This is a genomic window from Cryocola sp. 340MFSha3.1, from assembly GCF_000383315.1.
Classification (GTDB): domain Bacteria; phylum Actinomycetota; class Actinomycetes; order Actinomycetales; family Microbacteriaceae; genus Leifsonia.
In genome coordinates this window covers 1,358,432-1,416,102 of sequence record NZ_KB911088.1, presented here as the reverse complement: position 1 = coordinate 1,416,102, position 57,671 = coordinate 1,358,432, and the positions used below count along the sequence as shown (strand labels likewise).

At 70.2% G+C, this 57,671-nt stretch carries 47 protein-coding genes and 2 riboswitches (1 of these 49 cut by a window edge); of the genes, 18 read left to right on the top strand and 29 right to left on the bottom strand.

Annotated features, from left to right (window positions below):
• Nucleotides 1–92 precede the first annotated feature (92 nt).
• From H284_RS0117850 to H284_RS0117820, 7 genes are all read right to left on the bottom strand, one after another.
• On the bottom strand, nt 93–905 hold the full coding sequence (locus H284_RS0117850) for an HpcH/HpaI aldolase/citrate lyase family protein (RefSeq protein WP_020077304.1): 813 nt from the start codon (nt 903–905) through the stop codon (nt 93–95).
• Nucleotides 902–1,426 (bottom strand): MaoC family dehydratase, encoded by a 525-nt coding sequence (locus H284_RS0117845; protein ID WP_020077303.1) that lies wholly within the window; start codon nt 1,424–1,426, stop codon nt 902–904. The genes H284_RS0117850 and H284_RS0117845 overlap by 4 nt, the downstream gene beginning before the upstream one ends.
• Nucleotides 1,423–2,070, bottom strand: coding sequence for a CoA transferase subunit B (locus H284_RS0117840; protein WP_020077302.1), 648 nt, complete (start codon nt 2,068–2,070; stop codon nt 1,423–1,425). Before H284_RS0117840 ends, H284_RS0117845 begins: the two co-directional genes overlap by 4 nt.
• Entirely contained in the window at nt 2,067–2,828 is a 762-nt protein-coding gene (locus tag H284_RS0117835) for a CoA transferase subunit A (protein WP_020077301.1), read from the bottom strand. Before H284_RS0117835 ends, H284_RS0117840 begins: the two co-directional genes overlap by 4 nt.
• Nucleotides 2,829–2,933: 105 nt before the next feature.
• The gene (locus tag H284_RS0117830) at nt 2,934–4,169 is read right to left on the bottom strand and encodes an acyl-CoA dehydrogenase family protein (RefSeq protein WP_020077300.1); all 1,236 of its coding nucleotides are present in this window, start codon (nt 4,167–4,169) and stop codon (nt 2,934–2,936) included.
• Nucleotides 4,170–4,192: 23 nt separating this feature from the next.
• Nucleotides 4,193–6,358, bottom strand: a complete 2,166-nt coding sequence (locus tag H284_RS0117825; protein ID WP_020077299.1) for an acetyl/propionyl/methylcrotonyl-CoA carboxylase subunit alpha — start codon at nt 6,356–6,358, stop codon at nt 4,193–4,195.
• A 4-nt stretch (nt 6,359–6,362) separates the two neighbouring features.
• Nucleotides 6,363–7,970 carry a carboxyl transferase domain-containing protein gene (locus tag H284_RS0117820; RefSeq protein ID WP_018191479.1) on the bottom strand — a complete coding sequence of 536 codons (1,608 nt, stop codon included), beginning with the start codon at nt 7,968–7,970 and terminating at the stop codon, nt 6,363–6,365.
• 120 nt (nt 7,971–8,090) lie between these two features.
• Between H284_RS0117820 and H284_RS0117815 the strand changes: the two genes are divergently transcribed.
• Complete coding sequence (locus H284_RS0117815; protein WP_020077298.1) at nt 8,091–8,714, top strand: SACE_7040 family transcriptional regulator; 624 nt, start codon at nt 8,091–8,093, stop codon at nt 8,712–8,714.
• Nucleotides 8,715–8,792: 78 nt separating this feature from the next.
• Here H284_RS0117815 and H284_RS0117810 read toward each other — a convergent pair whose 3' ends face one another.
• The 5 genes from H284_RS0117810 to H284_RS0117790 all read right to left on the bottom strand — a co-directional run bounded on the left by H284_RS0117810 (nt 8,793) and on the right by H284_RS0117790 (nt 14,869).
• Nucleotides 8,793–11,396, bottom strand: coding sequence for a penicillin acylase family protein (locus tag H284_RS0117810; RefSeq protein ID WP_020077297.1), 2,604 nt, complete (start codon nt 11,394–11,396; stop codon nt 8,793–8,795).
• A gap of 78 nt (nt 11,397–11,474) precedes the next feature.
• Nucleotides 11,475–12,803, bottom strand: coding sequence for a citrate synthase (locus H284_RS0117805; protein ID WP_020077296.1), 1,329 nt, complete (start codon nt 12,801–12,803; stop codon nt 11,475–11,477).
• Between the two features lie 157 nt (nt 12,804–12,960).
• Nucleotides 12,961–14,079, bottom strand: a complete 1,119-nt coding sequence (gene dapC, locus H284_RS0117800) for a succinyldiaminopimelate transaminase (protein ID WP_020077295.1) — start codon at nt 14,077–14,079, stop codon at nt 12,961–12,963.
• Nucleotides 14,080–14,133: 54 nt separating this feature from the next.
• Nucleotides 14,134–14,454 (bottom strand): ferredoxin, encoded by a 321-nt coding sequence (gene fdxA, locus H284_RS0117795; protein WP_018191484.1) that lies wholly within the window; start codon nt 14,452–14,454, stop codon nt 14,134–14,136.
• A 34-nt stretch (nt 14,455–14,488) separates the two neighbouring features.
• Entirely contained in the window at nt 14,489–14,869 is a 381-nt protein-coding gene (locus H284_RS0117790; RefSeq protein ID WP_018191485.1) for a hypothetical protein, read from the bottom strand.
• Nucleotides 14,870–14,969: 100 nt separating this feature from the next.
• On the opposite strand from H284_RS0117790, the gene efeU reads away from it, so the two are divergent.
• From efeU to efeB, 3 genes are read left to right on the top strand one after another with little or no spacing between them, the layout of a single operon-like run.
• Entirely contained in the window at nt 14,970–15,833 is an 864-nt protein-coding gene (gene efeU, locus H284_RS0117785; RefSeq protein ID WP_020077294.1) for an iron uptake transporter permease EfeU, read from the top strand.
• 51 nt (nt 15,834–15,884) lie between these two features.
• Nucleotides 15,885–17,108 (top strand): iron uptake system protein EfeO, encoded by a 1,224-nt coding sequence (gene efeO, locus H284_RS0117780; RefSeq protein WP_502685491.1) that lies wholly within the window; start codon nt 15,885–15,887, stop codon nt 17,106–17,108.
• 5 nt (nt 17,109–17,113) lie between these two features.
• Nucleotides 17,114–18,430, top strand: coding sequence for an iron uptake transporter deferrochelatase/peroxidase subunit (gene efeB, locus H284_RS0117775; protein WP_020077293.1), 1,317 nt, complete (start codon nt 17,114–17,116; stop codon nt 18,428–18,430).
• Between the two features lie 22 nt (nt 18,431–18,452).
• On the opposite strand, the gene H284_RS0117770 is transcribed toward efeB, so the two are convergent.
• The 3 genes from H284_RS0117770 to H284_RS0117760 all read right to left on the bottom strand — a co-directional run bounded on the left by H284_RS0117770 (nt 18,453) and on the right by H284_RS0117760 (nt 23,204).
• Nucleotides 18,453–18,917: a hypothetical protein gene (locus H284_RS0117770; RefSeq protein ID WP_020077292.1), complete on the bottom strand. Its 465-nt coding sequence runs from the start codon at nt 18,915–18,917 to the stop codon at nt 18,453–18,455.
• A 129-nt stretch (nt 18,918–19,046) separates the two neighbouring features.
• Complete coding sequence (typA, locus tag H284_RS0117765; protein ID WP_018191490.1) at nt 19,047–20,972, bottom strand: translational GTPase TypA; 1,926 nt, start codon at nt 20,970–20,972, stop codon at nt 19,047–19,049.
• A 369-nt stretch (nt 20,973–21,341) separates the two neighbouring features.
• Nucleotides 21,342–23,204 carry an ABC transporter ATP-binding protein gene (locus H284_RS0117760; RefSeq protein WP_020077291.1) on the bottom strand — a complete coding sequence of 621 codons (1,863 nt, stop codon included), beginning with the start codon at nt 23,202–23,204 and terminating at the stop codon, nt 21,342–21,344.
• Nucleotides 23,205–23,254: 50 nt separating this feature from the next.
• Between H284_RS0117760 and H284_RS0117755 the strand changes: the two genes are divergently transcribed.
• Nucleotides 23,255–23,881: a PH domain-containing protein gene (locus tag H284_RS0117755; protein WP_020077290.1), complete on the top strand. Its 627-nt coding sequence runs from the start codon at nt 23,255–23,257 to the stop codon at nt 23,879–23,881.
• A 32-nt stretch (nt 23,882–23,913) separates the two neighbouring features.
• Here H284_RS0117755 and H284_RS0117750 read toward each other — a convergent pair whose 3' ends face one another.
• From H284_RS0117750 to H284_RS0117740, 3 genes are all read right to left on the bottom strand, one after another.
• The gene (locus tag H284_RS0117750; protein ID WP_018191493.1) at nt 23,914–24,927 is read right to left on the bottom strand and encodes an ABC transporter permease; all 1,014 of its coding nucleotides are present in this window, start codon (nt 24,925–24,927) and stop codon (nt 23,914–23,916) included.
• A complete protein-coding gene (locus H284_RS0117745) occupies nt 24,928–26,460 on the bottom strand; it encodes an ABC transporter permease (RefSeq protein ID WP_018191494.1) in 1,533 nt (510 codons plus the stop codon).
• 193 nt (nt 26,461–26,653) lie between these two features.
• Nucleotides 26,654–28,441, bottom strand: a complete 1,788-nt coding sequence (locus H284_RS0117740; RefSeq protein WP_020077289.1) for an ABC transporter family substrate-binding protein — start codon at nt 28,439–28,441, stop codon at nt 26,654–26,656.
• Between the two features lie 229 nt (nt 28,442–28,670).
• Here H284_RS0117740 and H284_RS0117735 point away from each other — a divergent pair, with 229 nt between their 5' ends.
• A complete protein-coding gene (locus H284_RS0117735) occupies nt 28,671–29,465 on the top strand; it encodes a CPBP family intramembrane glutamic endopeptidase (protein ID WP_018191496.1) in 795 nt (264 codons plus the stop codon).
• A 106-nt stretch (nt 29,466–29,571) separates the two neighbouring features.
• Here the strand turns inward: H284_RS0117735 and gcvP are convergent, their stop codons facing one another.
• The 3 genes from gcvP to gcvT are packed head-to-tail and all read right to left on the bottom strand — an operon-like array spanning nt 29,572 to nt 34,068.
• Nucleotides 29,572–32,487: an aminomethyl-transferring glycine dehydrogenase gene (gene gcvP, locus H284_RS0117730; protein ID WP_020077288.1), complete on the bottom strand. Its 2,916-nt coding sequence runs from the start codon at nt 32,485–32,487 to the stop codon at nt 29,572–29,574.
• Between the two features lie 16 nt (nt 32,488–32,503).
• Nucleotides 32,504–32,878: a glycine cleavage system protein GcvH gene (gene gcvH, locus H284_RS0117725; protein ID WP_018191498.1), complete on the bottom strand. Its 375-nt coding sequence runs from the start codon at nt 32,876–32,878 to the stop codon at nt 32,504–32,506.
• 2 nt (nt 32,879–32,880) lie between these two features.
• On the bottom strand, nt 32,881–34,068 hold the full coding sequence (gene gcvT / locus H284_RS0117720) for a glycine cleavage system aminomethyltransferase GcvT (RefSeq protein WP_020077287.1): 1,188 nt from the start codon (nt 34,066–34,068) through the stop codon (nt 32,881–32,883).
• 63 nt (nt 34,069–34,131) lie between these two features.
• A riboswitch (glycine riboswitch) is annotated at nt 34,132–34,237 on the bottom strand.
• A gap of 1 nt (nt 34,238) precedes the next feature.
• Nucleotides 34,239–34,329: riboswitch (glycine riboswitch) on the bottom strand.
• 214 nt (nt 34,330–34,543) lie between these two features.
• Here gcvT and H284_RS0117715 point away from each other — a divergent pair.
• From H284_RS0117715 to H284_RS0117665, 11 genes are all read left to right on the top strand, one after another.
• Nucleotides 34,544–35,272, top strand: a complete 729-nt coding sequence (locus H284_RS0117715) for an NUDIX hydrolase (protein WP_020077286.1) — start codon at nt 34,544–34,546, stop codon at nt 35,270–35,272.
• Nucleotides 35,269–36,564: a quinolinate synthase NadA gene (gene nadA / locus H284_RS0117710; RefSeq protein WP_020077285.1), complete on the top strand. Its 1,296-nt coding sequence runs from the start codon at nt 35,269–35,271 to the stop codon at nt 36,562–36,564. Before H284_RS0117715 ends, nadA begins: the two co-directional genes overlap by 4 nt.
• 1 nt (nt 36,565) lies before the next feature.
• Nucleotides 36,566–38,176 carry an L-aspartate oxidase gene (gene nadB / locus H284_RS0117705; protein WP_020077284.1) on the top strand — a complete coding sequence of 537 codons (1,611 nt, stop codon included), beginning with the start codon at nt 36,566–36,568 and terminating at the stop codon, nt 38,174–38,176.
• Entirely contained in the window at nt 38,170–39,024 is an 855-nt protein-coding gene (gene nadC, locus H284_RS0117700) for a carboxylating nicotinate-nucleotide diphosphorylase (protein WP_020077283.1), read from the top strand. Before nadB ends, nadC begins: the two co-directional genes overlap by 7 nt.
• Nucleotides 39,021–40,163: a cysteine desulfurase family protein gene (locus tag H284_RS0117695; RefSeq protein WP_020077282.1), complete on the top strand. Its 1,143-nt coding sequence runs from the start codon at nt 39,021–39,023 to the stop codon at nt 40,161–40,163. The genes nadC and H284_RS0117695 overlap by 4 nt, the downstream gene beginning before the upstream one ends.
• A gap of 139 nt (nt 40,164–40,302) precedes the next feature.
• On the top strand, nt 40,303–41,073 hold the full coding sequence (locus H284_RS0117690) for a hypothetical protein (RefSeq protein ID WP_231371272.1): 771 nt from the start codon (nt 40,303–40,305) through the stop codon (nt 41,071–41,073).
• 118 nt (nt 41,074–41,191) lie between these two features.
• Nucleotides 41,192–42,679 (top strand): MDR family MFS transporter, encoded by a 1,488-nt coding sequence (locus H284_RS0117685; protein WP_020077280.1) that lies wholly within the window; start codon nt 41,192–41,194, stop codon nt 42,677–42,679.
• A 153-nt stretch (nt 42,680–42,832) separates the two neighbouring features.
• The gene (locus H284_RS0117680) at nt 42,833–43,402 is read left to right on the top strand and encodes a carboxymuconolactone decarboxylase family protein (RefSeq protein ID WP_020077279.1); all 570 of its coding nucleotides are present in this window, start codon (nt 42,833–42,835) and stop codon (nt 43,400–43,402) included.
• On the top strand, nt 43,399–44,433 hold the full coding sequence (locus H284_RS0117675) for an ADP-ribosylglycohydrolase family protein (RefSeq protein ID WP_020077278.1): 1,035 nt from the start codon (nt 43,399–43,401) through the stop codon (nt 44,431–44,433). Before H284_RS0117680 ends, H284_RS0117675 begins: the two co-directional genes overlap by 4 nt.
• The gene (locus H284_RS0117670) at nt 44,426–45,355 is read left to right on the top strand and encodes a PfkB family carbohydrate kinase (protein ID WP_020077277.1); all 930 of its coding nucleotides are present in this window, start codon (nt 44,426–44,428) and stop codon (nt 45,353–45,355) included. The genes H284_RS0117675 and H284_RS0117670 overlap by 8 nt, the downstream gene beginning before the upstream one ends.
• A 60-nt stretch (nt 45,356–45,415) precedes the next feature.
• Nucleotides 45,416–45,775, top strand: coding sequence for a DUF488 domain-containing protein (locus H284_RS0117665; protein ID WP_020077276.1), 360 nt, complete (start codon nt 45,416–45,418; stop codon nt 45,773–45,775).
• 83 nt (nt 45,776–45,858) lie between these two features.
• On the opposite strand, the gene H284_RS0117660 is transcribed toward H284_RS0117665, so the two are convergent.
• The 3 genes from H284_RS0117660 to aceA form a co-directional block, all read right to left on the bottom strand.
• Complete coding sequence (locus H284_RS0117660) at nt 45,859–46,686, bottom strand: LysM peptidoglycan-binding domain-containing protein (protein ID WP_231371271.1); 828 nt, start codon at nt 46,684–46,686, stop codon at nt 45,859–45,861.
• Nucleotides 46,687–46,745: 59 nt separating this feature from the next.
• Nucleotides 46,746–48,389 (bottom strand): malate synthase A, encoded by a 1,644-nt coding sequence (gene aceB / locus H284_RS0117655; protein ID WP_020077274.1) that lies wholly within the window; start codon nt 48,387–48,389, stop codon nt 46,746–46,748.
• A gap of 115 nt (nt 48,390–48,504) precedes the next feature.
• On the bottom strand, nt 48,505–49,821 hold the full coding sequence (gene aceA / locus H284_RS0117650; protein WP_020077273.1) for an isocitrate lyase: 1,317 nt from the start codon (nt 49,819–49,821) through the stop codon (nt 48,505–48,507).
• 125 nt (nt 49,822–49,946) lie between these two features.
• Here aceA and H284_RS0117645 point away from each other — a divergent pair, with 125 nt between their 5' ends.
• Nucleotides 49,947–51,434: a helix-turn-helix transcriptional regulator gene (locus H284_RS0117645; protein WP_020077272.1), complete on the top strand. Its 1,488-nt coding sequence runs from the start codon at nt 49,947–49,949 to the stop codon at nt 51,432–51,434.
• A gap of 125 nt (nt 51,435–51,559) precedes the next feature.
• Here H284_RS0117645 and H284_RS0117640 read toward each other — a convergent pair whose 3' ends face one another.
• The 5 genes from H284_RS0117640 to H284_RS0117620 all read right to left on the bottom strand — a co-directional run.
• Entirely contained in the window at nt 51,560–53,491 is a 1,932-nt protein-coding gene (locus tag H284_RS0117640; RefSeq protein ID WP_029043003.1) for a cellulase family glycosylhydrolase, read from the bottom strand.
• Nucleotides 53,492–53,528: 37 nt separating this feature from the next.
• The gene (locus H284_RS0117635) at nt 53,529–54,368 is read right to left on the bottom strand and encodes a carbohydrate ABC transporter permease (RefSeq protein ID WP_020077270.1); all 840 of its coding nucleotides are present in this window, start codon (nt 54,366–54,368) and stop codon (nt 53,529–53,531) included.
• On the bottom strand, nt 54,361–55,347 hold the full coding sequence (locus H284_RS0117630; RefSeq protein ID WP_020077269.1) for a carbohydrate ABC transporter permease: 987 nt from the start codon (nt 55,345–55,347) through the stop codon (nt 54,361–54,363). Before H284_RS0117630 ends, H284_RS0117635 begins: the two co-directional genes overlap by 8 nt.
• Nucleotides 55,348–55,425: 78 nt before the next feature.
• A complete protein-coding gene (locus H284_RS0117625; protein ID WP_020077268.1) occupies nt 55,426–56,730 on the bottom strand; it encodes an ABC transporter substrate-binding protein in 1,305 nt (434 codons plus the stop codon).
• A 278-nt stretch (nt 56,731–57,008) separates the two neighbouring features.
• Nucleotides 57,009–57,671: the 3' portion of a LacI family DNA-binding transcriptional regulator gene (locus tag H284_RS0117620; RefSeq protein ID WP_020077267.1), read on the bottom strand. It continues 369 nt past the right edge of the window; 663 of the gene's 1,032 nt are visible here — the last part of the coding sequence; the start codon falls outside the window, past its right edge; its stop codon occupies nt 57,009–57,011.

The following is a 57,671-nucleotide window of genomic DNA, read 5'->3' as shown; positions in this document are numbered from 1 at the left end:
TTCCCGATTGAACACTTGCAGCGTACGACATGCCTCCGACGTGCGAAGGACGAAACGGGTGAACCGTGGAGGAAAGCTAGGTCACAGTTTCATCACGAACGCCGGAGCACCGCCCGGGCGTGCGCGAGCACCGGTCCGTCGACCATCCGGCCCTCGTGCCGGAACACTCCCCCGCCCGCGATCTCGGCCGCCGCGAGCAGCCTGCGAGCAGCCTGCACCTCGGCCGGATCGGACCGATAAGCGGCCCGGATCGTCTCCACCTGACCGGGATGGATGCACGCCGTCGCCGCGAACCCGACGGCCACGGCGTCTTCCGCCTCGGCCGCGAGCCCCTCGAGGTCGGCGATGTCGAGGTGCACCGTGTCGACGGCGTGGATGGATGCGGCGCCCGCCGCCAGCAGCACCGCCGACCGCGCATGGCGCGCGACGTCGCGGTACCGTCCGTCGGGGTGCCTGCTCGACGTGCCGCCGAGCGAGGCGACGAGGTCTTCTGCGCCCCACATCAGCGCGATCACGCCGGGCGCGGCGGCCAGCGACGGCGCCGCGAGCACGCCGGCGGCCGTCTCGCAGAGGGCGATGACGGCGTAGTCGCGCAGCCCGTCGAGGTCGGCCGGCCGCTCGGCCTTGGGCAGCATCACCGCGCGGTACGGCGTCGCGGCGAGCGCCGACAGGTCGGCGTCGTGGTCGTCGGTCCCGGCCGGGTTGACCCGGACAATGACGCGCTCCGGATCCAACTCCGACGCGACGAGCGCCTCCCGGGCCGCGGGCCGCGTTGCCGGGTCGACCGCATCCTCCAGGTCGAGGATCACCGCATCCGCGCGCTCGAGCGCTTTGGCGTAGCGCTCCGGGCGGTCGGCGGGGCAGAACAACAGCGCCGGCCCCCAGGGGAATGGGGCGTCGCTCACAGGATCTCGTCCGACCCGTCGCCTCCCGCTGCGCCCGGATCGGACGCGACCGGAGAGACATCCCGGCACCACACCATCACCTGACGCGTCGCCGTGGCGACGACGACCCCGTCCTGGTTGCGTCCGGTGTGCTCGAGCGTGACGATGCCCTGCCCGGGCCGGGAGGCGGAGAGCCGCTTCGCGAGCACGACGGTCTCCGAGTAGAGCGTGTCGCCGTGGTGCAGCGGATGCGGGAAGGCGACCTCGCTGAACCCCAGGTTCGCGACGATCGTGCCCTGCGTCAGCTGGGTGACCGAGGCTCCGACGATCGTCGCCAGCGTGAACATGGAGTTCACCAGCCGCTCCCCGAACGGCTGCCGGGCGGACCACGCGGCGTCCAGGTGCAGCGCCTGCGTGTTCATGGTCAGGGTCGTGAAGAGGACGTTGTCGGCCTCCGTCACCGTGCGCCCGGGCCGGTGCAGGTACCGCGTCTCCGGCTCGAACTCCTCGTAGTACAGCCCGCGCTGCTCGATCTCCTTCATGCCGCCTCCTCCAGCTCAACGCGCAGCGGTGCGCCGGTCGCGGCGACCACGTCGTCCACGGCGACGCCCGGGGCGACTTCGCGGAGCACCAGCCCGTCGTCCGTGACGTCGATGACGGCCAGGTCGGTGATGATCCGGTCGACGCATCCCGTGCCGGTCAGCGGGAGGCTGCACTCGGTCACGATCTTGGGCCGGCCTTCGCGGTCGACGTGCTCCATCATCACGATGAGCCGCTTGGCGCCGAAGACGAGGTCCATCGCGCCGCCCATCCCCTTCACCATCTTGCCGGGGATCATCCAGTTGGCGAGATCGCCCCGCTCCGAGACCTCCATCGCGCCGAGGACGGCCAGGTCGACGTGTCCGCCGCGCACCATCCCGAACGACAGCGACGAGTCGAAGAAGGCGGCGCCGCGGTTCACGGTGACCGTCTCCTTCCCCGCGTTGATGAGGTCGGGGTCGACCGCGTCGTCGGCGGGATACGGGCCGACGCCGAGCACGCCGTTCTCGGAGTGCAGGATGACCTCGACGCCCTCCGGGATGTAGTTCGGGATGAGCGTGGGCATGCCGATCCCGAGGTTGACGTACTGCCCGTTCTCCAGCTCGCGCGCCACCCGAGCGGCGAGTTCGGTGCGGCTGAGGCTCATCGTGCGCTCCCTTCGGCGACTGTGCGCCGTTCGATCCGCTTCTCCACGCCGGGCGCGTGCACGACCCGCTGGACGAAGATGCCGGGGCAGTGCACGGCGCCGGGATCGAGCTCGCCCGGCTCGACCAGCTCCTCCACCTCGGCGATGGTGACGCGGCCGGCCATCGCGGCGAGCGGGTTGAAGTTCATCGCGGCGGCATGGAAGACGAGGTTGCCGTGCCGGTCGCCCTTCGCGGCGTGGACGAGGGCGAAGTCGGGGCGGAGGGACCGCTCCAGCACGTACTCGGCGTCGTCGAACGTCCGCACCTCCTTCGGCTCGCTCGCGACCTCGACGGAGCCGTCGGCGGCGTAGCGGCGCGGAAGGCCACCCGTCGCGATCTGGGTGCCGACGCCGGCGGGCGTGAAGAACGCGGGGATGCCCGCGCCGCCCGCCCGCAGCTTCTCGGCGAGCGTTCCCTGCGGGGTGAGCTCGACCTCCAGCTCGCCGGAGAGGAACTGGCGCGCGAACTCCTTGTTCTCGCCGACGTACGAGCTGATCATCTTGCGGATGCGGTGCTCGGCGAGCAGCAGCCCGAGGCCCCAGTCGTCGACGCCGCAGTTGTTGCTGACCACCTCGAGGTCGGTGGTCCCCGCATCCAGCATCGCCTGGATCAACGCGCTCGGGATGCCGCACAGGCCGAACCCGCCGACGGCGAGCGTGCTGCCGTCCGGGATGTCGGCGACGGCCTCCGCGGCGCTTCCGACGGTCTTGTCGATCATGCGTCCTCCCCTTCGAGGGTCTCTCGCCATCAACTCCTGAGTTTTTCCGGCGACACGCCGGGTGCTGCGCGGAAAAACTCAGGAGCTGTCTGCTGCGGATTCAGGTTAGGCGGAGAAGCCCAGCGCGCGCGAGATCACCATCAGCTGGACCTCGCTCGTGCCCTCGCCGATCTCCAGGATCTTCGAGTCGCGGTAGTGCCGCGCGACCGGGTTCTCGTTGAGGAAGCCGTAGCCGCCGAAGATCTGCGTGGCGTCGCGGGCGTTGTCCATCGCGGCTTCGCTGGAGACCAGCTTGGCGACGGAGGCCTCCATCTTGAACGGCTTGCCGGCCATCAGCTTGAAGCAGGCGTCGTAGTAGGCGAGCCGGGCGGTGTGGACCCGGGCTTGCATCCGCGCGATCTTGAAGGCGATGTACTGGTTGGATCCGATCGGCCGGCCGAACACGTTCCGGCTCTTGGCGTAGCGGATGGCCTCCTCCAGGCAGCCCTGCGCGGCGCCCGTGCAGAGCGCGGCGAACGCCACACGGCCCTCGTCGAGGGTCGCCACGAAGTTCGCGTAGCCGCGGCCGCGCTCCCCCAGCAGGTTCGCCTCCGGGACGCGCACGTCGGTGAGGGTCAACGGATGCGTGTCCGAGGTGTGCCAGCCGACCTTGTCGTACACGGGCTCTGCGACGAAGCCGGGGGTGCCGCTCGGGACGATGATCGCCGACAGCTCCTTCTTCATCGATCCGTCCGCGCGCCGCTCCTCGCCGGTGACCGCCGTGATGGTGACCAGCCGCGTGATGTCCGATCCGGAGTTGGTGATGAACTGCTTGGTTCCGTTGATCACCCACTCGCCGTCGTGCAGCTCGGCCGTGGTCTTCGTGCCGGACGCGTCGGAGCCCGCCTCGGCCTCGGTGAGCCCGAAACCGGCGAGCGCCTCGCCGCGGGCGAGCATCGGCAGCCACTGCTGCTTCTGCTCCTCGGTGCCGCTGCGGAAGATCGGCATGGCGCCCAGCCCGACGCCGGCCTCCAGGGTGACGCCGATCGACTGGTCGACGCGTCCCAGCTGCTCCACGGCGAGGCAGAGGGAGAGGTAGTCCTTGCCCTGGCCGCCGTATTCGACCGGGAAGGGGAGCCCGAACAGGCCCATCCGGCCCATCTCGGCGATGATGTCGTACGGGAGGCTGCGCTTGGTGTCGTACTCGTAGGCGGCGGGCGCGACGACCGTGTCGGCGAAGTCGCGGACCTCTTCGCGGAGGCGGCGCTGCTCGTCGGTGAGCTGGAAGCCGGCGACGTCGGTGTCGTCTGCTCCGGCGGCTCCGGCCGCGGGGCCGGTGGGGCGGGTCATCTGCATGGTCATGCGGGTCCTGTCTCTTGTGGTGACTATCGCTGTGCGGCGGCCGGTCGTGTCGGCGCCGCGTCCGCCGGCTGGGGCGGAACGTCGGAGGTGCTCGGGATGGGCGGGGTCGGGTCGGCAGCGTCGGCAGCGTCCGCCTCGTCGGCGTCGACGCGGGCGACGAGCTGGTCGAGCCGCACCAGGTCGCCGGGGCCGACGTGCACCGCGACGACGCCATCGACGGGCGCGACCAGGCGGTGCTCCATCTTCATCGCCTCGACCACGACGACCGTGTCGCCCGCGGCGACGCGCGCGCCGGTCTCGACCGGGACGGCGACGACGGTGCCGGGCATGGGCGAGCGGAGCTCGGGATGCGCCGCGAGCGTCCCACGGTCGACCGCGGCCAGCCGCTCGGCGAGGCGTGTCGCGCGGTCGCGCAGCCGCAGCGGCCGGGAGCGGCCCTCACGCGCCAGCCACACGGTGTCGCCGTCGCGTGCGATGTCGAAGCGGATGGTCTCTCCGTCGAGGTCGAGTAGGGCGACCGCGGGGCGGCCCGCGGCATCCGGTTCGCGCAGGCGGAGGGAGGCGCGGCGGGCGTCGGGCGCCGACGTATCGGCTGCCGACGCCTGCACTGCATCCCGAACCACGGTGATCGTCGCATCCTCGACCGGTCCGCTGACGGACACCGCCACCCCGTCGACGTCGTACCGCACCGGTCGCGCCCGGCCGGGACGCCATCCCGTCGGCGCACCCCACACCGCGCCGACTCCCGTCGGCGGTTGCTGCCAGCGGTGACGGTGCGCGAGCAGCGCCGCCGCGATCAGCTCCGGCTCGGTCACCGGCGCGGGCGTCTGCTCGGCGAAGCGGCGGTCGATCAGGGTGGTGTCCATCCGTCCGGCCAGGACGTCGTCGTCGGAGACGAGCCCGACGAGCCACGCCAGGTTGGAGACCGCGCCGAGGATGCTCGTGCCGGCGAGCGCGCCGCGCAGTCGGGCGAAGGCCTGGTCGCGGTCCTCGCCCCAGGCGACGATCTTGGCGAGCATGGGGTCGTAGTCGGTGACGATCGGGATGCCCGCGACGATGCCGCTGTCGACCCGCACGCCGTCGCCCGCCGGCTCGCGCAGCGCCAGCACGTGGCCGGCCGCGGGCAGGAAGCCGCGCTCCGGGTCCTCCGCGTAGACGCGCGCCTCGACGGCGTGGCCGTTCAGGCGCACGTCCTCCTGCGCGAACGACAGCGGCTCGCCCGCGGCGATCCGCAGCTGCTGCTCGACGAGATCCAGACCCGTCACCAGCTCGGTCACGGGATGCTCGACCTGCAGCCGGGTGTTCATCTCCATGAAGAAGAACTCGTCCGGCGCCTCGGCCGACACCAGGAACTCCACCGTCCCTGCGCCCACATAGCCGACGCTCTCGGCGACACGGCAGGCGGCCTCGCCGATGCGCGCTCTGGTCGCCTCGTCCAGCAGCGGTGACGGCGCCTCCTCCACCACCTTCTGGTGGCGGCGCTGCAGCGAGCACTCGCGCTCGCCCAAGTGGACGATCCCGCCGTGGCGGTCCGCGAGCACCTGCACCTCGATGTGGCGAGGGGAGGCGACCAGCCGCTCCAAGAACAGGGTGTCGTCGCCGAATGCGGCCGCGGCGACGCGTCGGGCCGCCCGCAGCGCCTCCGGGAGCTCGCCCGCAGAGCGCACGGCCTGCATCCCCTTGCCCCCGCCGCCCGCCGACGGCTTGACCAGCACGGGGAACCCGATGCGCTCGGCGGCGGCGATCAGGTCGTCGTCGCCGAGGCCCGGCTCGGCGATCCCGGGGATCGTCGGCACGCCGTGCTCGGCGACCGCGTGCTTCGCCGTGATCTTGTCGCCCATGACCTCCAGCGCGTGGACGCCCGGGCCCACGAACACGATGCCCGCCGCCTCGCACGCCTCAGCGAGCGCCGGGTTCTCGGAGAGGAAGCCGTAGCCGGGGTGGACGGCCTCGGCGCCGGTGCGGCGGGCCGCATCCACGATCCGGTCGACATCCAGGTAGCTCTCGCGCGCGGCGGGCGGTCCGAGGCGCACGGCGACGTCGGCGAGCGCGACGTGCGGCGCATCGCGGTCGGCGTCGCTGTAGACCGCGACCGAGCGGATGCCCAGGCGCTGCAGGGTGCGGATGACGCGGCAGGCGATCTCGCCGCGATTGGCGACGAGGACGGTGCGGAAGGGGGTGGAGGTCACGCGATCACATCCGGAAGAGCCCGAAGGCGGTGTCGGGCAGCGGCGAGCGGGAGACGACGTCGAGCGCCAGGCCCAGCACGGTGCGGGTCTCGGCGGGGTCGATCACCCCGTCGTCCCAGAGTCGGGCAGTCGAGTAGTACGGGTTGCCCTGCTCCTCGTACTGGGCGGCGATCGGGGCGCGGAACGCGGCCTCGTCGTCGGAGGACCACTCTTCGCCGCGTGCGTCCAGCTGGTCGCGCTTGACGGTGGCCAGCACGCTGGCCGCCTGCTGGCCGCCCATCACCGAGATGCGGGCGGCGGGCCACATCCACAGGAAGCGGGGCGAGTAGGCCCGGCCGCACATGGAGTAGTTGCCGGCGCCGAAAGACCCGCCGATCACCACGGTGAGCTTCGGCACGCGGGCCGTCGCGACGGCCGTTACCATCTTGGCGCCGTTCTTGGCGATCCCGCCCGCCTCGTAGTCGCGGCCGACCATGAAGCCGGAGATGTTCTGCAGGAAGAGCAGCGGGATGCCGCGCTGGTCGCACAGCTCGATGAAGTGTGCGCCCTTGAGGGCCGACTCGCTGAACAGTACGCCGTTGTTCGCGACGATACCGACGGGATGCCCGTGGATGTGCGCGAAGCCGGTCACGAGTGTGGTGCCGTACTCCGGCTTGAACTCGTGGAAGCCGCTGCCGTCCACGATGCGCGCGATCACCTCGTGGACGTCGTAGGGCGCCTGCACGTCGACCGGGACGACCCCGTACAGCTCGGCCGGATCGGCCGCGGGCTCGACCGGCGCTTCGACCGCCCAGGCCGGCGCCGCGGGTGGCGGGAGCGTCCCGACGATGTCGCGCACGATGGCGAGCGCGTGCTCGTCGTCCTCCGCCAGGTGGTCGACCACGCCGGACGTGCGGGCGTGCAGGTCGCCGCCGCCGAGCTCCTCCGCGCTGACGATCTCGCCGATGGCCGCCTTCACGAGCGGAGGACCGCCCAGGAAGATGGTGCCCTGGTTGCGGACGATCACCGTCTCGTCGCTCATCGCGGGCACGTAGGCGCCGCCGGCGGTGCACGAGCCGAGCACGGCGGCGATCTGCGGGATCTTCGCCGCGGAGAGCCGCGCCTGGTTGTAGAAGATGCGGCCGAAGTGGTCGCGGTCCGGGAAGACCTCGTCCTGCATCGGCAGGAACGCGCCTCCTGAGTCGACCAGGTAGATGCAGGGCAGCCGGTTCTCCAGTGCCACCTCCTGCGCCCGCAGATGCTTCTTGACGGTCATCGGGTAATACGTCCCGCCCTTGACCGTGGCGTCGTTGCACACGACCATGACGTGGCGGCCCGCGACCAGGCCGATCCCGGCGATCACGCCGGCCGCGGGGCTCTCGTCGTCGTACATCCCGGTGGCGGCGAGCGGCGCCAGCTCGAGGAACGGGCTGCCCTCGTCGAGCAGGGCGTCGATGCGGTCGCGCGGCAGCAGCTTGCCGCGGGCGACGTGACGCTCGCGGGCGCGCTCGGGGCCGCCGGCCGCCGCGACGGCCAGTCGCCGCCGCAGATCGGCGACGAGCTCGCGCTGGGCGGCGTCGTTCTGCTCGAACCGGGCGTCCGTCGCGGACGCCTCACTGGTCAGGGTCGGCATGCTGCTCCATATGTCGTCGTCGACATCCGGTTAGTGGTCACTAACTCGGTTTTTAGGTTAGTGTTCATTAACCGAAAAGTCCAGCGTCGCCGACCGGGCGGCCCGACCCCATCGAGGACGATGACCCAGCCGAGTCCCGCCGCTCCCCTCGAGCGGCCGACGCAGCGCAGCCAGGCCAAGGCCGACCGGCGTGCCGCGCTGCTCGAGTCCGCTGCGACGCTCTTCGCCGAGCGGGGCTTCAACGGCGTCTCGATCGAAGACCTCGGGGCAGCCGTCGGCGTGAGCGGGCCGGCGGTGTACCGTCACTTCTCCTCCAAGCAGGCCGTGCTCTCCGCGCTGCTGATCGGGGTGAGCGAGCGCCTGCTCGCGGGCGGTCAGGCGGTCGAGCAGGCTGCGGCGGATGCGGCGACGGCCCTGCGGTCGCTGATCGGCTTCCACATCGACTTCGCCCTCGGCGAGCCCGACACCATCCGCGTGCAGGACCGCGACCTCGACTCGCTCGACGACGCCGCCCGCCGCCAGGTCCGCCGGCTCCAGCGCCGCTACGTCGAGGTATGGATGGGCGTGCTCGGCACCCTGCACCCCGCCCTCGCCGACGACGAGCTGCGCGTGCGTGTGCAGGCCACGTTCGGCCTCCTGAACTCGACCCCGCACACCGCGCGCGTCGGGACGCTGCAGGTCGCGCCCGGGGTCGTGCGCCCCGTCCTGGAGCGCATGGCGTGGGCGGCCCTCACCTCCCCCTGACCGACATTCGTGCCGAATGTGCGCTCAGCGGCGCGCTTTCCGCACATTCGGCACGAATCCTCGGAGGAGGAGCTGGAGTCAGCGCGCGGGACGCAACGTCAGGGTCTGGTCCGCCGCCTTCTTCACGGCCGCCGGGGTGAACGGCCACGGTCGCGTCTTGCCGACGGCCCACAGGTCGGTCTGATCGGTGTAGTGCGCGTCGAACGCGTGACCGGATGCTCCCGTGAGGTTGATCCACGTGCTCTTGTCGAAGTCGGAGAGGTCCACCACCATCCGCATCGACGGCACGCGCTGCACCGCGAACCCGACGGTCGCATCCCAGCCCGCCGCATCCACGACGCTGCTGCCGCCGCCCACGTGCCAGGGCCCGCGGTTCAGCAGCGCCTCGATGGGGGCGATGCCCGACTCCCCCAGGCTCGCGTTCTTCAGCGTGAGCGTGTGGAGGCGGTCCCAGCGCCACGACGACACGTCGCCGCCCAGCTGGTGGGCGGTCTCCTTCCACGCCTGACCGGCGGCGTAGGCGATCATCGAGTCGCGGTCGGACGTGCCGAGGTCCGAGTCTGCCCACCACGACGACTCCGGCTGCCCGAGCAGGGAGGCGACGACGGTGAACCAGCGGTCGCCGCCGGTCGGCGCGGTGGCCGCCGGGATCTTGCGGGCGAACATGTCGTGGAGCAGCTCCCGCCAGAACACCGCGAAGTAGGCGGCGGCCGCGCTGTCCGCGTCGTCTCGGTAGTCCCAGTCGGCGAGCAGCCGGGCGGCCTGCTGCACGTCGGCGGACGCATCCGGCTTCTCGGCCACCGCGCGGATCACCGGGACGAGGTTCGCCGCGTTCGCGTCGTAGGTGTCCGCCTGGATGTCCGACATGTCTTTCGACGTCAGCTTCTTCCCCTGCGCCATCAGGGCGCTCAGCCGCACCTCGATCTGGTTGGCGCGGTACCCCTGGTCCCAGTCCGCCGTGATCAGCCGCGGGAAACCCGGCCCGACGGCGGCGTTGTTCGCCGTGACGATGTATCCGGCCGGCGGGTCGAACACCGACGGCAGCTCTTCGAACGGGATGGTGCCCGTCCAGCCGTACCCGCTGCTCCAGCCGGGCATCGGCATCGTCCCGTCGCCACCCGAGCGGACCGGGATGAGGCCGGGCGCCTGGTAGCCGATGTTGCCGTCCACGTCGGCGTAGACCAGGTTCTGCGACGGAACCTGGAACTGCTGGGCCGCCGCCCGGAAGCTCGGCCAGTCGCGGGCGGTGTCGAAGGCGAAGATCGCGTTCGCGGTCGTGCCGGGGGTCAGCGCCGTCCACGCCAGCGACAGCTGGAACTGTTGCGCGGGCACACCGAGCTTGCCCGCCTGGTCCTTCGCGATCACGGCGTACGCATCGCCGATGTCCGTCACGATCGGCCCGTGCCGGGTCGACCGGACGGTGATCGTCACGTCCTTACCGCCGGCGACGCGGATGCGCTCCGTGCGCTTCTCGAGCGGCACCTGCTGGCCGTCGTACTCGTACGTGTCGCCGGTGACCTTCTCGACGAACAGGTCGGCGACGTCCGGACCCAGGTTGGTGAAGCCCCAGGAGATGCGGTCGTTGTGGCCGATGATGATGCCCGGGAAGCCGGAGAAGCTGAAGCCGGACACGTCGAACGGACACTCCGGCCCCACCGTCGTGCAGTGCAAGCCCATCTGGTACCAGACCGACGGCAGGGCGGCGCCGAGGTGCGGGTCGTTGGCGAGGAGCGGCTTGCCGCTGGCGGTGTGCGCCCCGCCGATCACCCACGAGTTGGATCCGATGCCGTCGCCGGCCGGACCCATCAGCTGCGGCAGGGAGTCGACACTCGCGGCCACCTGCTCCAGCTGCGACGCGTATGCGGTCGGCGCCGGGGCGGAGGCGCCCGCGGAGGACTGGTCCGCGGCTCCCGCGGCACCCGCTTCGGCATCCGGCGTGACGGTCCGCGGGTTCCCGCCGCCGAGGTCGGTGATCGTCGGGTGGCCCGTGTACGGGTAGCCGGGATGGAGTTCCGCGACCTGCTCCGGCTTCAGCTTGGTCGCCAGCAGCGCGCGGTCGATCTCGTCCTCGAGGTTCGACCGGAGGTCCCATGCCATCGCCTTCAGCCACGCGATCGAGTCCGCTGGCGTCCAGGGCTCCGGCTCATACGACGGATTCTGAAGGCCGAGGATGGCGTACTCCAGCGACAGCCCCGCGCCCGACCGCTGCTTGAGGTAGGCGTTCACGCCATCCGCATAGTCCTGGTAGTACCGCAGCGAGGTCGGATCGAGCAGCTTCACCTCCTGCTCGGCGACGCGACGCCAGCCGAGCGTGCGGATGAAGGTGTCGGTCGGCACCTGGCTCGCGCCGAACATCTCCGACAGCCGGCCCGCGGTGACGTGACGGCGGAAGTCCATCTCCCAGAAGCGGTCCTGCGCGTGCACGTACCCCTGCGCGCGGAAGAGGTCGTCGGCGGTGGATGCGGACAGCTGCGGCACGCCGGCGTCGTCGCGGTACACCGTGACCGGCTTCGTGATGCCGGGCACATCCACTGACCCGGCGGTCTGCGGGAACGAGCGCGTGATCGTCCACACGCCGATGCCCCCGGCGACGACGACCAGCACCAGGAGGACGGCGAGCACGCCGCCGATCACCCTCAGGACCCGATGGTGCCGCCTCAGTCGGGGGGTGTCGTCGCCCACGTCGCTCCTTCGTCGGCCGGTACCGCCGTCTCTGAAGGAGCGTATCCCTCCGAGATGACGTCGAGTCGTGGATGCGGCTCAGCGGCCGAGATCGCGCTCCGGCGAGCCGACGTACAGCTGCTGCGGGCGGCCGATCTTCGTCTGCGGGTCGAGGTTCATCTCGCGCCAGTGGGCGATCCAGCCCGGCAGGCGGCCGATCGCGAAGAGCACGGTGAACATCCGCGTCGGGAAGCCCATCGCCTTGTAGATGACGCCCGTGTAGAAGTCGACGTTCGGGTACAGCTTGCGGTCGACGAAGTACTGGTCGGCCAGCGCGACCTCTTCCAGCTCCTTCGCGATGTCGAGCAGCGGGTCGTGCACGCCGAGCGCCTCGAGCACCTCGTCGGCAGACTGCTTCACGAGCTTGGCGCGGGGGTCGAAGTTCTTGTAGACGCGGTGACCGAAGCCCATCAGCTTGACGCCGGACTCCTTGTTCTTGACGCGCTCGACGAACTTCTGGACGCTCTCGCCCGAGTCACGGATGCCGGCGAGCATCTGCAGAACGGCCTCGTTCGCTCCGCCGTGCAGCGGGCCGTAGAGGGCGTTGATGCCGGCGGAGACGGAGGCGAACAGGTTGGCCTGCGTCGACCCGACCAGACGGACGGTCGAGGTGGACGCGTTCTGCTCGTGGTCCTCGTGCAGGATGAGCAGGCGCTCGAGGGCCCGCGACAGCACCGGGTTCACCTCGTACGGCTCCGCGAGGGTGCCGAAGTTGAGGCGCAGGAAGTTGTCCACGAAGCTCAGCGAGTTGTCCGGGTACAGGAATGCCTGGCCCAGGCTCTTCTTGTGCGCATAGGCGGCGATCACCGGGAGCTTCGCGAGAAGGCGGATGGTCGAGAGCTCGATCTGCTCCGGGTCGTGGACGCTCAGCGAGTCCTGGTAGAAGGTCGACAGCGCCGACACCGCGCTCGACAGCACCGACATCGGGTGCGCGTCGTGCGGGAGGGCGTCGAAGAAGCGGCGCAGGTCCTCGTGCAGCAGGGTGTGCCGGCGGATGCGCTCGTCGAACTCCGCGAGCTCCGACGTCGACGGCAGCTCGCCGTGGATGAGCAGCCACGCCACCTCGAGGAACGTGGAGTTCTCGGCCAGCTGCTCGATCGGGTAGCCGCGGTAGCGCAGGATGCCCTGCTCGCCGTCGATGTAGGTGATCGACGAGCGCGTGGCAGCGGTGTTCACGAAGCCGTAGTCCAGGCTGGTCAGCCCGGTCTGCTTCGTCAGCGTCGAGAAGTCGATGCTCGAGGCCCCGTCGACGCTCGGCCGGATCGGGAACTCGGCGATACCGCCCGGATAGGTCAGAGAGGCCGTCGCGAGTTCGGCCTCCGCTACGGCCTTCTCGGTGCCAGTGCTCTCGGTGCCGAGTCCGCTCACAACGCCTCCTGGTGGGTTAGTCGCCCATATGGGTGGTCAAAGGTGCGCGCCGATCGTGGCAGCGCTGCCCGGCGCCGTCCGCTCGACAGGCCGTGCCGGTACAGCCTAACGAACGCCGGCGACAACTGCGGCATCGGGCAAAGGGGCCGGCGACCCGTTAGAGGTTGTCTCCAAACGCCCGCAGCCGCTCCGCCGCTGCGGCCACCCGCTCGTCGGTCGCCGTGAGCGACAGGCGCACGTGCTCCGGGTAGAAGTCGCCGTAGAAATGGCCGGGGCCGGCGAGGATGCCGAGGTCGGCGAGCCGTCCGATGCTCTCCCAGGCGTCGCGTCCCTCCGTCGCCCACAGGTAGAGGCCGCCCTCGCTGCGGTCGATGCGGAAGCCCGCGGCCTCGAGCGCCGGCTTCAGCAGGTCGCGGCGGGAACGGTACAGCGCCTTCTGCGCCTCCACGTGCCGCTCGTCGCCGAGCGCGGTGACCATCGCGGCCTGCAGCGGCGCCGGCAGCATGAGACCGGCGTGCTTCCTGACGTTGACGAGCCGCCCGATGATGGCGCTGCACCCCGCGACGAACGCCGCACGGTAGCCGGCGAGGTTCGATTGCTTGCTGAGGGAGTAGACCGCGAGGACGTTGCGGCGGTCCTGCCCGATGACCCGCGGGTCGAGGATGCTCGGAACACGCTCCGCATCCCACGGCGCCTCCCAGCCCAGCTCGGCGTAGCACTCGTCGCTGGCGATGTAGGCGCCCAGCTCGCGGGCGCGCGCAACGGCCGCGCGCAGCTCCTCGACCGAGAGGATGCGGCCGTCCGGGTTGCCCGGGGAATTCAGCCAGATCAGGCGCGTTCCCTCCGGCCATTCGGCCGGATCGTCGCTCGCGACGGCGGTCGCGCCGGCCATCGCCGCGCCGATCGCGTACGTCGGGTACGCGGCGCGCGGATGCACCACGATGTCGCCGTCGCCGAGGCCGAGCATGAACGGCAGCAGGGCGACGAGCTCCTTCGAGCCGATCGTCGGCAGCACGTTCTCGACGCTCAGCCCGCGGACGCCCCGCCTGCGGTGGAACCAGTCGACGATCGCTTCGCGCAGTGCGGGCGTCCCGACCGTCTGCGGGTACGCGTGCGCGTCCGTCGCGCTGGCGAGCGCCTCGCGGATGAGGTCCGGCGTCGGGTCGACCGGCGAGCCGATCGACAGGTCGACAAGACCGTCCGCATGCGCCCGCGCCCGCTCGGCGTACGGCGCCATCTGATCCCAGGGGTAGTCCGGGAGCTCCTGCAGCGCCACGTCAGCGCTCCTTCGCCGGCGCGGCCATCGATGCCGTCATCGGTGCGCCGAGGCTCAGTGCGCCTGCGGCGGCAGCGCGGCGATCAGCGGGTGGTCCTTGGAGATCACACCCACCTTCGACGCTCCGCCGGGCGAGCCGATGTCGTCGAAGAACTCCACGTTCGCGCGGTAGTAGTCCTTCCACTCCTCGGGCAGGTCGTCCTCGTAGTAGATCGCCTCGACCGGGCAGACCGGCTCGCAGGCGCCGCAGTCGACGCACTCGTCGGGGTGGATGTACAGCGACCGTTCGCCCTCGTAGATGCAGTCGACCGGACACTCGTCGATACAGGCCCTGTCCTTCACATCGACGCACGGGAGAGCGATGACATAGGTCACAGTGGATCGGATCCCTTCAGGTGGAGCTGTCCCTCTAGCTTAGGCCGTCGCGGGCCGGCTGCCGGGTCTTCACATCGGGCCAGGCGATCACGATCGCCGCGATCAGGATGGGCCCCACGAGCCACACCTGTCCGGCGAGGTCGTTCTGGATGAGCACGGAGCCGCCCGCGCTCTGCTGCGCGAACAGGAGGATGACGGCGATGCAGCCCAGCGCCGCGAGCAGCGCGGGCAGCCGGCTGTGGCCGAGCAGCCGCAGACCGACGAGCAGGGCCGTGAACGCCAGAAGCGAGCCGATCAGGCCCAGCGGGATCGGGATCCCCCAGGTCACCGAGTACTGGTGGGCGACCGTCCCGATCGCCCCGAAGACTGCTCCCGCCAGCACGAGGAGGATGGCGCTGACGATCCGGCTGAGCATCCTCGCATCCTATCTGGACACATCCAGGACGGTGCTCTACGCTCGATTCAGTAAGGTTAGCCTTACCAATCATGAACCCCTCCCCCGACGAAGGTCACCTGTGCTCGCGAACTACCTGATCGGCCTCCGCGAAGGCCTCGAGATGGCGCTCATCGTCACCATCCTGGTGGCCTACGTGGTGAAGCTGGGCCGCACCGAGGTGCTGTCCAAGCTCTGGATCGGCGTGGGCATCGCGCTCATCGTCCCGCTCGGGATCGGCGCCGTCCTCACCTGGGGCCCCTACGGCATGAGCTTCCAGGCGCAGGAGATCCTCGGCGGATCCCTCTCGCTGGTCGCGGTCGGGTTCGTCACCTGGATGGTGTTCTGGATGGGCAAGACCGCCCGCAGCATGAAGTCCACCCTCCAGAACCGCCTCGATTCCGCGCTCGTCGGCGCCGGCTGGGGCGTCGTGCTGCTCGCCATGCTGAGCGTCGGACGCGAAGGCATCGAGACCTCGCTCTTCGTCTGGGCGACCGTCGCGAGCACCGGGGGCAGCTGGGAGCCGGCCGTCGGCGCCCTCCTCGGCATCGCCACCGCCGCGGTCATCGGCTTCCTGCTCTACCGCGGCATGGTCAAGATCAACCTCGGCAAGTTCTTCACCTGGACCGGCGCCTTCCTCATCCTCGTCGCCGCCGGCGTGCTCGCCTACGGGCTCGGAGACCTGCAGGAGGCCGGACTGCTCCCCGGCGGAGGCGTCCACGCGTACGACATCAGCCGCGCGATCCCCGCCTCCAGCTGGTACGGCACCCTGGCCGCCGGCATCCTCAACTTCAACCCGTCGCCGACCGCACTGCAGGTCGCGGCCTGGTTCACCTACCTCGCTGTGGTCGGCTACTTCTACATCCGGCAGCACCGTTCCGCCGCACGACCCGCGCCGACGGCACCGGCCGCGGCTTCGGCGCCGCACGCGCCGATCGCGTCGTGACCCCCTCTTCTTGACCCCTCACTGCACCACAAGAGAAAGAACAGCACACCCATGCCTCGACAGCGCCCGGTGACCACCCGCACGCTCGCCTCCCGCTCGACCCGACGCCGCCTCACGGCCGTCGCCGGATCCCTCGCGGGGACCGCCGCCCTGGCCGCCGCGCTCACCGGCTGCGTCCCGAACCAGGCCACCGCCTCGGACGAGGCCATCGCGGTCACCCTGAGCGACGACAAGTGCACGGTGTCCACCAACACCGCGAAGGCCGGACCGATCACCTTCCAGGTGACCAACACGGGCACCGACGTCAACGAGTTCGAGCTGCTTGCCACCGACAAGCTGCGCATCGTCGGTGAGAAGGAGAACATCGGCCCGGGCACGACCGTCAACTACGTGGTCCAGCTCCCTGAGGGCGACTACTTCTCGGCCTGCCGCAAGGGGATGGTGGGCGAGCCGGCGCACGTCGCCAAATTCACCGTCACCCCGGGCACCGGCAAGACGGTCTCGCAGAGCGAGAGCAAGCAGGTCGCCCAGGCCGTCGCCAACTACACCGGCTACGTGAAGGACCAGTCCGGCGCGCTGCTGACCGCGACGAAGACCTTCGCCACCGCCTACGCCGGCGGCGACGACACGGCCGCCCGCGCGCAGTACGCAGCGGCCCGCTCCTTCTACGAGCGCATCGAGCCGACCGCCGAGCAGTTCGGCGACCTCGACCCCGCCCTCGACCTGCGCGAGGCCGACCTGGCCGAGGGCCAGGAGTGGACCGGCTGGCACCGCATCGAGAAGGACCTGTGGGCTCCCGCCGGGTACACGCCGTCCGACGCCGCAACGCGCACGCAGCTCGCCGACAAGCTCGTGACCGACACCCAGCGCCTGTACGACCTCGTCCACGCGAAGGACTTCACGCTCACCATCGACCAGATCTCCAACGGCGCCATCGGCCTGATGGAGGAGGTAGCCGGGTCGAAGATCACGGGCGAGGAGGAGGCCTTCTCGCACACGGATCTGCAGGACTTCCAGGCCAACCTCGAGGGCGCCCAGGTGGCCTACGGTGTCGTCCGCGACATCGCCGAGCAGAAGGGCAGCAACGGCAAGGACGTCGTGGCGAAGCTCGACGGCGAGTTCACGACCATCGAGAAGACGCTGGCCCAGTACCGCTCGGGAGACGGCTTCGTCAGCTACACGGAGCTCAGCACCGAGCAGGTCAAGGAGCTCTCCGACCAGGTCAACGCGCTCAGCGAACCGCTCAGCCACCTGACCTCGATCATCGTCAAGTAGGGCGCGTGACCGAGAACCACCACGACGGCGAGCGCCCGGAGGCCGACCAGGTCACCGGGCGCTCCGGCCTGTCCCGTCGAGGGATGCTCGGCCTCGCGGGCGCGACGGTCGGGGCCGGGCTCGTCGGCATCGGCGCGGGTGTCGCGGCCGACCGTGTCGTGGTCGGCGCGACCGCTGCCTCCGCCACGACGTACCCGTTCTACGGCGCCCACCAGGCCGGTATCACCACACCTGCGCAGGACCGCCTCCACTTCGCCGCCTTCGACACCTCCCCCGGCCTCGACCGGGACGGGCTGATCGAGCTGCTGCACGACTGGACGGCCGCCGCCGCGCGGATGACGCAGGGACGTCCCGCCGGCAAGTACGGCCCGGCATCCGGACCGATGGATGCTCCGCCGGACGACACCGGTGAGGCGCTCGACCTGCCGCCCGGCGGCCTGACGCTCACCTTCGGCTTCGGTCCGACGCTGTTCCGCACGGCGAGCGGCGAGGACCGGTTCGGGATCGCGTCCCGCCGCCCGGAGGCCCTTGTGGACCTGCCCCGGTTCCCCGGCGACGCGCTGCAGGAGTCGATCACCGGCGGCGACCTGTGCGTGCAGGCGTGCAGCGACGACCCGCAGGTGGCTGTGCACGCCATCCGCAACCTCTCCCGCATCGCCTTCGGGCGCGCGGCGATCCGCTGGTCGCAGCTCGGCTTCGGCCGCACGTCGTCGACCTCCCGAGCCCAGGTGACCCCGCGCAACCTGTTCGGCTTCAAGGACGGCACAGCGAACATCAAGTCCGAGGACCAGACCGTGGTCGAAGACCAGGTGTGGGCCTCCGGGAGCGACGGCGCCGGGTGGATGGCCGGGGGCTCCTATCTCGTCGCCCGCAAGATCCGCATGGTCATCGAGACCTGGGACCGCCAGCAGCTCGGCGAGCAGGAGCGCATCATCGGCCGCGACAAGGGCGAGGGGGCGCCGCTCTCCGGCGGCACCGAGTTCAGCGACCCCAACTTCCTGGCGCTGGCGAAGGACGGCGGCACGAAGATCGACCCCGACTCGCACGTGCGGCTCGCGCATCCCACGATGAACAGCGGCGCGCAGCTGCTCCGTCGCGGCTACAACTTCGTCGACGGCAACGATGAGCTGGGCCGCCTCAACGCTGGGCTGTTCTTCATCGCGTTCCAGCGGGATCCGCGGAAGCAGTTCATCCCGATCCAGCAGCGCCTGGCGCAGAACGACCTGATGAACGAGTACGTCCGCCACGTCGGCTCCGGCGTGTTCGCGGTGCCGCCCGGTGCGAAAGAGGGCTCGTATGTGGGAGCCGGGCTCTTCGCCTAGCTTCTTCGCCTGACCTCTTCGCTCAGCCGGCCGACGGCGTCGGGCTCGGCGTGCCGCCCTTCGACACCGAGTAGTTGGCGGCCCAGCCGTTGCTTCCCGCGTCCGTCACCACGACGAGCACGCCGTACGTGCCGTTGCTGAACGTCCCGGTGCCGCCGCCGTTCGGGCCGCGGGTGCCGAACTGGCCGGTGAACCCGGCGTCGGTGAGCTGCTTCTCGATGGCGGTGTAGGCGTCGCCGTTCTCGACCTTGACGGTCACGTTCCACACCTTGTCTGCTCCGGAACCGAGGCCGGCGCCGAACACGACGTCGCCGTCGGCGAGCGGGACCTCCTTCGGGAAGTCGGCCGGGACGGATTTGCCGCCCAGGTCGACGTTGCCGCCGGAGACATCCTTCACGACGCCCTGGAAGCTGCACGCGGTCAGCGCGGGGGCGGCGCCCAGGAGCAGGACGGCAGCGAGGGGCAGGGCGACGAGGCGGCGTTTCATGCTGCCATTCTCCCGGATGACCGACCGGCCCTGGCTAGGCAGTGCCGTCAGCGGCCATCCAGAGGACGCAAAACGCCGTTCTGGCTGAGCCAGAACGGCGTGTTGCGACCCCTCGGTGAGCGGGGCAGGTCAGACGGCTGCGGCGTCCTGGCGCTTGAGGCGGGCGGCGGCGCGACCGCGGGCGGTCGCATCCAGCTCGACCTTGCGGATGCGCACGGCCTCCGGCGTCACCTCGACGCATTCGTCGTCGCGGGCGAACTCCAGCGACTCCTCGAGGGTCAGCTGACGGCTCGGCGTCATCGACTCGAACGTGTCGGCCGTGGAGGAGCGCATGTTGGTGAGCTTCTTCTCCTTGGTGATGTTCACGTCCATGTCGTCCGCGCGCGAGTTCTCGCCGATGACCATGCCCTCGTAGACCTCCTCCGTGGGGTTCACGAAGAACGTCATGCGCTCCTGGAGCGCGATGATGGCGAACGGCGTCACGACGCCGGCGCGGTCGGCCACGATCGAGCCGTTGCTGCGGGTCACGATGTGACCCGCCCACTCGTCGTAGCCGTGCGAGATCGCGTTCGCGATGCCCGTGCCGCGGGTGGTGGTGAGGAACTCGGTGCGGAAGCCGATCAGACCGCGCGACGGGACGATGAACTCCATGCGGACCCAGCCGGTGCCGTGGTTCGCCATGTTCTCCATGCGGCCCTTGCGGGCGGCGAGCAGCTGCGTGATCGCGCCGAGGTACTCCTCGGGGGCGTCGATGGTCAGGTGCTCGAACGGCTCGTAGGTCTTGCCGTCGATCTTCTTGGTGACCACCTGCGGCTTGCCGACGGTGAGCTCGTAGCCCTCGCGGCGCATCTGCTCGACGAGGATGGCCAGCGCCAGCTCGCCGCGGCCCTGCACCTCCCACGCGTCGGGACGGCCGATGTCGAGGACGCGGAGCGAGACGTTACCGACCAGCTCGCGGTCGAGGCGGTCCTTCACCATGCGCGCGGTCAGCTTGTGACCCTTCACCTTGCCGACCAGCGGCGAGGTGTTCGTGCCGATGGTCATCGAGATCGCGGGCTCGTCGACGTGGATCGCGGGAAGGGGTCGCACGTCGTCCGGGTCGGCCAGGGTGTCGCCGATCATGATGTCGGCGAAACCGGCGACGGCGACGATGTCGCCGGGGCCGGCGGACTCGGCCGGGTAGCGGTCGAGCGCCTTGGTGATCAGGAGCTCGGTCACGCGGACGTTGTGCACGTCGCCGTCGTGACGGACCCAGGCGACGGTCTGACCCTTCTTCAGGGTGCCGTTGAAGATGCGGAGCAGCGCGAGACGGCCGAGGAACGGCGACGCGTCGAGGTTGGTCACGTGCGCCTGCAGCGGGGCCTCGGGGTCGTAGCTCGGCGCCGGGATGTGCTCCAGGATCGCCTCGAACAGCGGCTCGAGGTCGTCGTTGTCGGGCAGCTCGCCGTTCGCCGGCTTGTTGCGGCTCGCAGCGCCGGCGCGACCGGACGCGTAGACGACGGGGACGTCGAGGATCGCATCCAGGTCGAGGTCCGGGACGTCGTCCGAGAGGTCGCTCGCGAGGCCGAGCAGGAGGTCCTGGCTCTCGCCGACGACCTCGTCGATGCGGGCGTCACCGCGGTCGGTCTTGTTGACCGCGAGGATGACGGGGAGCTTCGCCTCGAGCGCCTTGCGCAGCACGAAACGGGTCTGGGGCAGCGGGCCCTCGGACGCATCCACCAGCAGGACGACGCCGTCGACCATGGAGAGGCCGCGCTCGACCTCGCCGCCGAAGTCGGCGTGGCCCGGGGTGTCGATCACGTTGATGGTGATCGGGCCGTTCGGGGCGTGCTTGCCCTTGTACGAGATCGCCGTGTTCTTGGCGAGGATGGTGATGCCCTTTTCGCGCTCGAGCTCGTTCGAGTCCATCGCGCGCTCCTCGACGTGCGCGTGCGCGTCGAAGGAGTTCGTCTGCTTGAGCATGGCGTCGACCAGCGTGGTCTTGCCGTGGTCGACGTGGGCGACGATCGCGACATTTCGCAGATCATCGCGGCGGGCGACGGCGTTCTCGGACATGCGTACAGACTCGACTCTCGTCAGAAGGAAGAAGGGGAACGGTCCATTCTATCGTGGATCCGCTCCCCTTCTCCTGTGTCCGCTGTCAGCGAGCCCTTCAGCCCTGCGAAACGGAGGACGTTCGCGCGGTCACCGCCGCCCGCACCTCCCATTCGTGCGTGCCAGCGGCGTGTCCTTCCGGATCTCCTCCGTTTCGCCCGGCCCCGCCGAACCGCAATGGCCGTCCGAAACGGAGGAGATCCGACGCGCCACTCCGGACGATGTCGCCAAAGGGAGGAGTTCTCGAGCGGCCCGTGCAGGGTTTCCTCCGCCGCAGATGCAAAGAGGGCCGGTCCTGGTGGACCGACCCTCCCTGTGTCATCGAGCGGCTCAGAGCCCCTGGGCGACCGGCGGCTCCGGCGCCGGAGGCTCCTCGACGATCGTCGGGGCGGGCGCGGTGTCGTCGGAACCGGCGGCGAGCAGCTCCAGGCGCAGGGCGCGACGGGCGCGCTGCTGCTCCGGGTCCGGAAGCGGCACGGCGGCGAGCAGTCGCTGCGTGTACGCCTCCTTCGGGTAGCGGAGGATCTCGTCGCGCGTGCCCACCTCGACCAGGCGGCCGTGGTGCATCACCGCGATGCGGTCGGCGAGCACGTCGATGACGGCGAGGTCGTGGGTGATGAACAGGCAGGCGAAGTTCATCTCCTTCTGGAGGGTCTGCATCAGCTGCAGCACGCGCGCCTGCACCGACACGTCCAGCGCGCTCGTCGGCTCGTCGGCGATGAGCACCTGCGGCTTCAGCGACAGGGCGCGGGCGATGCCGACGCGCTGCTTCTGGCCGCCCGACAGCTCGTGCGGGAACCGGCTGCGGTAGGCGCGCGGAAGCTCGACGCTGTCGAGCAGGCGGTCGACCTCCTTCGAGAGCTCCGCGCCCTTGAGGTTCTTCGCGAGGCGCAGCGGCTCGGCGATGGAGTCGGAGATCTGGAGGCGCGGGTTCAGCGACGACGACGGGTCCTGGAACACGATGCCGACGTTACGGTGCAGCTTGCGGATCTCGTCCCGGCTCGGGCTGCTGATGTCCTGCCCTGCGACGACGAGCTGACCCGAGTGGATGGGAAGCAGGCCGATCGCGGCGCGGCCGAGGGTCGTCTTGCCGGAGCCCGACTCGCCCACGAGGCCGACGACCTCGCCCTCGTGGATCTTCAGGTCGATGTCACTCGCCGCGCGGAACGCGGGCACGCGGCCGTGCTTCGGATACTCGATCGCGACGTTGCGGAAGTCGACGACGACCTCGCGCTTGTCCATCTCGGCCTTCTCGTGCTCGGCCTGCGCCGCCCGCTCGTTGGCGCGGATGCGCTCGGTGAACGACGCGTCCGGGTTCTCGGTGCCCGCGGCGAGGGCGGCCGTCGTGTCGATCTCCTCGTCCTCGCGCTGGCCGAGGTGCGGAACGGCGTCGAGCAGGGCGATCGTGTACGGGTGCTTCGGCTCGGCGAAGACCTCCGCCACCGTCCCCGACTCGACGATGTCGCCCTTGCGCATCACGACGATGTTGTCGGCCAGGTCGGCCACAACGCCCATATCGTGGGTGATCAGCAGGATCGCGCTGTCGAGACGGTCGCGGAGGCTGCGCAGCAGCTCCAGGATCTCGGCCTGCACCGTCACGTCGAGCGCGGTGGTCGGCTCGTCGGCGATCAGCAGCTTCGGGTCGCACGAGATCGACTGAGCGATCATCGCGCGCTGGCGCTGGCCGCCGGAGAGCTGGTGCGGGTACGAGTTGAAGGCCTTCTTCGGGTCGGGAAGCTCGACCATGGCGAGCAGCTCGAGCGCGCGCTCCTTGGCCTCGTGCGGCGACATCCCGAAGTGGATGCGCAGGGTCTCGACGATCTGGAAGCCGACTGTGTAAACCGGGTTCAGCGCCGTCATCGGCTCCTGGAAGATCACGGCGACCTGACGACCGCGCACGCGCCGCATCTGCGGCTGGCTGAGGCCGGTCAGCTCCCGGCCGTCCAGCTTGATGGAGCCGCGGACGCGCGAGTTCTTCGGCAGGAGGTCGAGGATCGCCATCGAGCTCGCACTCTTGCCCGAACCGGACTCACCCACGATCGCGAGAACTTCGCCCGCCTTGATCTGGTAGTTCAGGTTCTTTGCGGCGGGCACCCAGACGCCGTCCACACCGAAGTCGACGGAGAGGTCGTTCACCTCGAGGACGGGGCCGCCGGCCTGCGCCGTCGCCCGGACCGGGTTGGTCTCGGTCATGATTCGTGGTTCCTTTCGGGGGCGTTCCGGCGGGATGAGAGCATGGACCCATGCCCTACGTCTCCCCCGCCGAACGCGAGGTTTTCGTGTCCCGGTTCAACCGGGTCCTTGCCGTTCTGATCTGGGCGGCCGCTGCCGCCCTGACCATCGGCCTGCTGTTCAGCGTCCACGACGCCCGGCTGCTGTACATCGTGCCGGGCGCGCTGTTCGCGTTCGTCGCGTGGGCGATGCTCTGGCGTCCGCAGCTGACGGTCGCCGACGAGGGCATCACGGTCGTCAATGTCACGCGCACCGTCCGCATCCCGTGGGAGGCGCTGATCGCGGTCGACACCAAGTACGCTCTGACGCTGTACACCCCGGGCCGCAAGATCCCGGTGTGGGCCGCTCCCGCGCCCGGCACCGGAAGCACGCTCCGCGCCACCCGCAACGAGACGAAGGGCCGCATCGGCCGCCCGCGCGTCGAGGACAGCGTGCGCCGCCCCGGCGACCTGTTGGGCACCGAGTCCGGCGCGGCGGCCGAGGTCGTGCGCCGCCGTTGGGGCATGCTCCAGGACGCGGGCGCCATCGACGCGGGTCGTGCCGACGAGACGCCGGTCACGGTGCGCTGGCACCTGGTCGAACTCGCGGTGCTGGTGCTCCTGCTCGCGGGCACCGTCGCCGCGCTGCTCCTGGCCTGAACCGGCCGGGAGCAGCGCGACGCGGGCGGGCGTCACAGCACGTCCTCCGCGAGGGCCGCTCCGGTCTTCGGGCTCCGGCCGTCGCCTTCGCCCTCCTCCGGCTCCTGCTCCCGCATCTTGCGGAGGTTGAACCGGCGGTGGCGCGGGTCGAACGCGTCGCGCAGGCCGTCGCCGACGAAGTTGACGAGCAGCGCGAGCGTCACGATGAACGCACCGGGCCACCAGAACAGCCACGGACGCGTCTGGAACGCGGACTGGTTCGAGCTGATCAGGAGGCCGAGCGAGACGTCCGGCGGACGGATGCCGTAGCCGAGGTAGGACAATGCGGTCTCGAGCAGGATGGCCGAGGCCATGATCAGCGTCGAGGCCACGATGACGACGCCGATGGCGTTCGGCAGGATGTGCTTGAAGATGATGCGCGCGTCCGAGGCGCCGGCCACGCGGGCCGCCTCCACGAACTCCCGCTCGCGCAGGGAGAGGAACTCACCGCGGACCAGACGGGCGATGCCCATCCAGGAGAAGAACCCGAGCATCAACGCCAGGAAGAACGCGCCGAGACCGCCGAACGCGTGACCGACGACCGAGCCGATGACCAGCGCCGGGATGACGATGAACACGTCGGTGATGCGCATCAGGATCGCGTCGACCACGCCGCGGAAGTAGCCCGCGACGGCGCCGACGACGACACCGACGACGCTCGCGATGAGTCCGAGGACCACCATGACGAGGATCGAGTTCTGGATGCCGCGCATCGTCAGGGCGAAGTAGTCCTTGCCGATGCGGTCCTGGCCGAACGGGTGCTCCCAGGTCGGGGAGCCCTGCTGCACCTGGTCGTTCAGCTCGGTGTAGTTGTACTTCCACCAGCCGGGGATCGGACCCAGCCCGATCGCCGAGATCGAGAACAGCAGGATCAGGATGAACAGGATGGCGCTGGCGACGGCGACCTTGTTGGAGAGGAACCGCTTCCAGACGAGCTTTCCCTGGCTGACGGGCGGGGCGCTGGGCGCCTGCAGCTCATCGGCGATACGTGTGTCGTTGACGGACATTTATCGGACCCTCACTCTCGGGTCGAGTGCGGCGTACGCGAGGTCTGCCAGGAAGTTAAACAGGATGGCCATGGCCGCGATCACGAGGAAGTACGCCATGACGGGGTTGAGGTCGCCGCGGCTGAGGCCGAGGTTGAACAGCGAGCCCATGCCCGGGATGGCGAACACGCGCTCCGTGATGACCGCACCACCGAGCAGCGCTCCCACGTCGAAGGCGACGAGGGTCGTGATCGGGATGAGCATGTTGCGGAAGGCGTGACGCACGACGACGGTCCGCTCCGGCAGGCCCTTGGCGCGCGCGGTGCGGATGAAGTCCTGGTTGAGCACCTCGAGCATCCCGGCCCGCGAGTAGCGGGTGTAGGACGCGAACGAGATGAGCAGCAGGGCGATCGTCGGCAGCACCAGGTGCGTGAACGTGTCGAGGCCGGTGACCCACATATCGCCCTCGAGGCCCGGGGTCGAGGAGCCGACGGTCGCGATGGGGCGGCCGTTGGTGTCCTGGAAGTACTGCGGCCACGCCTGCATGAAGCGGTCGACGATGATCAGGAACCCCGAGACGATCGTGACGATCACAGAGATCCGCATGTTCTGGCCGCGGTCGTAGCCGCCGACGAACCAGCCGATCGCAAGGCTCACGATGATGGCCACGATCGCCAGGATGATGATCGTGCCGATGGTGGAGACATCGAAGAGCGGCTGGAGCGCGAAGTAGCAGACCAGGCTGATCGCACCCGCGATGGCCGCCGAGATGAGCGCCCGCCGGTTCTGCAGTCCCGAGATGAGCGCCGTGGCGCCGATCACGGTCGCGGCGATCAGCAGGATCATGACCACCGGGCCGAGGCCCGGCATGAGGAACCAGTTCATCGCCGACATGAGCAGCAGGACGCCCGCCGTCGCGACACCCGAGATGACGAAGGTCAGCAGACGCCGCCTCCGGTCACCGCCGATCAGCGACTGCCAGATGAGTCCGGCCACCAGCCCGATCAGCACGGCCACCCACCAGGGGATGGTCGGATGCGCGAGGAAGTTGTTGAAGCCGATCGCGACGAACTCCTTGAGCAGAACCGCCACGAGGAACGCAGGAAGCGAGTACAGGAAGAAGCTGAGGAACGTGACGACGTTGTCGAGTCCGCTGTACTGCCGCAGGGCGGTGACGATGCCGATGGTGACACCGAGGAGGATCGCGAGGATCAGGGCGAACGTGACCAGCTGCACCGTCGACCCGAGGGCCTGCGGGAGGATGTCGGTCACCTTCGCGTTGGAGACGGTGGACCCCAGGTCGCAGGCGTTGGCGAACGGGATGAGGCACTTGGCCGCACCGCCCAGCCAGAGCAGCCAGCGCAGCGGCGGCGCGACGTCGAGCTGCAGGAGCTGGATGCGCGCGTTGATGAGCTGCGTCTTATTGGGGGAATTGCTGCCTCGGAGGTCCTGGAGCGGGTCGGCGCTGTAGGCGACCAGCATGTACATCAGGAACGAGGCGGCGATGATGATGAGCACTGAGACCAGAAGGCGTCTCAGGATGAAACTCGCCATAGGTTCAAAACCTTCACTGACAGGACGCGCCGATCGGGGGTGCGGCGGAGGGGGGTTTGCCGCCAGGCGCGTATCTCACGGGGCGGACGGATCACGTCCACCGACTACATGATACGGGGCGCCGGCCGGAACCGACGCCCCGCCGCAGTAAGAGTGCCCGGGGTTCACCCGGGCACTCTCACTTGCGGAGCTGTTACTTCTTGGAGGACTTGACCGACCACTCCCAGAAGTTCCAGAACGGACCGGACTGTCCGCCGTTGTACTTGACGCCCTCGACCCGCGAGGTGGTCGCGAAGACACCCGGGAGCTGGAACAGCGGCAGACCGTAGCCGTCGGTGAAGGTCTGCTTGTCGATCTGGTACTCGATCTTCGTCAGCTCATCCTTGTCCAGGGTGGTCTGCGACTTGAGGGCCAGGTCGTTGGTGCCCGTGTAGCGGTTGTAGTTTCCGCCACCCTGCGAGGCGAACACCTGCGGCAGCTGCGTGGTGCCTGCACCCGGGCTGATCCAGCCGAAGAGCGAGGCGTCGTAGTCGCCACCCGGGAGGAGCTTGCTCCAGTCGGGCGAGCCGGCGTCGACGACCTTGATGCCGGCCTTCGCGGCCGAGGCCGAGATCGACTGGAACTCGTCGACACGGTTCGGGTTGTTGGTGTTGTAGAGGATGCGCACGGTCGGGGTGGCACCGGCGAGCAGCTGCTTGGCGCCCTCGATGTCGACCTTGTCGTACTTGTCAGAGCCGTTCTGCTTGACGCTGCCCTCGTACTGCTCCTGGTTCGGCAGGAAGATCTGCGAGTTCAGGACCTTCGCCTTGGAGTCGACCGGGGTGACGATCGAGTCGAGGATCTGCTGACGCGGGATCGTCTTGAGGAACGCCTCGCGGACCTTCTCGTCCTTGAACACGGGCGAGCCGAAGTTCAGGTCGAGGTGGTCGTACGACGCCTGAGCACCGGTGAGGATCTTCGCGCTGGTCTGCTTGAGCGCGGTGATCGTGTCGGCGGACGCCTGCGGGTTGATGATGTCGACCTCACCGTTCTGGAGCGCGGTGACCTGGGCGTTCGCGTCCGGGATGATGCGGAACACGATCTTGTCCACGTTCGGCTTCAGACCGCCGGCGTAGTACTTGTTCGGCGTCATCGTGAGCGACTGGCCGGGGGTCCACGACGAGACGACGAACGGGCCGGAGGAGACCAGCAGGTCCTTGTCGGTCGGGAACGCGGTCACGTCGTAGCCGGTGTTGACGAACTCCGCCGCCTTCTTCAGCGTCGGGTCGGCCGGAGCCGGGTTCGCCGGGTCGCCCTTCGGCAGGCCCTTCAGCAGCTTCGTCAGGTCGGCGGCCGAGGAGAGGCCCGCCTTCTTGGCGACGATGTGAGCGGGCTGTGCGATCGGGTTGACGAGCTCCCAGTCCACGTACGGCGTGGCGTACTTGAGGGTGATCGTGCGGTTGTCGTTGCTCACCGTCGGGAAGTCGGTCGCGTCGATGCCCGCGGTCGAGCCCGCGATCTGGAAGTACTGCGTGCCGCTCGTGACGTTGCCCTCGTCGTCGAACTTCGCCGAGTCGTAGTGGCCGGAGGCGATGGCCCACGCGAGGATCATGTCATCGGCGGTGACGGGCTCGCCGTCAGACCACTTGTCGTCCTTGTTCAGCGTGTACTTGACCGTCAGCGGGTCGTCCGAGGTCTTCTCGAACGTGCCGAACTTGTCGTCGTGGACGATCTTGTAGTTGTTGTCGATGTACTGGAAACCGGTCCCGTACGAGCCGTTGAGGTATCCGACCTGGCCGTTGGTGTCCAGGTTGCCCTGCGGCGTCTGCGAGTTGAACGAGGTGAAGTCGTTCACAACCGCCACCGTCACGGTGCCGCCCTTGGCAGCGGACGAGGTGCTGGTGCTCCCGGACGTGGTGCAGGCCGACAGCGCGAGTGCTGCGACGCCTGCGACGGCGACCGCGCTGACCGCGAACCTGCCCTTTCTTCCGTTGATGTGCAATGTTCCTCCTGTGCGAAGTGTGCGTCGGAACGGGCATGCGAGAAGCCTGGTCCGCGCGGGATAAGAATGACCCTAGGTAGCGGTGCCAGCGATTGCAAAACAGCGCGGGAAAACGTTACAGAGTGGTAACTCAGTCGGAGGATTCGTGCACGATGCGCACAAAAACGGTGGATTTGATCGTGCAATGCAACGATTGAATGGTTGCGGTCGGGGCTGGCAGGATGCCGGTATGGCTGACGCGCTGACCTGGGCCGGAGAGACCCCCGTGGAGCGCGCCGCGCGCCCCCGCCTCTGGTGGGAGGTCGCCATCGTGCTCGGCCTGTCGCTCGGGCAGTCGGCGATCTACTCCATCGTCACGATCATCGACCGTGCGACCCAGAGTACGCCCCTGGCGGACCAGAAGGCGGAGGTGAACCCCGCCCAGTCGAGCCGGGAGGTCTTCGACTTCCTGTACCAGGTGCTCGGCAATCTGTTCCCGCTGTTCGCCGTCGCCCTGGTGATCTACCTGCTCTGGCAGCCGCAGCGCAGCGGCTTCCGGCGGATCGGCTTCGACCTCACGCGTCCCGCCCGCGACCTCGGCGGCGGGGCGCTGCTGTTCCTCGTGATCGGCATCCCCGGCATCCTCTTCTACGCCCTCACCCGGCTGCTCGGAATCACGGTCACGGTGGAGGCGTCGACGCTCGACGCGCACTGGTGGACGGTGCCGGTGCTCATCCTCGCCGCGCTGCGTGCCGCGCTCCAGGAGGAGGTCATCATCGTCGGCTACCTCTTCACGCGCCTGCGCCAGCTGGGCTGGGGAACGTGGTCGATCATCCTGGGCGCCGCGGTGTTGCGCGGCAGCTACCACCTGTACCAGGGCTTCGGCCCGTTCGTCGGCAACGCGATCATGGGCATCGTCTTCGGCTGGTGCTACACCCGCTGGGGCCGCGTGATGCCGCTCGTCGTCGCCCACACGATCATCGACATCGTCTCGTTCGTCGGCTATCCCCTCGCGGTCGCCCTCTTCCCCCACATCTTCGCCTGAACCCCCGCCGCCGAGTCCGCAAACTTTGCACGGAATCGCGGGGCGAAGCGTGCAAAGTTCGCGGACTCGACGGTGGGGGTGAAGGGCGGAGGCGGTTAGGGGTGGGTCAGGCGAAGGCCTCGGGCGGCGGGCAGGCGCAGAAGAGGTTGCGGTCGCCGTAGGCCTGGTCGATGCGGCGCACCGGGGGCCAGTACTTGTTCCGGACGAGCGCAGGGACCGGGTAGACCGCCTGCTCGCGGGAGTACGGGTGCGTCCAGTCGGACGAGACCGCCGACTCCGCGGTGTGCGGCGCGTTCCGCAGCGGGTTGTCGTCGGACGGCCAGTCCCCCGCCGCGACGGCGTCGGCCTCCTCGCGGATCGCGATCATCGCGGCCACGAAGCGGTCGAGCTCGGCGAGGTCCTCGCTCTCGGTCGGCTCCACCATCAGGGTGCCGGCGACCGGGAACGACATCGTCGGCGCGTGGAAGCCGTAGTCGATGAGCCGCTTGGCGACGTCGTCGACCGTGACCCCGGTGCGCTCGGTCAGCGGACGCAGGTCGAGGATGCACTCGTGCGCCACGAGGCCGTCCTCCCCCGCGTAGAGCACCGGGAAGTACTCCCGCAGCCGTGCAGCGACGTAGTTCGCCGACAGCACGGCCGCTCCCGTCGCATCCTTCAGCCCCTCCGCTCCCATCATCCGGACGTACGCCCAGCTGATCGGCAGGATGCTCGGGCTGCCGTACGGGGCCGCCGAGACCGGCGCTCCGCCGTGCTCGACGCGGCCGCCGCCCACGATCGGGTGCGTCGCGTCCTGCGCGAGCGGGTGGCCGGGCAGGAACGGCGCGAGGTGCGCCTTGGCCGCGACCGGGCCGACACCCGGGCCGCCGCCGCCGTGCGGGATGCAGAACGTCTTGTGCAGGTTGAGGTGGCTGACGTCGCCGCCGAAGTCGCCGAACCGGGCGTAGCCGAGCAGCGCGTTGAGATTGGCGCCGTCCACGTACACCTGGCCACCGGCGTCATGCACGGCCTGGGTGATCGCGACCACCTCGTGCTCGTACACGCCGTGCGTCGACGGGTAGGTGATCATCAGCGCGGCGAGCGTGTCGGCGTGCTCCGCGATCTTGGCGCGCAGGTCGTCGAGGTCGACGTTGCCGAGCTCGTCCGTCGCCACGACGACGACGCTCATGCCGGCGAGCACGGCGGAGGCCGCGTTCGTGCCGTGCGCGGACTGCGGGATGAGGCACACGGTGCGCTGCAGGTCGCCGCGCGACCGGTGGTATCCGCGGATCGCGAGCAGTCCGGCGAGCTCGCCCTGGCTGCCGGCGTTCGGCTGCAGCGAGACGGTGTCGTACCCCGTGACGTCGGCGAGCCACTCCTCCAGCTGGTCGATGAGCTCCAGCGAGCCGGCCACGTCGGCGGCCGGGGCGAAGGGATGCAGCGCAGCGAACTCGGGCCAGGTCACGGCCTCCATCTCGGTCGCCGCGTTGAGCTTCATGGTGCAGGAGCCGAGCGGGATCATGCCGCGGTCGAGGGCGTAGTCGCGGTCCTGCAGCAGGCGCAGGTAACGCATCATCGCTGTCTCGGAGTGGTGCGTGTTGAACACCGGGTGGCTGAGGTACTCGGACTCGCGCGCGAGCACCGGGTCGTAGGACGCCTCGCCGGAGAGCGTGAGCGCCGGGACGCCGTCGACCGTGCCGCCGAGCACCTCGATGAGGTCCCCGAGCGGGAAGTCGCCGTCGCGGAGGTCCTCCGCCGACTCCTCGTCGATGCTCAGCGAGACGAGACCGGCGTCGGTCGCGTGCAGCAGGAGGCCGCGGTCGTGCGCGCGGGCGACGACGGTGGCCGCGTCATCCACCTCGACCTGCAGCGTGTCGAAGAACGAGCGCGACACGACCTCGACACCGGATGCGCGGAGCGCCTGGGCGACGGCGGCCGTCGTCAGGTGCACCTGGCGACCGATCGCGCGCAGCCCGGCGGGGCCGTGGTAGACGGCGTACATCGCCGCCATGACGGCGAGGAGCACCTGCGCGGTGCAGATGTTCGAGGTCGCCTTCTCGCGGCGGATGTGCTGCTCGCGGGTCTGCAGCGTGAGCCGGTAGGCGGGCTTCCCGACCGCATCCTGCGACACTCCGACCAGACGGCCGGGGAGCTGCCGCTCGAGGCCCTTTCGGACCGCCATGTAGCCGGCGTGCGGGCCGCCGAACCCCATCGGGACGCCGAAGCGCTGGCTCGTGCCGACCGCGACATCCGCTCCGAGCTCGCCGGGGGCGCGCAGCTGGGTGAGGGCGAGCAGGTCGGCGGCGGCGACGATGACGGCCCCCGCCTCCTTCGCCGTGCGGATGACGGCGCTCGGATCCCACACTCGCCCGGAGGCGCCCGGGTACTGCACGAACAGGCCGAAGGCGTCGCTCAGCTCCGGGGCATCCGCCGGGAGGCTCGCCAGGTCGAGCACGACCAGCTCGATGCCGACCGCGTCCGCCCGGTTGCGCAGCAGCGCCAGCGTCTGCGGGAATGTGTCGACGTCGACGACGAAACGCGGCGACTTCGCCTTGGATGCGCGGCGCGCCAGCAGCATCCCCTCGACGACCGCAGTCCCCTCGTCGAGCATCGAGGCGTTCGCCGTGTCGAGGCCCGTGAGGTCGGAGACCATGGTCTGGAAGTTGATCAGCGCCTCCAGCCGGCCCTGCGAGATCTCCGGCTGGTACGGCGTGTACGCGGTGTACCAGCCCGGGTTCTCGAGCACGTTCCGCTTGATCACCGCGGGCGTGATCGTGCCGTAGTAGCCGAGGCCGATCAGGCTGCGGTTGACGGTGTTGCGGGCGGCCAGCGCGCGCAGCTCGCGGAGGGCGGCGCGCTCGCTCAGCGGAGCCGGAAGCACGGACTCGCGCCCGGCGTCCGCGCGGATGGAGTCGGGGACGGCCGCGAGGACGAGGTCCTCCACGGAGGCCCACTCGCGGGAGGCGGCCGCGCCGATCGCGGACAGCATGGTGCTCTGCGCGTCGCCGTCGGTGCCGATGTGACGCGCTGGGAAGAGGTCGGTCATGTGAGGTGGGGGAACCTTACTCGCCGGTCAGGGCGGCGTACTCGTCGTAGCTCAGGAGGTTGTCGGGCAGCTCGGTGAAGCGGACCTTCACCAGCCAGCCCTCGCCGAACGGGTCGGAGTTGACGAGTTCGGGGGCGTCGACCACGGCGCTGTTGGCCTCGGCGACGGTGCCGTTCACCGGGGCGAACAGCTCGCCGACCGACTTGGTCGACTCGATCTCGCCGACCACGCGGCCGGCGGTGACGTCGCTGCCCTCCTCGGGCAGCTCCACGAACACGACGTCGCCGAGCTTCTCGGCGGCGTAGGCCGTGATGCCGACGGTCGCGACGTCGCCATCGACCAGGAGCCACTCGTGCTCGGGCGTGTACTTCAGGTCTCGTTCTGCGGCCATGGCTAGCGCTTCTTTCTGCTGTAGAAGGGGAGGGCGGTGACGGTGAACGGGAGGCGGGTGCCTCGCACATCCACGTGGAGCACGGTGTTCTCGCGGGCGAAGCGGGGGGCGACGTAGGCCATCGCGATGGGCATCCCCAGCGTCGGGGAGAGCGCGCCGGAGGTGACGACGCCGACCTCGGCGTCGTCGCCGGTCGTATCGTCGTGCGCGAAGACCGGGTAGCCGGCCCGGGCGGCGCGCTTGCCCTCCCCGGCGAGGCCGACGAGCACACGGGCCTCCGGGTCCGGCCCCTCCTCGCTGGCGGCACGACCGACGAAGTCGGTGTCCTTCGCGAGGTTGACGACCCGGCCGAGTCCCGCCTGCGCCGGCATGGTGTCGAGGCCGAGCTCGTGGCCGTACAGCGGCATCCCGGCCTCGAGGCGCAGGGTGTCGCGGCTGGCGAGGCCGGCGGGAACGAGGCCCTGCTCGGCTCCGGCCTCGAGCAGGGCATCCCACAGGGCGCGCGCGTTGTCGGGCGCGAGGTAGAGCTCGAAGCCGTCCTCGCCGGTGTAGCCGGTGCGGGCGATGAGCACGGGATGCGTCTCGAACTCGGCCGGGAGCGACCAGTAGTACTTGAGGGCCGAGAGGCGCTCCCCGAAGTCGGAGCCGCCGAGCGCCCCGGCGTCGGCCGACAGGCCCGGCGTCGCGAGCAGGATGGAGAGGGCGGCCGGACCCTGCACGGCGATCAGGGCGATGTCGTCGGACTCGTCGAAGACCTCGACGTCGAACGGCGCGGTCCGGTCGCGCAGCTCGGCGGCCACCGCATCCCGGTTCGACGCGTTCGCGACCACCATGTAGCGGTCGTCGCCGGTGCGGTACACGACGAGGTCGTCGACGATGCCGCCGGAGCGGGAGAGCAGGAGGCTGTACTTCGCCTGGTCGACGTTGAGGGCGGAGAGCTTGCCGGCGAGCGCATAGTCGAGCGCCTGACCGGCCTCCGGGCCGAGGAGCACGATCTCGCCCATGTGCGACAGGTCGAACAGGCCGGCGGCGGTGCGCACGGCGTGGTGCTCGGCGAGGTCGGAGGAATAGCGGACCGGCATCTGCCAGCCGGCGAAGTCGGTGAAGGAGGCGCCTGCCGCCGTATGGGCGTCGTGGAGCGGGGAGGTGCGCTCGGCGTTCGTACCGTCTGGCGTGCTCTGCGAGGTCATGAGTTCTCCGATCGCCGGCCGTCGGCCGGGGGCTGCGGGGGCGTCGCCGCTCCCGGGAAGAACTCCCCCTCTGTCATCCGGCCTGAGAGTTTCACCTCGCCTCCCCGAGGGGATGCGCGGCTTTCACCGTGGGCGAGGACGGCGGGCGCCATCCTGCTTTTCAGAGTGGCCAGTCCGATGCGGTACGCGTACCTGAGAGATTGTCGGGGAGGATTGCTCCTTCGGTGTCGCGCTCGCGCGCGACTCTCCCGCATCGACCTCGTTGGCCCGGTATTCGGTTGTCCGGCCAGCATATCCGCTCCCGCCGTCCCGTGCGCACGCGAAGATTTGCGCCAAATCTCGGTAATGCGCCCGTCATAACCGAGATTTGGCGCAAATCTCAGCGAGAAGGGCGGCGTTTGGTGTTCTGGTCGGGATGACACTAAGATGATCAGCACGTTAGAGTCATGTTGACCTTTAGGTGACGGGAGCGGCCATGACGGCACGGCACGAACGCGCGAGTGCGATCCTCGCCGTGTCGACGGTCATCTTCGCCCTGCGCACCGACGACGAGACCGGCGGCGTCCCGCAGGTGTGGCTGCCGCTCGTGCGCCGCATCCGCGAACCCTTCGAGGGGCGCTGGGCCCTGCCGGGCGGACCGCTGCGGGTCGGCGAGGACCTCCCCTACGCCGCTGCCCGCACGCTCAACGACACCACCGGCCTGACGCCCAGCTACCTGGAGCAGCTGTACGCCTTCGGCGACGCCGACCGCTCCCCCGGCGCCGAGCGCGTCGTCTCCGTCGTCTACTGGGCGCTCGTCCGCAGCGAGGAGGCCGAGCGCGCCAGCGTCGGCGAGAACGTTCGCTGGTTCCCCGCTGACGACCTGCCCGTGCTCGCCTTCGACCACAACGTCATCGTCGAGTACGCCCTCTGGCGCCTCCGCACGAAGATGGAGTACTCCCGCATCGCCCACGCCTTCCTCGGCGAGCGCTTCACGCTGGCCCAGCTGCGCGGGGTGCACGAGGCCGTGCTCGGCCGCGCCCTCGACCCGGCCAACTTCCGCCGCACGATCGAGTCCTCCGGGGCCGTCGTCGCCACCGACGAGTACCTCACCGGCACGCCGCACCGCCCGCCGCGGCTGTACCGCTACAACGACCAGATCGACCTCGCCGACGCGGGGCCGCTCCCCCGCCAGCAGCATCCGTTCGAAGGAAGAAACGCATGACCATCGCTTCGGTCGACACCACCATCCGGCTCATCGCGTCGGGGCAGCTCGACGGCGACACCTGCACCCCCGACCTGGTGGAGGCGCCGTGGACGTTCGACAGCGCGACGCCCTCCTACGGGCCCGGCGCTTCGCTTGGCGACCCCATCCCGGCGAACGCGCCTCGGCAGGGCGAGCTGCCCGAGGAGTACCGCACCGCCACGGCCCAGGAGCTCGGCGACCGCATCCGCGCCGCCAAGGAGACCCTCGGCGACCGCGTCGCGGTGATGGGCCACTTCTATCAGCGCGACGAGGTCGTCCAGTACGCCGACTTCGTGGGCGACTCCTTCCAGCTCGCCAACGCGGCCAAGGCCAGGCCGGAGGCGGAGGCGATCGTCTTCTGCGGCGTCCACTTCATGGCCGAGACGGCCGACATCGTCTCGCGCCCCGAGCAGAAGGTCATCCTCCCCAACCTCGCCGCCGGCTGCTCGATGGCCGACATGGCCGACCTCGACTCGGTCGAGGAGTGCTGGGAGCAGCTGGAGGAGCTGTACGGCACCGAGCCGGACGCCGACGGCCGCGTCCCCGTCATCCCGGTCACCTACATGAACTCGTCCGCCGCACTGAAGGCCTTCTGCGGCGAGCACGGCGGCATCGTCTGCACCTCGTCGAACGCGGCGACCGTGCTGGAGTGGGCGTTCGAGCGGGGGCAGCGCGTGCTGTTCTTCCCCGACCAGCACCTGGGCCGCAACACGGCGAAGGCCATGGGCATCCCGATCGAGCGGATGCCGCTGTGGAACCCGCGCAAGGCGTGGGGCGGGACGGACGCCGAGACGCTGCAGGACGCCCAGGTCATCCTGTGGCACGGCTTCTGCTCGGTGCACAAGCGCTTCACGGTCGGCCAGATCGAGCACGCGCGCGCCGAGTTCCCCGGCGTCCGCGTGATCGTGCACCCCGAGTGCCCGATGGATGTGGTGGATGCGGCCGACGAGTACGGCTCCACCGACTACATCGTCAAGGCGATCCAGGCCGCGCCCGCAGGCTCCACCTTCGCGATCGGCACCGAGATCAACCTGGTGCAGCGGCTGGCGGCGCAGTTCCCGCAGCACACGATCTTCTGCCTCGACGCGGTGGTGTGCCCGTGCTCGACGATGTACCGCATCCACCCCGGGTATCTCGCCTGGGTGCTGGAGGGGCTCGTCCGCGGCGAGGTGCTCAACCAGGTGACCGTTCCCGCGTCCGTCGCGGAGCCCGCGCGGGTGGCGCTCGAGCGGATGCTGGCGGCGCGGCCCGACACCACGATGGCGGCCTGACATGAGCCGCGTGGTCGTGGTCGGGAGCGGCATCGCGGGGCTGACCGCGGCGCTGCGAGCGCACACGCTCGGCCATGACGTCACGGTCGTGACCAAGTCGTCGTCCGTCGCCTCCGGAAGCACGCCGTACGCCCAGGGCGGCATCGCGGCGGCGCTCTTCCCCGACGATTCGGTGGAGGCCCACGTCGCCGACACCCTCCGCGCGGGGGCCGGGCTCAACGTCCGCGAAGCGGTGGAGGCGCTCTGCTCCGACGGCCCCGACCGCGTCCGCGAGCTGATCGCCCGCGGCGCGGCGTTCGACCGCGACGGCGACACGCTCGCCCGCGGCCTCGAGGCCGCCCACTCCTCCGCCCGCGTGCTGCACGCCGGAGGGGATGCGACCGGCGCCGAGCTGGAGCGGGCGCTGGTCGCCGCGGTGACGGCGGCGCGCATCCCGGTCGTCGGGGGCGCGTTCCTCCGCGACGTCATCGTCGACGACGGCCGGGCCGCCGGGGTGTCGCTGTGGGTCGACGGCGAGGCTCTCACCATCGACGCCGACGCGGTGGTGCTGGCCACGGGAGGCTGGGGCCAGCTGTACGCGCACACCACCAACCCGTCGGTCGCGACCGGCGACGGAGTGGCGGCGGCGTGGCGCGCCGGGGCGATGCTCGCCGATCTGGAGTTCACGCAGTTCCATCCCACCGCGCTGTACGCGGGCGATGGCGCGGCGGACGACGCGACGCACGACGCGGGCGCAGGCGCGTTCCTCGTCTCCGAGGCCGTGCGCGGCGAAGGCGCGGTCCTGCGGAATGCCGCCGGCGAGCGCTTCATGCTCGACGCCCACCCCGACGCCGAGCTCGCGCCCCGCGACGTCGTCGCCCGCGGCATCGCGGTCGAGATGGCCGCGCAGGGCGGTCGCCCCGTGCTGCTGGACGCGACGGCGCTCGGCGCGGAGTTCCTCGCCCGGCGGTTCCCGACGATCGACGCCGCCTCGCGCGCCGCCGGCCACGACTGGGGCCGGCGTCCACTCCCCGTCACCCCGGCCGCGCACTACGCGATGGGCGGCGTCGCGACGGACACCGAGGGGCGCACCAGCGTCCCCGGCCTGTTCGCCGTCGGCGAGGTCGCCTGCACCGGAGCGCACGGCGGCAACCGGCTCGCCTCCAACTCCCTGCTCGAAGGTCTGGTGTTCGCCCACCGGGCGGCCGGGGCGATCGACGCTCCGTGGGCCGAGCCTCCCGCGTGGACGCAACGCGCGGTGCGGGTGGAGGCGGACGGCGCACGATCTGTCGCGGCCGGCTCGCCGCATCCCGTTCTCCGCACCTTCGACCGCGACCGGTTGCGCGCGTTGATGTGGGAGGCCGCCGGCGTGCACCGCGACGGGGCACGCCTCGCCGCGGCCGCCGCCGAGCTCGCCGCCACCGCGATGCCCGACGCCGAGGCCGGGGCGAGGTCCGGAGAGGATGCGAACCTCCTCACCCTCGCCCGTCTCGTCGTCGCCGCGGCGCTCGCCCGCGAAGAGTCGCGCGGGGCGCACTTCCGCTCCGACTTCCCGCTCGCCGGCTCCGGCGAGCCCGCCCACACCGTCCTGCTCCCCCAGCCGACCCGTCTCGAGGTTCCCGCAGCATGCTGACCCGCCAGCTCATCCACACCGCCGTCCAGGCCGCCCTCGTCGAGGACGCCCCGTGGGGCGACGTGACCAGCCAGCTGCTCATCCCCGAGACGGCTCGCGCGACCGCGCGCCTGGTGGCCCGCGAGCCGGGCACCTTCGCGGGCGGCGAGGTGTTCGTGGCCGCGATGACGCTGACCGATCCGGCGATCGCCGTGACCGTGCACGTCGCCGACGGCGCGACGTTCGCGGCCGGGGATGCGCTCGCGACGGTCGAGGGACCGGCTCGCTCGGTGCTCCAGGCTGAGCGCGTCGCCCTCAACTTCGTCCAGCGCATGAGCGGCATCGCAACGCTCACGGCCGCGTTCGTCGCCGAGGTCGCCGGCACCTCCGCCCGCATCGTGGACACGCGGAAGACCACCCCGGGCCTGCGCGCGTTCGAGCGGCACGCCGTCCGCGCCGGCGGCGGCCACAACCACCGCTACTCCCTCTCGGACGCGGTGATGGCGAAGGACAACCACCTCGCCGTCCTCACCGCCCAGACCGGCCTGTCGGTCACGGATGCGCTGCTGCGGGTGCGCGAACAGCTGTCGCACACCACGCACCTGGAGGTCGAGGTCGACCGCATCGACCAGATCGAGCCGGTGCTCGCGGCCGGGGTGGACACGATCATGCTCGACAACTTCACCCTCGACGAGCTGCGCGAAGGCGTCGCTCTTGTCGCCGGGCGGGCCATCGTCGAGGCCAGCGGCAACGTCAGCCTCCCGACCGTCCGTGCGATCGCGGAGACCGGCGTCGACGTGATCTCATCCGGTGCGCTCACCCACAGCGTCCGCTCGCTCGACCTCGGACTGGACGTGGTGGTGGAGTGATCTACCTCGACGCGGCCGCCACCTCCCCGGTCCGCCGGGAGGTGCTGGAGGCGATGTGGCCGTACCTGACGGGCGACTTCGGCAACCCGTCGAGCCACCACGCCGTCGGCGAATCGGCCGCCCGCGGGCTCGCCGACGCCCGCTCGGCCGTCGCCGACTGGCTGGGCTGCCGCACGTCCGAGGTGACGTTCACCTCGGGCGGGACGGAAGCCGACAACCTGGCCGTGAAAGGCATTGCGCTGGCGAACCCGCGCGGACGCCACATCGTGACGACGCCGATCGAGCACGAGGCGGTGCTCGAGTCGGTGGACTACCTGGTGCGGCTGCACGGCTTCGAGGTGACCTTCGTGCCGGTCGGACCGGACGGCCTGGTCACGGCCGAAGCGTTCGCCGCCGCCGTACGGCCCGACACGACGCTGGCGAGCGTGATGCTCGCCAACAACGAGGTCGGTACGGTGCAGCCCATCGCCGAGCTTGCCGCTATCGCGCGCGAGCACGGCATCCCCTTTCATACGGATGCGGTACAGGCGGCCGGCTGGCTGCCGCTCGACGTGCGGGAGCTGGGGGTGGATGCGCTGAGCGTCTCCGGCCACAAGCTCGGAGCGCCGAAGGGCGTCGGTGCGCTGTACGTGAGAGGGCGCATCCCGCTGGAGCCGGTCATCCATGGCGGAGGTCAGGAGCGCGGCCGCCGCTCGGGGACGGAGAACGTCGCCGGCGCGGTGGCCCTGGCGACGGCTGCGCGGCTCAGCATCGCCGGGCTCGAGGAGCGGGCGACGGCCGTTGCCGCAGCACGGGACGCGTTCGTCGCCGCCGTGCTCGCTGAGGCGCCAGGCGCATCCCTGACCGGGCATCCCACGGCGCGGCTCCCCGGGACGGCGTCGTTCGTGTTCCCCGGGATCAACGGGGAGGCGGTGCTGCTGGAGCTGGAACGGCGCGGTGTCGTGTCGTCCAGCGGCTCGGCGTGCGCCGCCGGCAGCGAGGACGCGTCGCACGTGCTCCTCGCGCTCGGGTACCCGGAGGACGTCGCCCGCACGGCGGTGCGGTTCTCGTGGGGGCCGGAGGTGACGGCCGAGCAGCTCGCCGCGGTGGCTCCCGCTGTGGGCGAGGCGGTGCGGGCCGTGGCGGGGCTCGGCGGGTAGGGCTGTACGCGGGGGCGGGCGATAATCCTCCCGGTCGGGGTGGAAATCAAGCGTCTGTGGAGTGCTTCTGTGCCGGCCTACCGTGTCCATCGACCGACGACCACCCGCCGCGTGCGGGCGAAACCGGAAGAGGCACGACATGACCGATCGACCCTTGCCGCCCGAAGACCGGGTGACCGCTGACACTGTGCGTGACCGTGACGCCGTGCGTGACCGTGAGGCCGTGCGCGACCGCGAGGCCGTGAGGGACGGTGCCGGCGCTCCGGCCACTGCGCCTGCTGCGCCCGCGACGGCTCCCGTCGACGGCATCCGCCCGGACGGGACGTACGGGGACGGGACGCACACCCTGCGTGAGGACGTGGTCGCCCGCGAACGCAGCGAGTTCGGCGGGATGAAGTTCGGCTCGGCCTTCTTCGGCTGGCTCACCGCGACGGGAACCGCGGTGCTGCTGACCGCGCTGGTCGCAGCGGCCGGCGCGGCCGTCGGCCTCGGCACCGCGGGGAGCGCCGACCGCGCGATCGACCAGGCCAACGCCAACGCGTCGACGGTCGGGCTCGTCGGCGCGATCGCGCTCGTCGTCATCCTGCTCGTCGCCTACTTCTGCGGCGGGTATGTGGCCGGGCGGATGGCGCGCTTCGACGGCGTCAAGCAGGGCATCGCGGTGTGGCTGTGGGCGGTGATTATCGCCGTGGTCGTCGCCGTGCTGACCCTCATCTTCGGCAGCCAGTACAACATCCTCGGCAGCCTGAACAGCTTCCCGCGCATCCCGCTGGGCGAAGGATCCGTGACGCTCACCGGCATCATCACGGCCGTGGTGGTCGCGGTGGTGAGCCTCGCCGGCGCCATCCTGGGAGGCGTCGCGGGGATGCGGTACCACCGCCGGGTGGACCGGGCCGGCCTGGGGCGCTGAGCGGGCGTTTTATTCCCCAGTTCTGCGGTGAGCGAACTCATCCACAGTTCAGGTCACGGACACTCCCAGCGTCGGTGGTCCCCGATAAGTTGTACCGGTGACTGAGAAGACCTCACCAGTGCCTTCGGTCGATGCCGGCGCCATCGGGCAGCCGGCCGCGCCCGCCGCCGCGCCGCGTATCGCCCCGCGCGACCAGCGCGTGATCTGGCTGCTGCTCGCGGCCACGTTCGTCGTGATCCTCAACGAGACGATCATGACCGTCGCCATCCCGAAGCTGATGGACGACCTCCACGTCGACGCCCTCGCTGCGCAGTGGCTCTCGACGGCGTTCATGCTGACGATGGCCGTGGTGATCCCGATCACGGGCATCCTGCTGCAGCGGTACACGACGCGGCAGATGTTCATCGCGGCGATGTCGCTGTTCTCGCTCGGCACGCTGTCGGCGGCCCTGGCTCCCGGGTTCCTGGTGCTGGTCGCGGCGCGCGTGATCCAGGCATCGGGCACCGCGATCATGATCCCGCTGCTGATGACGACCCTGATGACCCTGGTGCCGCCGGCGATGCGCGGGCGCACGATGGGCAACGTGTCGATCGTCATCTCGGTCGCGCCGGCCATCGGGCCGACGATCTCGGGCCTCATCCTGAACTTCCTGCCCTGGCGCTGGATCTTCCTGATCGTGCTGCCGATCGCGCTCGTGATGCTGCTGATCGGCATGAAGTTCGTCGAGAACGTGACGGAGACCCAGAAGGTGAAGATCGACGTCCTGTCGGTCATCCTCTCCGCACTGGGCTTCGGAGGACTGGTCTACGGGCTCACGCTCTCCGGCGAGTCCGGCGGCTCGTCCGCGAGCCCGGTCATGCTGTGGGGGTCGTTGATCGTCGGGGTGCTCGGTCTGGCGGCGTTCATCACGCGCCAGCTGCTCCTGCAGCGCAAGGATCGGGCCCTGCTCGACCTGCGGACGTTCAAGTTCCCCATCTTCACCATCTCGATCGTGCTGATGGCCATCACGACCGCGTCGATGTTCGGCGTGATCATCGTTCTGCCGCTCTACCTGCAGCACGTGCTGCACCTCGACACGCTGGCGACCGGGCTCATCCTGTTGCCTGGCGGACTGATCATGGGGCTCGCGGCGCCGTTCGTCGGCCGTCTGTACGACCGGTTCGACCCGCGCGTGCTCGTCGTTCCCGGCTCGATCCTGGTCAGTCTCGTGCTGTGGTCGCTCACGATGGTGACGGAGCACACGCCGGTCGGACTCGTCATCGCCGCGCACGTCACCATGAGCCTCGGCCTCGCGATGATGTTCACGCCGCTGTTCACGGCCGGTCTCGGCGCGGTCCCGCCGCACCTGTACTCGCACGGCAGCGCCATCCTGGGCACCATCCAGCAGGTCGGCGGAGCCGCGGGCACGGCCCTGCTCATCGCAGTCCTCACGCTGCAGGGCACAGCCCTGGCCGCGGGCGGCGCGGGAGTGGACGCCGCGCAGGCGGGAGGCATCCGGGCGGCGTTCGTCGCGGGCGCGATCATCTCCCTGTTCGCGGTCGTCGGCTCCTTCTTCCTCCGGAAGCCCGCCGACTCCCCGTCCGAGGACGTCGCCTTCGCCCACTGACCCGATCCCCACCGTCGAGTCGCAATCTTTGCACGCTCGCCCCGCGCGGCGTGTGCAATGTGCGCGGACTCGACGGGGATGGATGCGCAGGGCAGTGGTGCTCGGCGGGGCGAGCGCGTGAGAATGAGGCGGTCCGTATGGGAGGAGACCACCGTGTCCATCATCGAGAGCCCGGAACCGTCCGAAGCGACCGGAGCCGTCGCCGAACTGAATGCCGAAGACATCGACGACCTCGGATACGTCCCCGAGTACACCCGCGTACTGAGCACGAACCCCGAGGCGTTCCGCGCGTTCGAGGATCTCGTCCGCACGATCGTGCCGACCCTCGGCAAGCGCCGGTACGAGCTGGTCACGCTCGCGGCCGCCCAGGCGCTCCGCTCGCAGCACTGCCGTCTCGCTCACGGTCGCAAGACCCTGACGATCATGGATGAAGCCGAGCTCGAGCGCATCGCCCGCGACTACCACGACGCCGGACTGAGCGAGGCGGAGGTCGCCATGATGGAGTACGCCGAGCGGCTCAGCACGGACTCCTCCGCCATGACCCCCGACGACGCCGGCCGGCTGCGCGACCTCGGCTTCACGGACCGCGAGATCGTCGACATCACGTTGGCCGCCGCAGTGCGCAACTACTTCAGCCGCGCCATCCAGGCCCTCGGCGTCGCCGTCGAGGTCCCGCCCGACCTGAGCGAGCGACTGCGCGGGGCGCTCCTGGCGCCGCTGTGAGGGACACCACCCGCGCCCGGGCCCTGAGCGCGCTCCAGGGCCTGGCGCTCGGCGACGCCCTCGGCATGCCCACCCAGTCGATGTCGCGCGAACGCATCTTCGCGGATCACGGCACCCTCCGCGGCCTCGTCGCAGCCGGCCCGCACCAGCAGATCGCCGCCGGGATGCCCGCCGGCTCGATCACCGACGACACCGAGCAGGCCGTTCTGCTCGCGCGCCTCCTCATCGACGGGCGTGGAACCGTCCGTTCGAGCGTCTTCGCCGCCGAACTGCTCGCCTGGGAGCGGACCATGGAGTCCCGCGGCTCCCTCGACCTGCTCGGTCCGAGCACCCGCGCGGCCCTCCAGCGCCTGCAGGACGGCATGCCGCCCGAAGAGGCCGGCCGGTTCGGGGCCACGAACGGAGCGGCGATGCGGATCACCCCGGTCGGGATCGCCGTGCCGGTCGAACCGATCAGCGGGTTCGTCGACGCCGTGGTGTCCGTGAGCGCGCTCACCCACAACACGGGCATCGGTATCGCGAGCGCCGCCGCCGTCGGAGCCGCTGTGAGCGCCGGCGTCGACGGAGCGGACACCCCGGAGGCGCTGGATGTGGCGGTCGCGGCAGCCCGCGAAGGAGCACGGCGCGGTCACTGGGTCGCGGGCGGCGACATCGCCGCCCGGCTCGAATGGGCCATCCCCTACCTCCTCGGTCTGGCGCCGCGGGAGCAGGACGACGCCCTCTCCGAGGTCATCGGCACCTCGGTCGCCGCACAGGAGTCCGTGGTGGCCGCGCTCGCGCTCGTCGCGGTGACCGTCGCCGGGTCCGAGCCCGCGCATCCCGACCCGGACGCCGCTTGGGACACGCTCTGCCGCGCCGCCGCGCTCGGCGGCGACACCGACACGATCGCGGCCATGACGGGAGCCGTGCTCGGCGCCACCGGAGCGGCCGCCTGGCCACGCACCGCGCTCGAGACGGTCCGCCGCGTCAACGCCCTCGACCTGGAACCCCTGGTCGACGGACTGCTGGAGCTGAGGAGACGACATGGCTGACGGACGACTCATCTTCACCGGGACGGTCGTCGTCGACCTTCTCCTCACCGTGGATGCGCTGCCCGAGCGCGGCGGCGACGTCCTCGCCTCCTCGGCGGGTATGTCCGCCGGCGGCGGCTTCAACGTCATGGCCGCAGCGGCCCGCGACGGCGCGGAGGTCGTGTTCGCCGGCCGATCCGGCACCGGCCCGTTCGGCGAGGTCGTCGCCGAGGCGCTCTGGAGCGAAGGCATCTCGGTCGCGAACCCGCCGCTCGACGGCGTCGACAACGGCTACAGCGTCGTCCTCCTCGACAGCGCGGCCGAGCGCACGTTCGTCACCGCGCCCGGCGCCGAGGGGATGCTGAGCCGAGCCGACCTGGATGCGGTGCAGCCCCGTGCGTCGGATGTCGTCTACGTCTCCGGCTACAGCCTCGCGCATCCCGGATCCGGCCCGGCCGTCGCGGGGTGGCTGGGCGCCATCGGTCCGGAGACGCGCGTCGTCTTCGACCCGTCTCCGCTCGTGGGCTCGCTCGACCCGGAGCTCCTGGAGACGGTGCTGCGCCGCACCGACGTGCTGAGCGCCAACGCGCGCGAGGCGCGCATCCTCCGGGCGCACGCCCATCCCGCGCCCGCCGCGGGGTCGCTGCGGGGCAGTCTGCGCGAGGGCGGAGTCGCGGTCGTCCGCGACGGCTCCTCCGGCTGTTGGGTCGCCACTGACGAGCCGGCGCCTGCGCACCTGCCGGCCTTCCCGGTCGACGCGGTGGACACGACGGGAGCGGGCGACGCGTTCGGCGGGGTGCTCGCCGCGGCCCTTGCCCGCGGCGCCGCACCGATCGACGCCGCGCGGCGGGCGAACGCGGCCGCGGCGATCGCCGTGACGCGGCGCGGGCCGGCGACCGCGCCGACCGCCGCAGAGACCGACGCCCTGCTGGCCTCGGGCTGACCGCACGAGGCACACTCGGAAGGGATGAACGGACCGACCGCCGACCGAAGGAGGCCTCCCGTGTTCACGGTGAAACGCATCTACGACGCGCCCGCACCCGACGACGGCTACCGCGTGCTCGTCGACCGGCTGTGGCCGCGCGGCGTCAGCAAGGACCGTGCCGACATCGACGAATGGCTCAAGGAGGTCGCGCCATCGACCGAGCTGCGACGCTGGTTCCATCAGGACCCGTCGGGCGAAGCCGAGGTGTTCGACGAGTTCCGTCGTCGGTACGAGAGCGAACTGGACACGAACCCTGCCGTGGATGTGCTCCGCGGCCTGGGCCGGACCCACCCCACCGTGACCCTGCTCGTCGGCGCTCGCGACCCCGAGCTCAACCACGCCAACGTGCTCCGGCAGTACCTAGAGCACCACCCATGATCCGCTACCGTCGAGTCCGCGAACTTTGCACACGACACGCGGCTGAAGTGTGCAAAGTTCGCGGACTCGACGGCGGGCGCCGGTCAGCGGCGGGCTGGGTCCAGATTGACGCCGATCCCGCTCTTCAGTTCAGGATCCGGCGAGTCCATGAGGAGCTCGGGATTGAGCCACACCAGCTGGGCCTCGGTCAGGCCGAAGCGGCGCGACACCTGGTAGAGCGTGTCGTACGGGTTGGGGATGTAGTAAGCCAGCGTCCCGCTCTCGACGACCGTCCGCCCGTGCGCGTAGCTGACCACGCCGTGATCCACGGGCTTCAGGCCCGGGTAGGCGGAGGGGAGCGTCCAGGTGATCGACGCGGCGGCCATCACCCGCCCGTCCCCGTCAGGCGACTCCTCGATCGAGTGCAGAAACGACGGGTCGCCGAGGGACGCCTGGTCGAGCAGCACGGGGAGAACGAGTTCGCCATCCGGATCGACGCTCTGAGCACCGGAGGTCACCGGGAAGTAGGCCTCGTCCTGGATATTCTCCGGCAGGCCGTCGTGCCGTTTCCCGGTCAGCATCAGGTCGATCCCGGCGAGGCTCGCGCGGGCCGGGTCGTCGGGTCGGATGCGCACCTCGATCCCCCGATCGGGGCGGACGACGATGCGAACGTCCCCGGTCACGGGATGCTCGGCCGCCGGATCACCGATCGGTTCATGGTCGATGACGCTCAGCCGGCCCGAGCCGATCGTCTCGCCCGGGATGAGCAGGTTCGGGATCTGCTGCGCGATGGGCTCGGAGGCGTTCGCCGTAGCCCGTGGCGTCGCACTCGAACGAGCCGCAGGAGCCACAAGCGCGCATCCCGACATCATCCCCACGACGCATGCTGCGACCACGGCCGCGGCGACGCGACCCATCCCCCGATCCATCATGGTGCGACCCTACCAACGCGATCCGCCTCCCGCGCACGACCGCCCGCCGTCGAGGAGGGTTAGCCCGCGAGCGGGAGCTGCTGCGAGGCCGGCTCGGCGGTGTCGACCAGGTACCGCGCGTACGCGGGGATGGTGAGGAACGTCGGGAACTCCTCCCCCAGCGCCACCTCGCGCAGGAGCTCCGCAGCATCCGCGAACCGTGCGTCCGCGCCGGCCTCCGCGCTCAGACGCTCGAGCTCCGCGTTCAGGATGCGCGTCACGGCTTCCCGGTCGACGGCCGTCCCCTCCGCCGTGACGATCCGGTTGTCGATCCACTGCCGCAGCAGCGACCGCGAGATCTCGGCCGTCGCCGCATCCTCCATCAGGCCGTCGATGGCGACCGCGCCCGTCCCGCGCAGCCACGCCTCGATGTAGCGGAGCGCGACGGAGACGTTCGACCGCACCCCCGCATCCGTCACCGTGGCGTCCGCGCCGCGCACGTCGAGCAGGTCGTCCGCACTGACGTCCACGTCGTCCCGCTGGCGTTCGACCTGGTTCGGCCGCTCCCCCAGCACCGCGTCGAACTCGGCGAGCGCGGTCGGGATGAGGTCGGGATGCGCCACCCAGGTGCCGTCGAAGCCGTCGCCGGCCTCGCGCCGCTTGTCGTCCGCGACCCGGGCCAGCGCCCGCTCGGTCGCCTCCGCATCCCGCCGGTTGGGGATGAAGGCGCTCATCCCGCCGATCGCGTGCGCGCCGCGACGGTGGCACGTCGCGACCAGCAGCTCGGTGTACGCCCGCATGAACGGCACCGTCATCGTGATGCGATCGCGGTCGCCGAACGCGAACCGACGTCCGCGACCCTGGAACGTCTTGATCATCGAAAAGATGTAGTCCCAGCGGCCGGCGTTGAGGCCCGCACAGTGGTCGCGCAGCTCGTAGAGGATCTCCTCCATTTCGAACGCGGCCGGGATCGTCTCGATCAGCACGGTGGCGCGGATGGTGCCGACCGGCATCCCGATGCGCTGCTGGGCGAACACGAAGATGTCGTTCCAAAGCCGTGCCTCGAGGTGCGACTCCAGCTTCGGCAGGTAGAAGTACGGGCCGCGGCCGTTCGCGACCAGCTGCTCGGCGTTGTGCCAGAAGTACAGGCCGAAATCGGTGAGGGATGCGCTGGCCGGCGCTGTACGTCCCGCCCGGTCGGTGAAGGCGAGGTGCTTCTCGACCAGGTGCCACCCGCGCGGTCGCATCACGATCGTCGGCGTGTGCTCGAACGGCGTGGTGACCCGGTACTCCTTGCCCTCTGGACTGGTGAAGGCGAGGCGTCCGCGGACCGCGTCGCGCAGCGTCCGCTGGCCGCCCACGATGTTCGCCCAGGTGGGGCTGGTGGCGTCCTCCAGGTCGGCGAGCCAGACGCGGGCGCCCGAATTGAGGGCGTTGATCGCCATCTTCGGGTCGGTCGGGCCGGTGATCTCGACGCGGCGGTCCTCGAGCCCCGGTCCGGCCCCGGCCACGCGCCACGAGCGGTCGTCGCGGATGGCGGCGGTGGCACTCAGGAAGCGCGGGTCACGGCCGTTGCCTGCCTCCGCTCGGTGCTGCTGGCGCTCGGCCAGCAGCTCCTGCCGCCGGGCGGCGAACGCCTGGTGCAGGTGGTCGACGAAGGCGATGGCCTCCGGCGTCAGGATTGTGTCGGTCGCGTCGTCGCGCGTCCCGCAGATCTCGATCATGTCTTTCTTCTTTCTGTCGTCGTGGTTTCTCGCGCCGCCCGCAGCTCCTGAGTCTTTCCGCTCTGCGACGGCGTGTCGGGCGAAAAACTCAGGAACGGATGGCGGGGGCACAGGGTCAGAACTGGTGCTCCTCGGTGGAGCCGGTGAGGGCGAGCGTCGCGCTGTCGGGGTTGAGCGCGGTCGCGACCCGGTCGAAGTAGCCGGTGCCGACCTCCCGCTGGTGGCGGGTGGCGGTGTAGCCGTCGCTCTCCGAGGCGAATTCCGCCTCCTGCAGGTCGACGTAGGCGCTCATGTGGCGCCGTCCGTAGTCCCGGGCGAGCGTGAACATGGAGTGGTTGAGGGCGTGGAAGCCGGCCAGCGTGATGAACTGGAACGCGTATCCCATCGCGGCGAGCTCCCGCTGGAACCGCGCGATCGTCTCGTCGTCGAGGTGCCTGCGCCAGTTGAACGACGGCGAGCAGTTGTACGCGAGCCGCTTGCCCGGGTGCTCGGCGTGGACCGCCTCGGCGAAGCGGCGCGCGAGCTCCAGGTCGGGCTCGGCCGACTCCACCCAGAGCAGGTCGGCGTACGGCGCGTACGCCAGCCCGCGGGCGATCACCGGCTCGATGCCGTTCTCGACCTCGTAGAACCCCTCGGCGGTGCGCGTCCCGGTCAGGAAGCGGGCGTCGCGCTCGTCGTGGTCGCTGGTGAGCAGCGTCGCGGCGAGGGCGTCGGTGCGGGCGATGACAATGGTGGGCACCCCGGCGACGTCGGCCGCCAGCCGCGCGGCGTTGAGGGTGCGGATGTGCTGCCCGGTGGGGACGAGCACCTTGCCGCCCATGTGGCCGCACTTCTTCTCGCTGGCCAGCTGGTCCTCCCAGTGGACGCCGGCGGCGCCCGCCTGGATCATCGCGTGCATGAGCTCGTACGCGTTGAGCGGGCCGCCGAAGCCGGCCTCGGCGTCGGCGACGATGGGCGCCATCCAGTCGCCCACCGGCCCGTCGACGCCCTCGACCTGGCCGGCCCGCAGCAGGGCGTTGTTGATGCGGCGGACGACGGCCGGCACGGAGTTCGCCGGGTACAGGCTCTGGTCGGGATACGTCTGGCCGGCGAGGTTCGCGTCGGCGGCGACCTGCCAGCCCGAGAGGTAGATCGCTTCGAGCCCGGCGCGGACCTGCTGTACGGCCTGGTTGCCGGTGAGGGCTCCGAGGGCGGCTACCCAGCGCGGATCGTCGGCGCTGCTCTCGCGCTGGATCAGCTCCCAGAGCCGTTCGGCGCCGCGGCGGGCGAGGGTCTGCTCTTCGCGGACCGGCCCGCGCAGGCTGACGACGTCGTCGGCCGTGTAGTCGCGGCGGATGCCCGACCATCGGGGATCCGCATCCCACTCCAGCTGCAGCTCGGCGGCGGTCTGGGTCGTGTCTCCGGGGCGGGGCTCTGTCGTCCGGTTTTCCATGTCGGGACCTCCATCGGTCGGATCGGATGACTCGATCCTTCGCCCGCAGCGGCCAGCCTGACCCGGATCCGGCGACAGAAATCCGCCGGTTCTTCTGTTTGCCAGAACTTCGCGGGAGTGTCAGCATGGCCACCATGACCGTCATCGACGACGTGCACGGCGACGCGCACGCCGACCAGCCCGCAGCCGACGCACTCACCCTGGGCCGGCGCATCCGCGCGTTCCGGCAGCGGCGCGGGATGACGCTGGAGGCCCTCGCCACAGCCGTCGACCGGGCACCGTCACAGGTGTCGACCATCGAGAACGGCAACCGCGAGCCGCGGCTGGCGCTGCTCCGGGCGATCGCGGATGCCCTCGGCGTGAGCGTCGACGATCTGCTCGCGCCGGAACCGCCGGACGAACGCTCGGCCCTGGAGATCGCGGTCGAGCGGGCGCAGCGCGGGCCGGTGTTCGCGTCCCTCGGCATCGACCCGGTGCGGGTCAGCCGGACCGTCCCCGACGCGACATTGCAGGCGATTCTTGCGCTTCACCAGGAGGTGGAGCGGCTGCACCGCGAGCGGGCGGCGACGCCGGAGGAGGCCCGCCGCGCGAACGCGGAACTGCGGGCGACGATGCGGGCGCGCGACAACCACTTCCCGGAGCTCGAGGCCATCGCGGCCGACCTGCTGGCCGCCGTCGGCCACACCGGCGGCCCCGTCTCGCATCAGACCGTGACCGACATGGCCGACCACCTCGGCTACGAGCTGCACTACGTCGGCGACCTGCCGCACTCCACCCGTTCGGTCACCGACCGCCGGAACGGGCGCATCTACCTGCCCACCGAGCAGTCGGCGTCCCGCGACTCGCGCTCGCCTATCCTGCAGGCCTTCGCATCGCACGTGCTCGACCACGACGAGCCGCGAAACTACGCCGATTTTCTGCGGCAGCGGATCGAGACCAACTATCTGACAGCGGCCCTGCTGCTGCCCGAGAAGGATGCGGTGGCCTTCCTGACCGAGGCGAAGAACTTCCGGCGCATCTCGATGGAGGACCTCCGCGACGCGTTCGCCGTGTCGTACGAGACGGCGGCGCACCGGTTCACCAACCTCGCCACCGCGCGCCTCGGCATCCCGGTGCACTTCATGAAGGTGCACGAGTCGGGCACCATCATCAAGGCGTACGAGAACGACGCCGTGGCCTTCCCGTCGGATGCGCTCGGCGCTGTCGAGGGGACGCCCGTGTGCCGCAGCTGGACCGCGCGCACGGTGTTCGACGTCGCGGACCGGTTCAGCCCGTACTACCAGTACACGGACACCCCGAGCGGGACGTTCTGGTGCACGTCACGCGTCGAGAAGGCGAAGGAGGGCGACTACTCCGTCAGCGTCGGCGTGCCGTTCGCGCACGTCAAGTGGTTCCGCGGGCGGGAGACGACGCATCGGGCGGTTTCCCGCTGCCCCGACGAATCCTGTTGCCGACGGCCGCCCGGTGCGCTGGCCGAGCGCTGGGAGGGGATGGCGTGGCCGGCGGCGCGCACGCCCACGTCGCTGCTCGCCGCGCTCCCGACCGGAACCTTCCCCGGAGTGGACGCCACCGAGGTCTACGCCTTCCTCGACCGCCACGCCCCCTCCTCCTGACCCTCTCGCTCGGCCCATCCCCCGCCGTCGAGTCCGCAAATTTTGCACGCGACACGCCCCGCGGATGTGCAAAGTTTGCGGACTCGACGGTGGGCGGAGAGGCGCGAGAGACGGAGGTGGAGGGGTCAGTCGAGGGCGAGGAGGCGGATCGCGACGCCGTAGGGGTCGAGCGCGACGGACGGGGATGCGGTGCCGTCGAGCGTCCGCAGCTCGCCGCCGGCGACGGTCGGCTCGACCGTGACCGCGGTGTCGTGCTGCGACACGAAGAACACGAAGCGGCGGCCGTCCTCGTGCACCAGCGCGTCGGTGAACACCCGCGGGTCGTCGAGCCGCACATCCCGCTCCACATCAGCGACCACGGCGAGCGCGTCGTACAGCCGCCAGGTCTCCTCCGGGTTCACCCGCCCCTGCGCCGACGCGAAGAACTCGAGCGGATACGTGCACAGCACCGCGCGCCCCGCACCGTGATCGCGCACCACGACAGCCGGCCGGCCGTGCGCATCCACCGCGACGACGCGGCCCGAGGTCGCGCGCACCGGGAGGTACGTCCGCCCGTTCTCGTTGCCCGCCGCCGCGAACGACAGCTCCGTCCCGGCCGCTATCGACCCGAAGTCCTCGGTGAACCGCAACGTCACGGTCGCGTCCGTCACCGGCTCGGCGAGCCCGTACGCGCTGTCCATCCGCACGCCGAAGAGCTCCTCCGTGTGCGCCCACCACGGCCCGCGCTGCACGCCGCTCGGCCCGTGCGAGTACGACTCGTAGACGGTCGCCCCCTCGCCTGCCAGCGACACCAGCTGCTCCCACGAGGTCGCGCACAGCTGCTTGACCGACGGCAGCAGGTACAGGCCGTACCCGGCCGGCAGACCGCCGTCCTCCTTCTCCCGCACCACCGCGACGGGGATGTGCGCCTCATGCGCAGCGACGTAGGACTGCTCCCCCGTCGCCACGATGTGCGCGCGCTCCTCCTCCTGCGTGAACGGGTAGTCCTCGGCGAGGTGCGAGGGGACGACGAGCGCCGCATCCACCGGCGCCCGCCGCACCGACGGCAGCTCGATCGCGGCCAGGTCGGCGGCGAACCGCGCCAGCTCGCGCAGCGGCGGCTTGGGGTTGCCGTGACGGTCGGTGATCCCGAAGTGCATCTCGAAGGGATGGTGCGAGTACGGCCGCTGATCGGCGAGGTCGTCGTAGTCGGTGTTGTTCCACGCGATCCATCCCGTGGCACCGGCCAGCAGCGTCGAGTACAGCAGCTGCCGGTAGTAGGAGGCGGCGCCCGCGTCCGACACGAAGTCGCTCGTCAGGCCGAACTCCTCCATGATGACGGGCAGTCCGTCGGTCGCCGCGAGCTCCGCGATGAACGCCGCCTTGAGGTGCTGCCGCACCTGGTCGGTCTCCATCCGGTACACGTGCGGGCCGATGAAGTCGGTGAACTTCGCCAGGTCGCGCACCGAGAACCCGTTGTCGTGACCCGTCGTCTCGATGCCCCAGGCACCGTCGCCGACGGCGACCGGCTGCGTCCCGCCGCCCGCGCGCACCGCATCCACCAGCAGCGAGGCCCACGCGTCGACGATTGGACGCGGCGCCTCCCCTCCGTAGATCGGCACCTCGTTGGTGAGCAGCCACCCGGCGACGGCGGGATGAGCGGCGAAACGCGACGTCAGCTCCCGCACGTACCAGGCCTGCCGTCCGACGAACCAGACGTCGCTGTACAGGTCGCGGCCGTCGCGCCACGCCGGATCCCAGTTCTCGCCCGACATGTGCCCGACGAGGAACGTCGGGACCGTCGTCATCCCGACCTCCGTGTGCGCGTCGAGGAAGTCGGCGAAGTTCGCCATGCACTGCTCGTCGAGGGAGTCCGGGGTCGGATGGAAGTCGGGCCAGTAGAAGAAGGAGCGGGTCATGTTCAGGCCGTGCTCGGCGAGCACACGCAGCTCCTCCCGCACGACGGACGCGTCGTAGCGCGTCCACATCAGCGGGCCGCCGGTGCGCGACCAGAAGTTGGCGCCGAGCCACACCACGGGGGCGTCGTCGACCTGCAAGACCGGGGATGGGCGATCCATGGTGCCTTTCAGAAAGAAGAGGGGATGCGGTCGCGCGTCACTTCACCGCGCCGGCGGTCAGACCGGCGACGAAGTTGCGCTGCAGCAGGAGGAACGCGACGACGATCGGGATGGACACGACCAGCGACGCCGCCATGATCTGGTTCCAGTACACGTTCGTCTGGGTCGAGTAGAGCTGCAAGCCGACCGCGAGCGTCCTGTTCTCGTCCGTCGTCATCACGGATGCGAACAGCACCTCGCCCCAACTGGTCATGAACGAGTAGATCGCCACAGCGATCAGACCGGGACGGGCGGCCGGCAGCACCACGTGCCACAGTGCACCCATGGGCCCGGAGCCGTCGACCTTCGCGGCCTCGTCGAGGTCGCGCGGGATGCCGTCGAAGTATCCCGCGAGCATCCAGATCGAGAACGGCAGCACGAACGTGAAGTACGTGATGATGAGGCCCCACCGGGTGCCGACCAGCTGGATGCCGGTCGCCTGGTTGATGTTCACGAAGATCAGGAACAGCGGGAGAAGGAAGAGCACCCCGGGGAACATCTGCGTCGACAGCACGGTCGTGGTGAACACGTTCCGGCCCTTGAACCGGTAGCGCGACACGGCGTACGCGGCGAACACGGCGATGACCAGCGAGATCAGGGTCGCCGCGCTCGACACGATGAGCGAGTTCACGAAGTACGACGCCAGCGGGACGGTCGACCACATGTCGATGAACGGCTGGAACGTGATCGTCTGCGGCCACCAGGTGAACGCCGCCTGCACTTCGGAGAGCGGCTTCACCGACGACGTGATCATGACGTAGAGCGGCACCACCGTGAAGACGGTGAGCACGGCGATGGTGACCCAGCGGAAGACGTGGGAAGAGCGGGTCTCACGCATTGCGGTTCCTCCGGTTGACGACGAGCAGGTAGGCGCCGGTCACGACCAGCAGGAACAGCAGCAGGAGGACGCTCATCGCGGCTCCGGAGCCGAAGTTCCAGGTCAGGAAGGAGGCGTTGTAGATGTGGAACGAGATCAGGTCGCCTGCCGCGGGTTGGGCTGTGCTCCCGAACAGCACGAACGGTGTGTTGAAGTCGTTGAAGGTCCACAGGAACATGACCAGCAGCAGGACCGAGTTGACCGGCCGCAGCATCGGCAGCGTGATCGCGCGCCACTGCCGGAAGGGCTTGGCGCCATCCACCGCGGAGGCCTCGTACACCTCCGACGGGATGGACTGGAGTCCCGCCATCAGCATCAGGAACGCGAACGGCCAGAGGCGCCAGATCGCGACGATGACGATCGACCAGAAGGCGTTGCCGCCGATCAGCCAGAACGGCTTGTCGCCCGGAAGCCCGAGGTTGTCGAAGAGGAAGTGGTTGATGGCGCCGGTGTCCTTCTGGAACATGAACTTCCAGGTGATGATGCCGGCGTACAGCGGCAGCGCGTACGGCACGAGGAACAGGGTGCGGAAGAACGCGCGCCCCCGGAACCGGCCCTGCAGGGACACGGCTGCCGCCATCCCGAGCACCCAGGAGAGGCCGACGACCAGGATGGTGAAGCCGACGGTGACGAGGAACGACCGGAGCAGCCCGGCGCCGACCGACCCGTTGAAGTCGAGCGCGACGGCGTAGTTCTTCAGGCCGACGAACGGCGCCTCGCCCCAGTTGGCGATGTAGAACTTCGTCAGCTGCGTGAAGCTGATCCAGATGCCGGTGAGCATCGGGACGACGTGGATGAGGAGCTCGAACACGATCGCCGGTGCGAGCAGGATGAACGGGAGCCACCATCCCTTGGGGCGGCGGCGCTTGGGCTGGGGCGGTGCAGCTGCGGCAGCCGGCACGGTGCGCGCTGGGCCGCGGACGTCTGTCGTCGTCGACATGGGTCTCCTTGGGGGTGTGACTGTCCGCCGGGCGGGACGCGGTTGTCGCGCCCCGCCCGACGAGCTGGTTTCCGGGTGTCAGCCGCCGAGCGACTGCTTGACCTGGTCCTGTGCGTTCTTCAGAGCCGCCTTGATGTCGGCGTCGGAGACCGTGCTGCCGGTGGCGATCTTGGCGAACATGTCGTTCATCGCCTTGCCGACGGTGTTCTCGAACTGGTCCTCGGCCGGCACCAGCGGGAGCGGCTTGGACATGTCGTTGTAGATCTTCTGGAACGTCGCCGCCTCTTCGGCGTTGTCGGTGAACACCGGCTTGGCGTCGTTGAGCACCGGCAGGCTGGCGTACGGCTTGCCCAGCGTGGTCTGGACGTCCTCGCTCGTCATGTACTTGACGAACTTGAGCGCCGCATCCTTCTGCTTGGTGTTCTTGAAGATCGACAGGTTGATGCCGGCGATGAAGGTGGCGATGTCCTTGCCGCCCTCAGGAGCCGGGAACGGGACGACGCCGTACTGGTCGTTCTTCATGCCGTTGGCGACGATCGAGGCGTCCGCGTTGTTCTGGCTGAGGATCATCGCGACCTTGCCGGTGGCGAAGTCGTTGACCGCCTGCACGCCGTTGTCGTACTGCGCGTTGGACGGGTTGACGACCTTGTCGCTCTGCATCAGGTCGAGGTAGCGCTTGATGCCGTCGATGTTGGCCTGGCTGTCGAACGTCGGGTTGCCCTTCTTGTCGAACCACTCGCCGCCGTTCTGGGCCGAGTTGATGAACGCGAAGTGGACGTTCTCGGTGTAGCTGCCCGCTGCGAGGGCGAAGCCGTACTGGCTGCCGTTGGTGAGCTTCTTCGCCGCGGCGACGAGCTCCTCCCACGTCGTCGGCGGCTGCACGCCGGCGTCCGTGAACATCTTCTTGTTGTAGTACAGCCCGTAGGCCAGGCCGTACAGCGGGACGCTCGTGACGGGCTTGCCCTCGGCGCCGCCGGTGTCGAGCGCGGCCTTCACGAACTTGTCGCTGCCGCCGATCGCCTTCATGTTGGCGTCGTCGAACGGCAGGAACGCTCCGGTCGCCTGCAGGGAGGCGGCCCAGGTGTTGCCGATGTTCAGAACGTCCGGACCCTGGCCCGAGGTGACTGCCGTCTGGATGCGCGTCTGCAGGTCGTTCCAGCCGATGACCTCCAGCTTGACCTTGATGCCGGTCTGCTTCGTGAAGTCGTCCAGGACGGGGGTGAGGACCTGCTTGTCGTTGTCGAGGCTGGTCCCCTGGTTGCTCGCCCAGTACGTGAGTGTCGCCCCGCTGGACGACCCTCCGGATCCCGAGCTGCTGCAGCCCGCGACCACGAGCGAGACCGCTGCGGCCAGTGCCGCGACGGCGATGGCGCGTTTCCTCATTGTGACTCCTTCGTCTCTTGATGGGGGGCGATCCCGGCCCTGGTGCGAGAGCCGGACGCGGGAGCGCCACGCTGAGCCTAACTTAACCGGTTCAGGTGTCAATCCTTGACTTCACCTCGTCCGAGGGTATACCGGCCGGTCGCCCCGGCCGGTCGCCCCAGCGGTCGCCCCGGGCATGCGCCGAGGTGCACGTCGTTGCGGTCCGCTGCGGCGTGTCGCCCACAACGACGTGCACCTCGGCGGATGCGGAGCGCGCGGCGCGGGCGCGGAGCGCGCGCTCAGCGCGCGGCGTGCTCGCCGGCGCGGATGCTCGTGGCACGCGGCACGAGGCGGCTCGGCCGCGCGCGGCGGTCGAACGCCGGGCGGCCGGCGAGCTGGTCGAGCAGCAGCCGCGTCGACCGCCGCCCCTGCTCCTCCGGGTACCGGTCGAGCGCGGTGATCGGGCGGGTTCCGAGGCGGCAGAGCAGGGAGTCGTCCCAGCTGACGATGGCGACATCCTCACGGCCGGCGTGGTTGAGCGCCGTCTGTGCGCCCAGGGCGAGCAGGTCGTTCGAGGTCAGCACCGCGGTGATGGATGTGTCGGTCGCCAGCAGCTCGGCGGCGACCCGCTCCCCCGACTCCATCGAGTAGTCGGAGACCGCGAACGAGAACTCTATGCCGAACTCCTGCCCGTGCGCGGCGACGGCGTCGCGCCGGTCCTGCTCGTGCTCGAACTCGGCGGGTCCCGCGATGTGCAGCGCGCGCCGGTGGCCGAGGGAGGCCAGGTGCTCGACGAGCAGTCCGGCGTCGGCGCGCGCGTCGTAGAGCAGCACCTTGCCGGGCGCGACCGCCTCCCGGTTACCGTGGAGCACGAACGCGAGGCCGAGCTCCTCCAGCAGCTGCGGGCGCGGATCGTCGAAGGTGATGTCGAAGAGCATGACGCCGTCCACCCGCGCCTCCGC

Bases quoted from the DNA above. Each gene is read 5' to 3' on its own strand.
- H284_RS0117845 (WP_020077303.1), bottom strand. From the start codon at position 1,426: ATGAAGGAGATCGAGCAGCGCGGGCTGTACTACGAGGAGTTCGAGCCG.
- H284_RS0117840 (WP_020077302.1), bottom strand. From the start codon at position 2,070: ATGAGCCTCAGCCGCACCGAACTCGCCGCTCGGGTGGCGCGCGAGCTG.
- H284_RS0117835 (WP_020077301.1), bottom strand. From the start codon at position 2,828: ATGATCGACAAGACCGTCGGAAGCGCCGCGGAGGCCGTCGCCGACATC.
- H284_RS0117830 (WP_020077300.1), bottom strand. From the start codon at position 4,169: ATGACCATGCAGATGACCCGCCCCACCGGCCCCGCGGCCGGAGCCGCC.
- H284_RS0117820 (WP_018191479.1), bottom strand. From the start codon at position 7,970: ATGCCGACCCTGACCAGTGAGGCGTCCGCGACGGACGCCCGGTTCGAG.
- H284_RS0117815 (WP_020077298.1), top strand. From the start codon at position 8,091: ATGACCCAGCCGAGTCCCGCCGCTCCCCTCGAGCGGCCGACGCAGCGC.
- H284_RS0117790 (WP_018191485.1), bottom strand. From the start codon at position 14,869: ATGCTCAGCCGGATCGTCAGCGCCATCCTCCTCGTGCTGGCGGGAGCA.
- efeO (WP_502685491.1), top strand. From the start codon at position 15,885: ATGCCTCGACAGCGCCCGGTGACCACCCGCACGCTCGCCTCCCGCTCG.
- H284_RS0117770 (WP_020077292.1), bottom strand. From the start codon at position 18,917: ATGAAACGCCGCCTCGTCGCCCTGCCCCTCGCTGCCGTCCTGCTCCTG.
- typA (WP_018191490.1), bottom strand. From the start codon at position 20,972: ATGTCCGAGAACGCCGTCGCCCGCCGCGATGATCTGCGAAATGTCGCG.
- H284_RS0117760 (WP_020077291.1), bottom strand. From the start codon at position 23,204: ATGACCGAGACCAACCCGGTCCGGGCGACGGCGCAGGCCGGCGGCCCC.
- H284_RS0117755 (WP_020077290.1), top strand. From the start codon at position 23,255: ATGCCCTACGTCTCCCCCGCCGAACGCGAGGTTTTCGTGTCCCGGTTC.
- H284_RS0117750 (WP_018191493.1), bottom strand. From the start codon at position 24,927: ATGTCCGTCAACGACACACGTATCGCCGATGAGCTGCAGGCGCCCAGC.
- H284_RS0117745 (WP_018191494.1), bottom strand. From the start codon at position 26,460: ATGGCGAGTTTCATCCTGAGACGCCTTCTGGTCTCAGTGCTCATCATC.
- H284_RS0117735 (WP_018191496.1), top strand. From the start codon at position 28,671: ATGGCTGACGCGCTGACCTGGGCCGGAGAGACCCCCGTGGAGCGCGCC.
- gcvP (WP_020077288.1), bottom strand. From the start codon at position 32,487: ATGACCGACCTCTTCCCAGCGCGTCACATCGGCACCGACGGCGACGCG.
- gcvH (WP_018191498.1), bottom strand. From the start codon at position 32,878: ATGGCCGCAGAACGAGACCTGAAGTACACGCCCGAGCACGAGTGGCTC.
- gcvT (WP_020077287.1), bottom strand. From the start codon at position 34,068: ATGACCTCGCAGAGCACGCCAGACGGTACGAACGCCGAGCGCACCTCC.
- H284_RS0117715 (WP_020077286.1), top strand. From the start codon at position 34,544: ATGACGGCACGGCACGAACGCGCGAGTGCGATCCTCGCCGTGTCGACG.
- nadA (WP_020077285.1), top strand. From the start codon at position 35,269: ATGACCATCGCTTCGGTCGACACCACCATCCGGCTCATCGCGTCGGGG.
- nadB (WP_020077284.1), top strand. From the start codon at position 36,566: ATGAGCCGCGTGGTCGTGGTCGGGAGCGGCATCGCGGGGCTGACCGCG.
- nadC (WP_020077283.1), top strand. From the start codon at position 38,170: ATGCTGACCCGCCAGCTCATCCACACCGCCGTCCAGGCCGCCCTCGTC.
- H284_RS0117690 (WP_231371272.1), top strand. From the start codon at position 40,303: ATGACCGATCGACCCTTGCCGCCCGAAGACCGGGTGACCGCTGACACT.
- H284_RS0117670 (WP_020077277.1), top strand. From the start codon at position 44,426: ATGGCTGACGGACGACTCATCTTCACCGGGACGGTCGTCGTCGACCTT.
- H284_RS0117660 (WP_231371271.1), bottom strand. From the start codon at position 46,686: ATGATGGATCGGGGGATGGGTCGCGTCGCCGCGGCCGTGGTCGCAGCA.
- aceB (WP_020077274.1), bottom strand. From the start codon at position 48,389: ATGATCGAGATCTGCGGGACGCGCGACGACGCGACCGACACAATCCTG.
- aceA (WP_020077273.1), bottom strand. From the start codon at position 49,821: ATGGAAAACCGGACGACAGAGCCCCGCCCCGGAGACACGACCCAGACC.
- H284_RS0117645 (WP_020077272.1), top strand. From the start codon at position 49,947: ATGGCCACCATGACCGTCATCGACGACGTGCACGGCGACGCGCACGCC.
- H284_RS0117640 (WP_029043003.1), bottom strand. From the start codon at position 53,491: ATGGATCGCCCATCCCCGGTCTTGCAGGTCGACGACGCCCCCGTGGTG.
- H284_RS0117635 (WP_020077270.1), bottom strand. From the start codon at position 54,368: ATGCGTGAGACCCGCTCTTCCCACGTCTTCCGCTGGGTCACCATCGCC.
- H284_RS0117630 (WP_020077269.1), bottom strand. From the start codon at position 55,347: ATGTCGACGACGACAGACGTCCGCGGCCCAGCGCGCACCGTGCCGGCT.
- H284_RS0117625 (WP_020077268.1), bottom strand. From the start codon at position 56,730: ATGAGGAAACGCGCCATCGCCGTCGCGGCACTGGCCGCAGCGGTCTCG.